We start from the raw sequence: 57,671 nt of genomic DNA on the forward strand, positions 1-57,671 counted from the left end.
ATAATTTATACCTTGGAGTTTTTTATAAGTAGAATTGCTTTTATCATAAAGTTCATTATCATTAAAATAATGCTCTGGAATATTGAAATTTCGATTGTCTGTAGTATTTGCTTGAGTGGCTGCAAAAGCGTTGATGCTTAAGAAGGTAACAATAGAAAGTTTAAAACAAAATTTCTCTATACCCCCCCCCCGTGAAGTTAAAAAGCTTAATAGCTGGCATAGATGTCCTTGAATATTGATTATTATATTTTAACTATTTAACAATATCTGTAAATATCATTAAAAGTAAGCGTAATTATAATTATAATATTCTTAAATATATATTAATTATAAATAAAATATTTAAATAATATTAATAATAAAAAAGTTATTTTTTAATTTTATTTTTATAATATATATTTAATATTATTAAAAAACTTTATTAAATTAAGATTGGACGGAATTTTTTAATATAAACTAAAAAGCGATATCAAAGAATTTCCGTTGTATAATCCAATGTTTTTTAAATGTAAAATATTTTTTAAGGTAAAGCGATGAAAATGCGTGTGTATTATGAAGATACTGATGCGGGTGGAGTGGTGTATCATAGTAATTATTTAAAATTTTGCGAGAGAGCAAGAAGTGAAATTTTTTTCAATAAAAAAGTAGATATTTTTGATGCGTCTAAGGGACATTTTTTGCTTGCAAAAGCAAATTGCAATTTCTTAAAACCTGCAAAACTTGGAGATATGATAGAGATTAAAACAAAAATTTTAGAAGTCAAAAATGCTTCTGTGGAAATTTTACAAGAAATTTATAAAGATGAAATTTTGCTTTTTAAAATGGAATTAACTTTAGCTTTTATTAAAAACGAAAAACCAGCTAGAATGGATATGCAGTTAAAAAAGCTCTTTGAAGAATTATTTTAATTCTTCAAAGCTTGCTTGTTTGCCTTGCATAAGACGCACTTTGTAATCAACTTGAGAATTTTTGATTTTCTCATCAAATAAACTTTCGCTTTTTTTATTTAAGAATTCGGTATAAAAGTAATCAACTCCTATACTAGTAGCATAAGCAATCCAGTTATAATCTATACTTTGATTAAAAATTTCATTAAGATAGACTAAGTTATCATCGTGGTTATTGATGGAATTAGCAATGATGAAATTTTCTCTATCTCCTTGTTGTGTTAAACTTAAAAATGTTGGATTATAGTTGATTTGAGTGGATAAAAGCACATAAGGATGAATGTTGTAAATTCTTAGTTGAGAACTTGCTAGAGCTGTTTTGATCAATGGAGTGTTAAAAAATATTGAGGCATTATTAACTCCGCCTTGTGATCTTAAAAGTCTGCTAAAATCAAGCTTCTCACCTTCTATGGTATATATTCTAGCATTATTATTTTGAGCAAGAATTCTTGAATTTAGATTGCTTGATAAGGCAGAGCCATCGCTAAATATTGCGATATTAGCATTTGATTTGCTTAAAAGTGTGGCAATTTGAGCATCATAGTCAATACTTCCAAAAATAATATTTTGATTTGAAATTTGTATGTTGTTTTTATGGATAGTTGGTATGAAAATTTTCATATTTCCTGAGTAATTTTTCAACTCATTAGCACCTTTTAGAGTAAATCCAGCTATGGCATACTGATATCCTTGAGCTTGCGCTGCATCAAGCGCGGCTCGAATTTTATCACTATCTTCTGTGCCGGTTAAAAAAACTTTTACTTTGATTTCGGCTCTTTGTCTTAAAAGATAAGCTATGCTTGAATTTATTATAGTATTTGAGTAACTTTTTATAGTTTTTTCTGGGATAATTATCGCAAGTTTAACAGAAGTAATTTTTTGAACATTTTTTTCAAAATCAGTAATGGAATTTAATAATTTTGCATAAACATTGGATAAAAATTGATCGTTTTGATCTACAAATTCACTTAAAAAACTGAGATACAATCTTGATTCTAAAAGATCAAAAAGACAGTTTGTGTTGCATTCTTGAACGCTTAATTTAGGATAAAAATTTTCAACAGGTTTTACATCGACTAATTTTTGCTCTTTTGCATTAAGCAAAAAGCAAGATAAGAAAAATATTAGAAATATTTTTTTCATAAAAATCCTTTAATTTTTTTTAAATCTTGTATGAAATTTTTTTCATAACTTGGATTTTTTTCTATAAAATCTAAATCATAACTTGGCATTATGAAAAAATTTTTATAAGCAAAAACTTCACCTTTTAAAATGTGATAATCTTTAAATCCCAAGCTTTTAAATGTGTATTCTCCTAGACAAAGCAAAAAAGCAGGTTGAATCAGTTTTAGTTCGTTCCAGAAAAATGGTAAGCAAGATTGTAGCGAAAAATCATCAAATTTTCCATTACAAAAACATTTAAATAAATAAGAAAAATAAAAATCTTCATCGCAAAGCCCTAAAATTTGATAAATATAGTGTTTTAATTTTTCACCTTTTTTTGAATTAAGTAAAATTCCACTTTCATTTTCACTCTTTTGCCCAAAAACATCAAGAATTAGTAGTTTGGCATTTTTTATCTTAGGCTCCATAAGACTAAATTTTCTTGTTTTGGAAAATTGGCATAAGGTGCAAGATGAAACAAGTTGTTTTAATTCTTGAAAATTTTGTACTTGTTCAAAGTGGTTTATATGTGTGTCAACAAAGTTAAATCCCATAGCTTTTAAATAATAAAGACTTCTTATCATAAATCACACAATTTTTCTAAATTTTCTCCACTTAGACGATAATTTCTCCATTGTTTGAGATGTTTAGCGTTTAAACTTTCATAAAAATTAATACCTAAAATATTATCATTTAAGCAAACCCAGTCGAGTCTTTTTAAATTTTCTTTTTTGCAAATTTCTCCTAAAAATTTAAAAACAGCTTTCCCATAACCTTTTTTACGAAAATCTTCTCGTATATAAATATCTTCAAGATAAATTCCACCGCTGCCCCAAAAAGACGAAAAAGTATAAAAATAAATCATATAGCCTATAGTTTTTTCATTTTCTTTTAACAAAAAAGCACGAGCAAATTTATTTTTTAGTAAAGAATGTTCCAGTTTTTCTTTCGTGCATTGAAGAAAATCTAACATATCTTCGTATTTTGCAAATTCTATGATCATTTCTTGTAAAATATCTAAATCTTCTTGTCTTAAATCGATAATTTTAAATTCTGACATTTTTAACCTTTTAAAAATAATTTTTAGAATTTATCAAAAGAATTTAAAAATTACTCTTAATCAAAAGCAATTTATAAGTAAGATTAAGATAAAATACAAGTTTATTTTATAATTTTTTAAGGAAAAATCAAATGAAAAGAACTTATCAGCCACATGGCACTCCAAGAAAACGCACTCATGGTTTCCGTGTTCGTATGAAAACTAAAAATGGTCGCAAGGTGATCAATGCAAGACGCGCTAAAGGTAGAAAAAGACTTGCTGTGTGAAAAATTTTTATAAATTTAGCACAAACGAGGAATTTTCATCTGTATATAAAGTAGGTAAAAAATGGCATTGCGAAGGTGTGATCATTTTTTATCTGAATAGTTATGAAAAAAAAATAGCAGTTGTTGCTAGTAAAAAAGTTGGAAAAGCAGTGGTTAGAAATCGTTCAAAACGAATTTTAAGGGCTTTGTTTGCTAAGTTTGAAAGATATCTTCAAGATGGCAAATATATTTTTGTAGCTAAAAATGAAATCACTGAACTTTCTTTTTCTAGGTTAGAAAAAAATCTAAAATGGGGATTGAAAAAACTAGAATGTTTCAAATGATATGCCTAAAAATACTCCGTTTTTATCAGAAATTCTTAAGCCCTTTAAAACCCGCTGTTTGTAGGTATTATCCTAGTTGTTCTGAGTATGCGCTTTGGCAGTTTCAAAAAAAGAATTTTTTTCTAGCTTTTTTTTCTACTTTTTTTAGAATTTTAAGATGTAACCCTTTTTTTAAAGGGGGATTTGATTATCCTAGAGTTTCTAAAAATTTTTATCCTATGAATTTATGTTTTAAGCCTATATTTTTAGCAAAAAAACAACTTTGTTTTTTATATATACCTTATAAAAATAAAAGTTTTTATCTTATAAAAATCATCTTTAAAAGGACAAATCAGTGAATAATTCAAATAATATTTTTCAGCAAAAGCGTATACTTTTGGCTGTTGTGATTTCTTTTTTATTTTTTGTTGTTTATGATTATTTTTTCATTCCAAAGCAACCTTTAAAAATAGAACAAAACATTACACAACAAAATCAACAAAACACAAGCATAAATAACACTCCTAATATACAAAATACCACCACAAATACTCCAAGTGCAGCTTTAGTTTCGCAAGATAGTGTGATATCTAAGGTTCAAAGCAAGCATTTTGAAGCACAAATTGACTCTTTTGGTAGAATTTCTGCTTTTTATTTGAAAGATAAAAAATACCAAAATGAGAAAGGGGAATTTATAAATCTTGTGAGCAAGGAAAATAGTCCTTATCCTTTAGAAATGCGTTTTAGTGATCCAAGTATTAACTCAGAGGCTTTTAAAATTCCTTATATTGCTAACGCTAGCAATCTTTTTGTTGATGAAAATGGAAGTCAAGTTTTAAAACTCACTCAAAATCTTTCTGGATTGAAAATCGAAAAAGATATTACTTTTTATCCAAAAGGAAATTATGAGATAGAAGTTAAACTCAGCAAGAATGCAAATTATTTTATAAGTCCAGGATATCGTCCAAATATTGCCGTAGATAGTTATACAGTTCATGGTGCCTTGGTAATGGATAATAAAGAAACCATCGAAACTTATAAAGATGGAGATGTAGAAAAGGATGAAAGTGCTAATAATGTCGTAATGACTTCGGCTTTTGATAGATACTATGCAACTTTCTTTTATAATTTTGATAAACCTTTAAATGTAGCAATCAGCAAAGATGCTAATAAAAACCCTATAGTTTTTGCTTATAGTGATAATGAATTTAAAGCAGGGGGTTATATAGGTTCTAAAGAACATGTGATTTTAAGAAGTATAGATCCACGCCTTGAAGCAGTTGTTGAATATGGTTGGTTTACTTTTATTGCTAAGCCTATGTTTGAGTTTTTGAATTTCTTGCATCAGTATATAGGAAATTGGGGTTGGGCTATCGTTGTGATGACTTTAATTGTGCGTATTATTTTATTCCCACTAACTTATAAGTCTATGATTTCTATGAATAAACTTAAAGATCTTGCTCCTAAAATGAAAGATATTAGAGAGCGTTATAAAGGCGATCCACAAAAAATGAATATGCATATGATGGAGCTTTATAAAAAACATGGTGCAAATCCTATGAGTGGTTGTTTACCTATACTTTTACAAATTCCTATTTTCTTTGCTATTTATCGCGTTTTGCTTAATGCTATTGAGCTAAAAGCAGCTCCTTGGGCGTTTTGGATACATGATTTATCGGTAATGGATCCTTATTTTATTTTGCCTATTTTAATGGGTGCAACGATGTTTTTACAACAGCTTATTACACCTATGACTATACAAGATCCTATGCAAGCTAAGATTATGAAATTTTTACCAGTGATTTTTACTTTTTTCTTTATCACTTTCCCAGCAGGACTTACGCTTTATTGGTTTGTAAATAACCTTTGTTCTTTGGTTCAACAATGGGTTATCAATAAAATATTTGCTAAAGAACATCACAAAAAACAAGCGGAGCATGAAAAATGAAAATCGAAGCCATTGATCTTCAAAGTGCCTTAACAGAAGCTTCAAGAAGTTTAGAATGTTCTGTGATGGACTTAGAATATGAGATTATTCAGCATCCAAGAAAAGGTTTTTTTGGATTTGGAAGAAAAAAGGCAATTATAGAGGCTAAAGCAAAAAAAAGGATTTTGAAAAAAAATCCTAAAAAAGAATTTACAAGTTCAAAAAATCACAAACCAGAAACACATGAGCCAAAACAAGAAAACAAGATTGAAATAAAAAATGAAAAAAATAAAAGTCAAAAAGAAAAATACACAGTAAAAAGTGATGAAATTTTTGATAGTTTTCATCGAGAAAGCAAAGGAGTGCGTAATACTCAGGATATTTTAGATGAGATTCGTATTCAGCTTGTAAAACTTTTAGAAAGCTCCCAGTTTAAAATAGAGCTTAGTGAACTTAGAATGTATGATGAAGATTGTGTTTTGATTCGATTGGATGGGGAAGATGCTGCTTTGATGATAGGCAAAGAAGCGCATCGTTACAAGGCTATTTCTTATCTTTTGCATAATTGGATCAATTTAAAATATAATCTTTTAGTACGCCTTGAGATCGCTCAATTTTTAGAAAATCAAATTCAAGGTATGCAGCTTTATTTACAAAGCGTGATTGAAAAAATTAAAATTCATGGACGCGGACAAACCAAACCTTTAGATGGGGTTTTGATAAAAATCGCTTTAGAGCAGTTAAGAGCTGAATTTCCAGATAAGTATGTAGGAATTAAGCAAAATAATGATCAAAGATTTGTTGTAATAAACGACTTTTTCAAAAAAGATGAGTGATACTATAGCGGCTATTGCCACAGCTCATGGTGTGGGTTCGATTTCTATTGTAAGATTAAGCGGTGAAAGGGCTTTAGAATTTGCCTTAAAGCTTAGCCACAAAACCAAACTCACCCCCCGCCATGCTACTTTTACAAAACTTTTTAATCAAAATAATGAAATTATCGATGAAGCTATAATGATATATTTTAAAGCCCCTTATAGTTTTACAGGGGAAGATATAGTAGAGTTTCAAACTCATGGAGGATTTAGTGTGAGTGAAGCTTTACTCGAAGAACTTGTGAGTTTAGGAGCAAGATTTGCTTTAGCAGGGGAATTTAGCAAAAGAGCGTGTTTAAATGGTAAAATGACTCCTTTAAAAGCTTTAAATATACAAGATCTCATACTTTCAAAATCTGCACTTGCAGCTAAAATTATAGCACGCAACATGCAAGGAAACTTAGGAGAACTTTTAGAAAAAATTCGCACAGATTTGGTTAAAACCTTGGCTTTTGTAGAAACTAGCATTGATTATGCTGATGATGATTTACCTTCTGATTTATTAGAACAAATTTCTACTATGTGTGAAGAAAATTCTAAAATTTTAAAAGAAATTTATACACTTTCTCAAAGCAAAAAAGGACTCATAGAAGGTTTTAAAATCGCTATTGTAGGTAAGCCAAATGTAGGCAAATCTTCGCTTTTAAATGCCTTGCTTTCTTATGAAAGAGCTATTGTTTCAGATATAGCAGGCACCACTCGTGATACTATAGAAGAGAGCTTTAAATTAGGAACGCATTTATTACGCATTATAGATACAGCGGGTATTAGGGAAAGTAAAGATGTTATAGAACAAATCGGCGTAGCTTTAAGTAAAAAAAGTTTAGAAGATGCAGATATTATTTTGGCAGTCTTTGATGCTTCAAGAGTGCAAGATAAGGAAGATGAGAAAATTTTTGACTTATTAGCAAATACTGATAAAAAAATCTTTTGGATTTTAAATAAAAGTGATTTAGAAAATGTTTTCAAAAATACTCAAAATAAAAATTTTATCAAGCTTAGTGCTCAAAAAGACATTACTTTGTTAAAAGAAGAATTGCAAAATTATCTTAATTCTTTTGATAGCGAAGGTATTATGGTAAGTTCTTTAGATCTTATTAATGCTTGTAAAATTTCAAGTGAAGCGATTTTTAGAGCTAAGGGGCTTTTAGAGGAAAGTTCTTTAGAGCTTTTTGCTTTTGAGCTTAATTTAGCTATTAATGAACTTGCAAGATTTACCAAAGATTTTCAAAGAGATGAAATTTTAGACGAAATGTTTGGTAATTTTTGTTTAGGAAAATGAAAGGATAGAAATGGATAAAGAAACCATAAAAGCACATAAAATCAGCGATGAAGAATATGCACAAATTTTAGAAATTTTAGGACGTGAGCCAAATTTATTAGAACTTGGGGTTATTTCTGCGATGTGGAGTGAGCATTGCTCTTATAAATCCAGTAAAAAATATCTTAATGGTTTTCCAACTAAAGCACCTTGGGTGATTCAAGGTCCAGGTGAAAACGCAGGGGTTATTGATATCGGGCAAGGTATGGCAGCGGTTTTTAAAGTGGAAAGTCACAATCACCCTAGTTTTATCGAACCTTTTGCAGGTGCGGCTACAGGAGTAGGGGGAATTTTGCGTGATGTTTTTACTATGGGTGCAAGAGTGGTTGCGGGGCTAAATTCTTTAAAATTTGGCGATATTCATGATGAAAAATGTGGCAAACATCAAAAATACCTTGTTAAAGGCGTGGTAAATGGAATTTCTCATTATGGAAATTGCATGGGTGTGCCAACTATAGGTGGAGAATGTGCTTTTAATGAGTGTTTTAATGGAAATATCTTAGTTAATGCCTTTGCTTTAGGGGTTTGTAAAAGTGAAGATATCTTTTATGCTAAGGCTGAAGGTGTAGGAAATCCTGTGATTTATGTGGGTTCAAAAACAGGGCGTGATGGACTTGGTGGAGCGGTTATGGCAAGTGATAGCTTCAATGAAGAAAGCAAATCTTTGCGTCCTACAGTGCAAATTGGCGATCCTTTCAGTGAAAAACTTCTTATGGAGGCTTGTTTAGAGCTTTTTAAAACCGATTATATTGTGGGTATTCAAGATATGGGTGCTGCAGGGCTTACTTCAAGTTCTTTTGAAATGGCAGGAAGAAGTGGCAGTGGCATGAAACTTTACTTAGATAAAACTCCTATGCGTGAAAGCGGTATGACTCCTTATGAGTTAATGCTTAGCGAATCTCAAGAAAGAATGCTTATTTGTGCGAAAAAAGGCTATGAAGATAAGGTTATAGAAATTTTCAAAAAATGGGATTTAGATGCTGTGGTTATGGGTGAAGTTACCAATACAGGAAAAATGGAGCTTTTTTGGCATGATGAGCTTGTAGGGCTTATTCCTATCGAGCCTTTAAGTGAAAAGGCACCGATTTTAAGCCGTCCTACAAGCGAGCCAAAATATTTAAGTGAAATTAAAAATTATAAATTTGAGTTAAAATCAAGCATTCAAGAGCTTTTTATACAAATGCTTCAAAATGAAAATATTAATAATAAAGCTTTTATTTATGATCAATTTGATTCAAGCGTGCAAACCAATACCATAAAAGCTGATGGAAAATTAGGTGCTAGTGTTATTCGTATCAAAGAAAATGGTGCAAGTGTGGCTATGGCTATAGAATGTAATTCACGCTTAAATTATGTAAATCCTAAAATAGGAGCAGCTTTAGCAGTAGCTTCTGCAGGAAGAAAGGTTGCTTGCACAGGAGCTAAGCCTTTGGCAATAAGCGATTGTTTAAATTATGGAAATCCGCAAAATCCTGAAGTGATGTGGCAATTCGCACAAGGTTGCGAAGGTATTAAAGAAGCTTGTAAAGAGTTAAATACCCCAGTAGTCAGTGGCAATGTTTCACTTTATAATGAAACTGAAGGCGTAAGTATTTATCCAAGTCCTACTATAGTAAGCGTAGGGGTTTTAGAAGATGCAAATAAAACCTTAAAAGCTAGTTTTGAAAAAGAAAATTTAAGCGTTTATCTTTTGGGTGAAAGTTTAGGAGAATTTGGCGGATCTATGGTAATGAAAATCCAAGATAAAAAAGTATCAGGAAGTCTTAAAGAGCTTGATTATAAAGCTGAACTTGCACTTTGGGATTTGCTTTATAAAGCCAATCAAAATTCTTTACTTGAGTGTGCCAATAGCGTAGGAATAGGGGGTATTGCTATGACTTTGGCAAAAATGTTTGCTATTTCTAGTGTGGGTGCAAATTTAACAAGTGGTTTTGATGATGAAAAAATGATTTTTGATGAGAGTGCAAGTCGTGCTATAGTAGGGCTTAGTAAAGAAAATGAAGAAGCTTTTTTAAATTTAGCTAAAGAATTTGGAGTAAAAGCTTATAAATTAGGTGTGAGTACAAGCCAAAAACATTTTAAACTTGATAGCATTGAGTTAAGCAAGGCTGAACTTGATAAGCTTTATTTTGAAAGTTTTAAAGAGCAAATCCAATGACTTTAGTTTTAATTATACTCGTTGTTTTGGTGTTTTACTGGTATTATAAAACTTGGGGAAAACAGGATTTTTTAAACTCAGCTACAAGAGGAGCTAAAGGCTTTGCTAAGGGTTTTGCTCGTGGGGTTATGGAAGAAAGACTGGATGAGTTTAAAAGGCGTATGAATTACTATGTTATCGCACTTTTGGCAAAAATTGCAAAAAGCGATGGCAGAGTAAGTGAAAATGAAGCTGAAATGATCAAAGATCTTTTAGATGCAAATGCCAAAGATGAAAAAGAAAGAGCTTTTTTAAAAGCAAGTTTTAACGAACATAAAGAAAATTTAAGCGATGCTTTTTATGTGGCAAAAGATTTTTTAAAAGAAGTGCCTTTACCTAAAAATGAGCGTTTTAATGTCTTGCGTGTGCTTGTTTTTATGGCTTTAATCGATGCAGATTTTAATGCTAAAAAGCGTGAAATTTTAGAGCAAATCGCTAAAGCCTTTGATATAGCAAAAAGCGAATTAGATGCTTTTATTGCAAGTCTTTCAAATTTAAAAAGTTCTAAAAAAGAATTAAGTCTTGATGAAGCTTTTGCTATTTTAGAACTTCCAAATAATGCAGATTTAAATGCGGTAAAAAAACAATACCGCAATTTAGCAAAAAAATATCATCCTGATATTTTAAATGCAAACAATGTTAGCGAAGAAGAGCTTAAAATCGGCGTAGAGAAATTTCAAAAAATCAACGAAGCTTATGAAAAAGTTAAAAAACATTTAGAAAGGTAAAAATGAGAGCATTACTTAGTGTGAGTGATAAAGAAGGCATAGTAGAATTTGGCAAAGAGCTTGAAAATTTAGGTTTTGAGATTCTTTCAACTGGGGGGACTTTTAAGCTTTTAAAAGAAAATGGAATAAAAGTTATAGAAGTGAGTGATTTTACAAAGAGTCCTGAGCTTTTTGAAGGGCGTGTGAAGACTTTGCACCCTAAGATTCACGGTGGGATTTTGCATAAAAGAAGCGATGAAAATCATATCAAACAAGCAAAAGAAAATGAAATTTTAGGCATTGATCTAGTTTGTGTAAATTTATATCCTTTTAAAAAAACTACCATTATGAGCGATGATTTTGATGAAATTATAGAAAATATCGACATAGGCGGACCTGCGATGATAAGAAGTGCAGCAAAGAACTATAAAGATGTGATGGTGCTTTGCGATCCACTTGATTATGAAAAAGTGATTGAGACTTTAAAAAAAGGTCAAAATGATGAGAATTTTCGTTTAAATTTGATGATAAAAGCTTATGAGCATACAGCAAATTACGATGCTTATATTGCAAATTATATGAATGAACGCTTTAACGGAGGTTTTGGAGCGAGTAAATTTATAGTAGGACAAAAAGTATTTGATACAAAATATGGAGAAAATCCACATCAAAAAGGGGCTTTATACGAGTTTGATGCCTTTTTTAGAGCAAATTTCAAAGCCCTTAAAGGCGAAGCAAGTTTTAACAATCTAACCGATATTAACGCAGCTTTAAATTTAGCTAGTAGTTTCGATAAAGCTCCAGCTATTGCTATAGTAAAACATGGAAATCCTTGCGGTTTTGCTATAAAAGAAAATTTAGTACAAAGCTATATACATGCTTTAAAATGCGATAGTGTTAGTGCTTATGGAGGAGTGGTTGCAATCAATGGAACTCTTGATGAGGCTTTAGCAAATAAAATCAATGAAATTTATGTAGAAGTAATCATTGCAGCCAATGTAGATGAAAAAGCTTTAGCCGTGTTTGAAGGTAAAAAACGCATTAAAATTTTCACTCAAGAAAGTCCGTTTTTAATCCGCAGTTTTGATAAATATGATTTTAAACATATTGATGGGGGTTTTGTATATCAAAACAGCGATGAAGTAGGCGAAGATGAGCTTAAAAATGCAAAGCTTATGAGTCAAAGAGAGGCAAGTAAGGAAGAATTAAAAGATCTTGAAATCGCTATGAAAATAGCAGCATTTACCAAATCAAACAATGTTGTTTATGTAAAAAATGGCGCTATGGTGGCTATAGGTATGGGTATGACAAGTAGAATCGATGCAGCAAAGGCAGCAATCGCTAAAGCTAAAGAAATGGGACTTGATTTGCAAGGTTGCGTTTTAGCAAGTGAAGCCTTTTTTCCTTTTAGAGATAGCATAGATGAAGCAAGTAAAGTAGGGGTTAAAGCTATAGTAGAACCAGGCGGAAGTATAAGAGATGATGAAGTGGTAAAGGCGGCTGATGAGTATGGTATGGCGCTTTATTTTACAGGAGTAAGACATTTTTTACATTAAGTTTAATGGAATGTTATGTTTTTTACACATAATTCAATAAAAATTAAATAAATTATGTGTAAAATATTTCCGAAAAATTTTATTTTTAGGAAACTATGATGTTTAAAACTATAGGATTTAAGGTTTCTGCTGCAATTTTTGTGGTGTTGCTTATAAGTTTTATTGTAATGCAAGTGATTTTAAATTTGGACTTTAAAAATACTGCCAATAAAATGAGCAGGGCAAATTTAGATACCGTAAGTACTTCTGTTTTTCAAACAATGAGAATGGCTATGAATTTAGGAGATCCTGAAAAAATTAAAGAAGCCATTGAAGATGCAAAAAGTATAGAGGGTATTAGTGATATTAAAATTTATCCTTCAAAAGATACTATAGATCTTTTTGAGATGAAAGCCCCTCAAATTTCAAATGATAAGCGTATTATAGAACAATTTTCAAATCCTAAAATTCAAGCTTTAGAAGAAAATGTAAATGGTGTTGTGCATTTAAGATTGATACGCCCTTTGATTGCAGATGAAAGTTGTGTTGCTTGTCATGCAAATGCTAATGTAGGGAGTGTGATAGGGGTTATGGATATATCGCATTCTTTAGAAGGTGTTCAAAAAGATATAAGTAAAACCAGTCAATCTTATATTATAATATTTACTATTGCTTTGATTTTTACCCTTTGTGTGGTTCTTTTAATGCTTAAAGTTGTTGTTGGAAAGCCTGTTTTAGAGCTTTTAAATCATGCTAAAGAATTAGCTCAAGGAAGTGGCAATTTAAAAGCTCGTATTTCAGTTAAAGGTCAAGATGAAATTGCTTTAGCTTGTGGATATATCAATCAATTTATCGAAAAAACTCACAAGGCAGTTAGCGGTGCAAGTCATAATTCAAAAAATGTAGAAAAACAAAGCAATCTTTTAAATTCAAATGCTATTTCTTTAAGTGATATCAGTTCACAAAGTCATAAGCAAATAGATCAAAGTTTTAAACTTGGTGCAAATGTTGGCAATGAACTTGGAGAACTTGCTAGTTTGTCAAATAAAGCAAATAGTGCCAATGAAAAATCCTTTTTATTATTAGAACAAATGCTTAAATCTTTGTTTAATGTTGCTAATAAAGTATCAACAGTATCCCAAAATGAAAATGAATTGGCTAAAAAAGTTGAAAACATGGTCAATCAAGCAGGTAATATACAAAAAGCAACTCAAATGATGGATGAGATCGCAGATAAAACCAATTTACTATCCCTAAATGCTGGCATAGAAGCAGCTAGGGCTGGTGCATTTGGACGAGGTTTTTCTGTAATTGCTGAGGATGTTAGGCAGTTGGCTCAGAACAGTGAAGAATTTTTGGGAAATGTAGCTCAAATTACAAAAGAGCTTTTGCAAAGTATTAATGAGGTTAGCGCAGAATTAAAGAAAAATGCTCAAAGTGTACAAGCTTTAAATGATGACACCGCTTTATTGGTTGATGATGCTAATGAGGTTAAATTATGTAACGAAGATGCTAGGGCTTTGGTAACTCAATGTACTGAAAAAATAAAAATTTCCCAAGAGAATATACAAAATTTACTTTCTCGTATGCAAGAAAATGTTGAAGTAAGTGAAAAGAATGAAGAAATTTCTAAAATTCTGCTTCAAGTTGCAGATGAGTTAAAAATAGTGTGTCATAATCTCGAAAGCGAACTTAACCAATTTCAAATTTAAAGGAATAAAATGAAAAAAACGCTTCAAATTGCTTTAGCAGCAGCTTTTTTTGCAGGTTGTGCTAGTACTTCTGTTACTTCATCTACTTCTAAAGGTAATAATGAACTTGTGCAAAATCAGCTTTTCAAAATAGAAAAAATTATAGTTAATGGCAAAACTTTTGATCCAAAAAACGCAGAGGAAAGTCCAAATATCAGTTTTGAAAATAATAAATTTTATGGTTATTCAGGATGCAATCGTTTTTTTGGTTCTTATCAAACTAAGGCGGATACTTTACAAATCGAAGGTGATCGCGTAGCTTCAACTCAAATGCTTTGTCACCCAATGGATGTAATGGATTTTGAAAATTCTTTCCTTTCAAATTTCAAAGGAACTTTTAAAATTTCAAATGAAAATGGAAAACTTGTTTTAAGCAATGATGAAATGAAAATCTTTTTTAAATAATGCCCTAAAGCCTCGAAATATCGAGGCAATCTTCTTAAATTTGACAAAAGTCTAAAAAATGATACAATTATAATTTTATTATCAAAAAAGGTAGTTAAATGATAAAATCAATTCCTGAATGGAGTGAGCAAGAATACCTCATGCTTTCTTTACCCCATGAAAAAAGCGATTGGAATCCCTACTTAGAGGAAATTTTGCAAAGTTATAAAGAATTTGTAAAAGTGGTAAGTGAATTTCAAAAAGTTTTACTTATAGCTCCTAAACAGAGTGATTTTGAAAATTTTAAAGATATAAAAAATGTAGAGTTTTTTAAATGTGATACCAATGATACTTGGATACGCGATTTTGGAGCTATAGATATAGTAGAAAATGGTCGTTTAAAAGCTCTTGATTTTACTTTTAATGCTTGGGGAAATAAATTTCAAAGCGAGCTTGATAATGCTGTAAATTCTAAGCTTTTTAAAGAAAAATTTAAAGAGGAGCTTAAAAAGGTTGATTTTATTTTAGAAGGAGGAAGTATTGACTTTAATGGAGAGGGTGTGATGCTTACAAGCTCTCATTGTCTTTTAAATGAAAATAGAAATTCTCATCTAAACAAAACTCAAATTGATACAAAATTAAAAGAAATTTTTGGTTTAAAGCAAATTATTTGGCTAGAAAATGGTTTCATAAAAGGTGATGATACAGATCATCATATCGATACCTTAGCAAGATTTATAGATAAAAATACCATAGCGCATTGTATTTGTGAAGATGAAGAGGATGAGCATTATTTGCCTTTACAAAAAATGAAAGAAGAGCTTAAAAAAACAGGCTTTGATTTAATAGAACTTCCTATACCTAAGCCTTTATACTATGAAGGAAGAAGATTGGGGGCGACTTATGCGAATTTTGTTTTTATAAATAATGCTTTAATTGTGCCTTTTTACAAGGATAAAAATGATGAAATCATAGCTAAAAGACTTTCTAAAGCTTTACCTAGTCATAAAATTATAGGAGTAGATGCAAGAGTGTTTTTACGACAAAACGGTTCTTTGCATTGTTCTTGTCAAAATCGTTTCAAAGGTTTAAGATGAGTTTGCAAAAAAAAGCAACTCTTGTGGCAAGTTTATGTGCTATTGTTTTAGCCTTGGTTAAATTTATAGTAGGCTTAACAAGTGGTTCTGTTGCAGTACTTTCAAGTGCGATTGATTCTTTAATGGATTTTGCTATTTCTGCTTTTAATTTTTTGGCTCTTAAAAAAAGCTCACAAAAGGCGAATGAAAATTATAATTTTGGTTTTTCTAAAATTGAAGCTTTAATGGGTTTGTTAGAAGGTGTTTTTATAGTTGGCGTGGGGATTTTTATTTTTTATGAGAGTATTTTAAAGATTTATTATAAAGAAGAAATTAAAGATTTAAATTCAAGCATCTATGTGATGATTTTTGCTTTAATTATGACTTTTTTTCTTGTACTTTTTTTAAATTATGTAGCTAAAAAAACCAAAAGTTTGATTATAGAAAGTGATGCTTTGCATTACAAAACAGATTGTCTAACCAATGCTTGTACTTTAGGGGCTTTGGTTTTGATTTATTTTACAAATTTACATATTATTGATGCTATTTTTGGGATAGTGATCAGTCTTTATACGGCATTTTCTGCTTTTAAAATCATTAAAAAAGCTTTAGCTTTTTTAATGGATGAGGCTTTACCTAAGGAACAAGTGGATAAAATTTGTACTTTGATTTCTAATAATCCTGAAATAATTTCCTATCATGAATTAAAGACGCGTAAAACTCCAAGTTGTAATTATTTAAGCGTACATTTGGTTTTTTGCCCTATAATTTCGCTTTTAAATGCGCATAAAATTTCAGATGAAATAGAAGAAGGTGTGCGTAAGATGTTTGAAAATGAAAAATGGGATATACAAATTCATTTAGATCCTTATGATGATGCAGAACAAGAAAGGCAAAGACAATGAAAATCGCTTTAATACAACAAAAATTTCATTCAAATAAAGAACAAACTATAAAAAAAACTTGCGAATTTATAGAAGAAGCCTCTAAACAAGGAGCTGAGCTTGTTTGTTTGGGAGAACTTCATCAAAGTGAGTATTTTTGTCAAAGTGAAAATGTGGATTTTTTTGACTATGCTAATGATTATGAAAAAGATGTGAAATTTTGGGCAAATATAGCTAGAAAAAATCAAATAGTGCTTATTACTTCATTATTTGAAAAACGAAGTGCCGGACTTTATCATAATACTGCAGTGGTTTTTGAAAAAGATGGTTCTATAGCAGGTAAATATCGCAAAATGCACATACCTGATGATCCTTGTTTTTATGAAAAATTTTATTTTACTCCTGGAGATTTGGGTTTTGAACCTATAAATACAAGTTTAGGCAAGCTTGGAGTGCTTATTTGTTGGGATCAGTGGTATCCTGAAGCAGCAAGAATTATGGCTTTAAAAGGAGCTGAGATTCTTATTTATCCCACGGCAATTGGTTGGTTTGATAAGGATAAAGATGAAGAAAAACAAAGACAGCTCAATGCTTGGCTTGGCGTACAAAAAGGACATGCTATAGCTAATGGCTTATATGTAGTAGCTATCAATAGAGTAGGTTTTGAAAAAGATGTAAGTGGGGTAGAAGAGGGCATTAGATTTTGGGGAAATTCTTTTGTTTTTGGCCCTCAAGGTGAAGAACTTTGTCTTTTAGATTCTCAAAACGAATGTGTAAAAATCATAGAAATAGATAAAAAAAGAAGTGAAAATGTGCGTCGTTGGTGGCCTTTTTTGCGAGATAGACGTATAGAATATTTTGCAGATTTAACTAAAAGATTTATTGATTAAATCAATAAATCTTACTTGTTTTGTATATTTTCAAGATAGCTTTTTATTTGCTCTTTTTCTTGTTCGTTTAAATTTATAAAACTTATTTCTTTAAGTCTTGATAAAAGCAAATTATCTTCTAAAATTTCATTTTTTCCTATTTCTAAAGAAGTGATGACGCTAGAGCTTATGAGAAGTCTTTGGGTTGTATCTTTTCTTAAGCCCCATATATTATGTATGGCAATATTATTATCTGTAATTTGTCCTGCATAAAGCATAATATGTCCAGGTAAATAAAGTAAACTAAGATAAGCTTTCCCAAAGCGGTTTAAAAAATCTTTTTTTTGAGAATTACTAAGAGTGCTTATATCAAAATGATTAAAAGAATTTTTTTGTGCAGCTGAATTTCTTGGTAGATAAAGTCCAAAAGCTGAAAAGATATCACGAGTTAGTAAAGAACAATCTCTTTCAAAATTATAACCGCCCCAGCCATAAGGCAAATTTAAAACTTGTGAAAGTTGATTTTTTAAATTTTTATCATTGAATTGTAAAGGAAATTTGGATACATCTTTTTTAGAAATTTTATATTTTTTAGAACCTATTTTTCCATAAAAATAGTTTTTATCTTCTTTGTAGTAAGGATAAATAGCGCCAATTCTACTTTCAAAGAAAAATTTACCATCCTCGCTATAGATAGGAAATTTTTCTTTTAGTGGTGTGATAAAGTTAAGATTTTCATAGATTTTCGCTCTATCGCTTGAGAAAAATTCCAAATTTTTACTTTCAACAAATCCAAATCCAGCTTCACCTAAAACAAAAGCATAACGCTTATCTTTACTAAAATGTGAAATTAAGACAGGGGTTCCAGCATTTAAAATGCCATCGCTTGCATAGTCAAAAGGAATTCCTTCATTTTCAAAAAAAGGATTTTTTAAGATAGCTCTTTGGGTTGGAAGATTTTTAATGATTGTATTTTGGATAATTAAAGCTTTTTGATTAAGTTTACCGAATTCTTGGATATTTGCGTTATTTATAGCGTTTTTAAACCATGAAAGTGGAATAATTTGTTTATTGAAAAAATAATAAGTATTTTTTGAATTTAAATATAAAGGAAAGGACCAAAAAATATTTTGTCCTTTGTAATTTTTAAACGAATCATGCCAAGGGTTAAAGAAATATTTTTTATATCGTTTTGCATCAAAATTAATATCGTAAGCAAATTGTGGCAAAATGCTTACATTTTGTTCGTATTCAAGTTTTGCATAATGTTTATTTTCATTTTTTTGTTCTAAATTTTCATGATGAAGTGAAGTTAAATTTTTTGTTGAACAAGCTGTTAAAAATAGCACTATAAAAGTAAAATATAAACAAGATTTCATAATCAACCTTTTAGAAAAAATAGTTATAATTAAAGCCAAGGAAATATAATGCTTGATAAACTAGAAAAAATTTTAGCTTATGATAATGTTTTTTTAAGTGGTGGTGCTGGAGTTGGTAAAAGCTTTTTGACAAATGAGCTTATCAAATCTTATAGAAAACAAAAAAAATTAGCCATAGCTCTTGGTTCTAGTGCTCTATCGGCGTTTAATATAGGCGGTGTTACCTTACACAGCTTTTTTTGTTTAGGGTATTGTGATGATATGATGAAATTAAGCGCATTGGATCGCAATCAAAAACAAAAAGAAAAATTAACAAAACTTAAAGAGCTTTTAAAAACGATTGAGCTTATTATTATCGATGAAATTTCCATGGTTAGCGCAAGTGTTTTTGAAATGATAGGCTTTAGACTTAAAAATTCTCAATTTAATGGAAAAATTTTAGTTGTAGGAGATTTTTTTCAACTGCCTCCCGTAATTAAAGAAAAAAAAGAAACTTTATTTAACCATTCTTATTATGCTTTTTCTTCATTTTTTTGGCAAGATTTGAATTTTAAGAATATTAAACTTTCTCAACCTAAAAGAACACAAAATATGGAATTTTATAACTATTTATCTTTGATTAGACAAGGTTTTTTAGATGAAAAAATTTTAAGCTTTTTTGAATCTTTGCGAATTGATTATAAAGAATTAGAAAATTTAGAAGATGATTATACTTTACTTTGTGGTATCAATAAAAAAGTAAACAATATCAATCAAGAAAAATTAAGCAAACTTGAGACCCCACTTGTATGCTTTAAGGCTCAGGTTAAAAAAGAAGATAAGAGAATAAAAGATGAAGAACTTGATTCTTGGGTTGGAAGCTTAAATATATTGGAAGAATTAAATATTAAAATAGGCGCTCGTATTATTTTTTGTGTAAATAATTGGGATAAGAATTATTATAATGGAGAGCAAGGCATTATAGAAGATATTCTTTATGAAGAGGAGAAAATTTATATTAGCATTATTAAAAATAATGGGATGAAAATTTTACTTGAACCTTATACTTTTTTCATGGAAGAACTTGAGCAATCAGGTAAAGATTTTGTTGTTAATATTCTCGCAAGTGTTACACAGTTTCCTATTAAATTAGCTTATGCTATTACTATACACAAATCACAAGGTATAAGTATTGAAAAATTAGTGTGTGATATTGATCATATTTTTGAAAATGGACAGCTTTATGTCGCTCTTTCTCGCGCTACAAATCCAAATACTTTAAAAATTTATTCTACAAAAAAGATAAATTTTGGATTTTATTTTGCTAATATTTTAAAAATAGATTCTAATGTGATCGAATTTTATAAAAAACATAATTTTTTAGATCTTGAAATACAAGAACAAATCATTTAAAGGCATTAAATGAAAAAAATATTTTTAAGTGTTTTTTTGGTTTTGAGTTTAAATGCTCAAAATCTTGAAATAGATAAAATAAGAACTGATTTGTATTCTAAAAGTGGAGCAAATGTTCTTAAAAAAGTTGAAATTTCTTTGGAATTTGATGGGAATAATTTAAAAGAAAATGAAAATAAGTTAATTGATGCTGTAAATACAGTAATTTCAGGGTTTTTTTATGAAGATATTTTTACAGAAATTGGAAAAAATAATTTTAAAAAAACTTTAGAAAAATTTTTAGATAAGAAATATAAGATTAAACTAGATGATATATATATCATATCTTTAAGCGGAGTGGAAAAATTTGATTTAGAGGAGTTTAAACGCTTTTTAGAAAGCACTGAGGCTAAAGAGAAAGGTATGGGTAGTGAGGTAAAAAAAGCACTTGAAAACTTAGAAGTTCCTAAAACTCAAGTTCCTAGTGTTGAAAAGATCACAGCTCCTAGTGTTCCAAATTTAGAAGCCAAACAAGTTGAACAGCTTTTCAAAGATTCAGATGAAGAAAATAAAAATGACAATGGAGAAATCAATATAGATAATTTAAATACACCTAAAATGACTCCAGATATAGAAGAAAAAATTAAAAGAGATTTAATCACCAATCCTCCACAAATATTCAAAGAAAATAACGCAAGCAAGCCTTATCATTTGCCACAAACAGGCTATGATATAAAGCTTGATGAGAATTCAACGCAAAATTAGCGAACTATATCATAATTTTGCGGAATTTTTGCCTTAAAAACATCGTAATTAATTTTTGGATTTTTAATTTGATTGTTTAGATTGATTATAACATCATTTTCAAATTCATCTTTATAGGATATGCTTTGAATTTGCTCTTGATTAAGCTTAATTGTATAGTTTATATTATCATATTTTGCTACAAGTTTATCTTTGTCTATAAGACTTGCTTTTTTGAAAATTTCATTAAGATTTGGAATGTTATCAAGATGAGAGAAAATGACTTGTTCTAGATCGTGCTCTACTATGGTTACTTGATTTTTGTTAATATAAATCTCTTTTTTACTAGGAGTATCATAACTCCAATATGCTTGATCCTTACTCAGTATAAAATGTCCAGAATAAGAAAGTGTAGAGTTTTTGGATTTCACTATTTGGGTAAAATTGCTTGAGAAGGTATTAAAATTAAGATCAAGGGCAAAAAGTTGTCCTATAAAAATAAAAAATATCAAGAATGTTTTTTTCATTTATTTTCCTTAAAAAAATTATATTTTTTATATCATTCTAGCTAATTTTAATTAAATAATCGTTATAATAATAGTTTGAAAAATTTATAAAGGTTTAAAAATGTTTTTAAATACCTTAAAAGCCGTTTTTGGAACAAAAAATGATCGTGAAGTTAAAAAATACTTTAAGCGTGTAGCACAAATCAATGCTTTAGAAGGCAAATATCAAAATTTAAGCGATGATGAATTAAAAGCCGAATTTGCAAAATTTAAAGAGCAAATTTTAAGCGGAGAAAAAAACGAAAATGATATCTTAAATGATGTTTTTGCTATAGTCAGAGAGACAGGTAAGAGAACTTTAAATATGCGTCATTTTGATGTGCAGTTAATCGGTGGTATGGTTTTGCACGATGGAAAAATTGCAGAAATGAAAACAGGGGAGGGTAAAACCCTTGTAGCGACCTTGCCTGTTGTTTTAAATGCCATGAGTGGAAAAGGCGTACATGTCGTTACAGTAAATGATTACCTAGCCAAAAGAGACGCTGAGCAAATGAGTGCGATTTATAACTTTTTAGGTTTTAGTGTAGGCGTGATTCTTTCTTCTCAAAACAGTGACATAGAGCACAAGCAAGCTTATGATTGCGATATTACTTATGGAACCAATAATGAGTTTGGTTTTGATTATTTGCGTGATAATATGAAATTTTCAAAAGTTGAAAAAGTTCAAAGAGAGCATAATTTTGTTATTGTAGATGAAGTAGATAGTATTTTAATTGATGAGGCAAGAACTCCGCTTATCATCAGCGGTCCTACAAATCGCACTTTAGATGGTTATATTAAAGCCAATGAAGTAGCCAAGCAAATGCAAAAAGGCGAAGCAGTTTTACCCCCTGCAAAACCTGAGGGTGATTTTGTAGTAGATGAGAAAAATCGTAATATTTTAATCACGGAAGCAGGTATTGCTAAGGCTGAAAAACTTTTTGGTGTAGAAAATTTATACAGTCTTGATAATGCTATCTTAGCACATCAGCTTGATCAAGCTTTAAAGGCGCATAATCTTTTTGAAAAAGATGTGCATTATGTTTTAAGAAATAATGAAGTTATCATTGTTGATGAATTTACAGGGCGTTTAAGTGAAGGGCGTCGTTTTAGCGAAGGGTTGCATCAAGCTTTAGAAGCCAAAGAAAATGTAAAAATTCAAGAAGAAAGCCAAACTTTAGCAGATATTACTTTTCAAAATTATTTTAGAATGTATAACAAACTCGCAGGTATGACAGGAACTGCACAAACAGAAGCGACTGAATTTTCTCAAATTTATAGTTTAGATGTTATTTCTATACCGACAAATATTCCTATTAAAAGACAAGATAAAGATGATCTTATCTATAAAACTCAAAATGAAAAATTTAAAGCTGTAATTGAAGAGATTAAAAAAGCCAATGCTAAAGGTCAGCCTGTTCTTGTGGGAACTGCAAGTATAGAACGCAGTGAAGTTTTTCACAATATGCTTGTAAAAGAAAAAATCCCTCATCATGTTTTAAATGCTAAAAATCACGAGCAAGAAGCTTTGATTATCCAAGATGCAGGTAAAAAAGGTGCTGTAACTATCGCTACAAATATGGCAGGTCGTGGTGTGGATATAAAAATCGATGATGAGATTAGGGCTTTGGGTGGGCTTTATATCATCGGTACAGAAAGACATGAAAGCCGCCGTATTGATAATCAACTTCGTGGTCGTGCAGGAAGGCAGGGCGATCCTGGAATAAGTCGTTTTTATCTAAGTTTAGAAGATAATCTTTTAAGAATTTTTGGCGGGGATCGTATTAAAAGTATTATGGATCGCTTGGGCATAGAAGAGGGCGAAAGCATAGAGTCAAGAATCGTTACAAGAGCGGTTGAAAATGCGCAAAAAAAAGTAGAAAGCTTACATTTTGAAAGCAGAAAGCATTTGTTAGAATACGATGATGTAGCAAATGAACAAAGAAAAACTATTTATCGTTATCGCAATGAGCTTTTAGATGAAAACTATGATATTAGAGCTAAAATTTCTCAAAATATCGCTGAATATAGTGCAAATGTAATGAATGATTATATACTTGATGAAAGCGGTTCTAATGTAAATTTTGAAAATTTGAAAGCAAAAATTTTATATGAATGTTCAACTCAGATTAGTGAAAAAGATTTTGAGAATTTAAGCGTCATTGAAATGCAAGATAAGCTAAGTCAAATTCTTGAAAATTCTTATAACGAAAAGATGTCAAGACTTGAGATTAAAGAATTGCGTAATATAGAGCGTATTTTATATTTGCAAGTTTTGGATAATGCTTGGAGAGAGCATTTGTATCAAATGGATATTTTAAAAACAGGAATAGGGCTTCGTGGATACAATCAAAAAGATCCTCTTGTGGAATATAAGAAAGAAAGTTATAATCTTTTCTTGGAGTTGGTTAATCGTATTAAATTTGATAGTATTAAACTACTTTTTAGCGTGCAATTTAGTCAAGAAGAGGTACAAAATTTAGAAAATAAAGCCAATGAAGAAAATGAAAAGCTACTTCAAAGCTCAGTAGAAATGGGTGCAAGCGAAGATAATCTTGGCGAAGCTGAGTTTAAAAAAGTTCCACGCAATGCTCCTTGTCCTTGCGGAAGTGGAAAAAAATTTAAAGAATGCCATGGAAAAAGTGGTCCTAAGCAAGGAATTTTAGCTTGAATAAAAGCGTTTTAAAATATTTGCTTTTTAAATATTTAAGATTTGATAAAGAACAACCCTTTATCAATCTTTCTATGCTTTTGGCCTTTTTAGGAGTTTGTGTAGGACTTTGCGTTTTGCTTGTAGCTATGGCAATTATGAATGGTTTTGATAAAGAATTTGAAAAACGCTTTTTTGTGATGAATTATCCTATTACTATTTTGCCTAAATTTTACGCTCCTGTAAATGATGAATTTATAGATGAGTTAAGAAAAACATTTCCAAATTTGTTATTTAGCCCTTATATAAGCACTCAAGTTGTTGTAAAGGGAGATAATCGTTTTGAAGGTGGTGTGCTTTTTGGAGTTAATTTTAATGATGAAAAAAAAATAAACGAAGTGGTTGCTAAAGCTTTAAGGGATGAGAATTTAAGTGGTTTTGATATACTTGTAGGATCAGCACTTACTGATGAATTTGGTTTGCATAAAAATGACAAACTTTCACTTATTTTTTCAAATCTTAATCCTAGTGGATTTTCTTTAGTACCACAAACTAAACGTTTTGATGTTAAAGCGCGTTTTACTTCAGGGCTTGCATTTTATGATAAGGCTTATATGTATACAGATGTTGATGCATTGAAAAAAGTACTTGGAATGCCCAAAAATCCAAATTATGATGGAGTTCATGTATATAGTGATAATGCTTTTAAGGATGTTGAAAAAATTAAATCTTATTTAAAAGACGATTATGCTGTAGTAGGTTGGTGGGAACAAAATAAAAATTTCTTTTCAGCCTTAGAGCTTGAGAAAAGAGCGCTTTTTATAGTGTTGATGCTTATTATTTTGGTTGCAAGTTTAAATATAGTAAGTTCTTTACTGATGATAGTGATGAATCGTCGCAGTGAAATAGCACTTTTACTTGCCCTAGGTGCAAGCAAAAATGAGGTAAAAAAGAGTTTTTTTGCCTTAGGTATGCTTATTGGTGGTGGCGGTATGATAGTGGGTGTGGTGCTTGCATTTTTTGCTTTATGGCTTTTAGGAAATTTTGATATTGTAACTTTACCTGCTGATGTTTATGGAACCAGTAAATTACCACTTGATTTGTCTTTAATGGATTTTTCTTTAACCATTGTGGGTGCTTTAATAATCATAGCTTTATCATCTTTTTATCCTGCAAAAAAAGCAACTCAAATTAATATTTTAGATACTTTAAGAAATGAATAAATTGTAATTTTGGAGATTTTTATTGTCTTTGTTTATTCAAAAAAATAAGAATTTTAAACCTTTAAAACCTCTATCAAAGTCAAAAATAATCACCAATTTAATCCTTTTGATTTTATTTTTAATATTGTTTTGTTATTGTAGTTTTAGTATAAGTGCTTATCATTTTGATTTTAGCGTAATTGCGACCTATAAAGAAAAATTTCTTCAAGGTTTTTTAAATACTTTAATAATCAGTTTTTTTTCTTTACTATTGAGTATAATTTTGGGTGGAGTTTTTTGTGCTTTTTCTTTAAGTTCAATTGTTTTTTTAAGATTTTTATCTACATTTTACATAGAGCTTATCAGAGGAACCCCTTTACTAGTGCAGGTATTATTGATATATTATATCATTGCAAATAATTTAGGACTTGATAATCGATATGTGGCTGGAGTTATTATTTTATCATGTTTTTCTGCTGCTTACTTAGCTGAAATATTTAGAGCTGGAATTTTAAGTATTTCTATATCTCAGCTTGAGAGCGCTAGGGCTTTAGGGTTAAAAGAGATACAGGTTTTTGCGTATGTAATTTTTCCCCAAGCTTTAAAAAATATTTTAGCACCGCTGAGTGGACAATTTGCAAATTTAATTAAAGATAGTTCCTTATTAAGCGTTATTGCTGTAAATGAATTAGCCCAAAGTGCGCAAGAGATAAATTCTTATACTTTTGCTACTCTTGAAGCTTATGTAATTTTGGCTATTACATATCTTGTTTTGACTTTACCTATAAGTATATTTTCTCGTTATTTGGAGAGAAAATGCCAAAAATGATTTAAAAAAGCTTGACAAATAGAGCTAATTTTGGCATAATCACATTTTTATTTCAGAAAATGTCTCGTTAGCTCAGCCGGTAGAGCATCTCCCTTTTAAGGAGGGGGCCGTTGGTTCGAATCCAACACGGGACACCATTATAAAGGTCGCTTAGCTCAGTTGGTAGAGCGCCACCCTTACAAGGTGGATGTCATAAGTTCGAGTCTTATAGTGACCACCATTTTATAAAATCATAAATAGGTTTTATAATCTCTACTTCTTTACTTTGGATGCAGCGGTAGTTCAGCTGGTTAGAATGCCGCCCTGTCACGGCGGAGGTCGCGGGTTCGAGCCCCGTCCGCTGCGCCATCTTGTCTCGTTAGCTCAGCCGGTAGAGCATCTCCCTTTTAAGGAGGGGGCCGTTGGTTCGAATCCAACACGGGACACCATTTTTATTGTTAGGGTTATGACCCTTTCGTCTAGTGGCCCAGGACAACACTCTCTCTGTGTGGAAACAGAGGTTCAAATCCTCTAGGGGTCGCCAATCATAGGTCGCTTAGCTCAGTTGGTAGAGCGCCACCCTTACAAGGTGGATGTCATAAGTTCGAGTCTTATAGTGACCACCATTTTATAAAATCATAAATAGGTTTTATAATCTCTACTTCTTTACTTTGGATGCAGCGGTAGTTCAGCTGGTTAGAATGCCGCCCTGTCACGGCGGAGGTCGCGGGTTCGAGCCCCGTCCGCTGCGCCATCTTGCTTGGTAACAATTTTATAAGTATAATTTGCAAAATAATAAAAAATAGAGCTAAGGAAAAAAATGCTTATTATTGGACATAAATTATTAAAAAATTTAGATTTTTCTTTTATTGAAAGTATTGAAGAAGTTAAAGATAGTAAAGTTTATTGTATTGTTTATGATGAAAAATTGATTTCTTATTTAAGTCAAAATGATTTTGAATTTGCTATTTTAGTTCAAAATAAAGACGAGATATTTTTAGCCAATGCTTTAGGAGCTAAGTTTTTGCTTTGTAATGATAAAAAACTTGCAAAATTTGCTAGCAAGGTTGCAGAATTTTATGTTTTTGATAGTAGGGTTTTAATGATTGTTGATAAATTAGAGAATTTTAAAAAATTTTATAAATTAAAAATCGATGGAATTATTTTAAAAGATAATATAGATAATTTTCCTAAAAACTGATAAATTCTTTTGTAAAATAAGTGCTAATTGACGAGGATTAAATAATGCAAAAAAAATCTTTTTTGAAAATTTACGGATTAATTCCTTTTTTACTTGTAGCATTCATCAATGCTTTTGTGGATTTGGGACATAAAATTATTATTCAAAATACTATTTATAAAGCCTATGAAGGAAGTGAGCAGTTATTTTTAAATACTATAGTTAATGCTTTGATTTTACTTCCTTTTATTCTCATTCTTTCTCCCTCAGGTTTTTTAGCGGATAAATATCCAAAAAATATTATAATGAAAATTTCAGCAATTTTCAATGTTATACTCACTTTAATAATTTGCATTTGTTACTATAGCGGTGCTTTTTGGATGGCTTTTATTTTTACTTTTATAATGGGAGTACAAGCAGCGATTTATTCGCCGAGTAAATATGGTTTTATCAAAGAACTTGTAGGAAAAGACTTTCTTGCTATGGGCAATGGTGTAATTAATGCAGTAAGTATTGTGGCAATCTTAGCAGGAATGGCTTTATTTTCTTTAAGTTTTGAAAGTCTTTATAGTTCTACGTATAATCAAACAGATGAAATTTTAAAAGAAGTAGCGCCTTTAGGAATTGTGCTAATTTTATTTTCTTGTATCGAAGTATTTTTTGTGTGGCGTTTACCTAAGCTCAAACAAACAAATAAAGATTTAGTTTTTAATAAAAAAGACTATATTCGTGGAAAACTTCTAATAAATAATCTTAAGCTTGTTTTTAAAAATAAAACTATTTGGCTTTGCATAATCGGAATTTCATTTTTTTGGGCTATATCTCAACTTTATCTTGTCAGCTTTCCTGTCTTTGTCAAAAATGAACTTTTCATAGAAAATACTTTTTATGTGCAAATTTCACTCGCTTTTTCTGGTATAGGAGTGATTTTAGGCTCTTTAGTAGCTGGTAAATTTTCAAAAAATTATATAGAACTTGGACTTATTCCACTTGGTGCATTGGGTATGTTTTTAATGGCTTTTTTAATGCCTTATTTTGTAAGTTTATTAAGTTATAGTTTTTTATTTTTCTTTTTTGGATTTTGCGGAGCTCTTTTTATCATTCCTTTAAATACTTTAATCCAATTTCATGCCAAAGAAAATGAATTGGGGCAAATTCTTGCAGGAAACAATTTTTTTCAAAATATTGCCATGTTAGGATTTTTATTCTTGGCAACTTTATTTGCAAAATTTGAAATCAATGTGGTTTATTTATTTTATTTTATTACTTTAGTAACCTTTATAGGAAGTTTTTATATACTTTTAAAACTTCCCTTTTCTTTAGTGCGTATACTTTTAAGCATAGCTTTTTTGCAACGATACCGCTTACTTGTAGAAGGTTTTGAAAATATACCAGAAAAAGGTGGAGCTTTGCTTTTGGGTAATCATATTTCTTTTATTGATTGGGCTGTTGTACAAATGGCAATTCCAAGAAAAATTTATTTTGTTATGGAAAGAAGTATTTATTCTAAATGGTATATTAAAATTTTTCTTGATAAATTTGGTATTATTCCTGTATCAAGTACAGGAAGTAAGACGAGTTTAGAACTGATAGCAAAGCATATCAAAGAAGGTAATTTAGTTTGCTTATTTCCTGAAGGTACACTTTCACGACATGGACAATTAAATGAATTTAAAGCAGGATTTGAATTAGCTTGTGAATGCTTAAGCGAAGATGATGGAAAAATTATTCCTTTTTATATAAGAGGACTTTGGGGTAGCGCTTTTTCAAGAAGCGATGAAGAATTTTCAGCAAGAAACCGTACTTTAAATAAAAGAAAAATTGCTATAGCTTTTGGTAAAGCTATGTCTTTGCATTCTAAAAAAGATGAAGTTAAAGCTAAAGTTTTTGAACTTTCTTTTATGGCTTGGAAATCACAATGCGAAGCTATGCATACCATAGCAAGATCTTGGATAGATACAGCTAAAAAAAATCTAAATCAAATAGCTATTATTGATACGCTAGCTGGAGATATTTCTTATAGAAAAATGTTGACTCTTAGCTTATTTCTTAATTTTTTTATTAAAAGAAAATCTAAAGAATTAAACATTAACCCTCAGCGTGGAAGTTACGCTCCTAAAGAGGAGGCTATAGGAATTTTACTACCTGCTTCTTTTGCAAGTTCTTTAACCAATCTATCTGTTTTAATCGCAGAAAAAATTGCAGTAAATCTTAATTTTACTGCTGGAGAAAAAGCTCTAAAAGCAGCTATAAAAAATGCGCAAATTTCACAAATTTATACTTCTAAAACTTTTTTAGAAAAATTAGCAAATAAAGGTATAAACCTAAATTTCGATACAAATATACATTTAATTTATTTTGAAGATATTGTAGAAGATTTTAAAATGCAAAAAACTAAAATTTTTAGCATGATGTTAGCAGTTAGTATTATACCTAGTTTTATACTCAAAAGCATCTTCACTCCTTCAAAAAACAATCTTGCCATCGCAGCTATTTTATTTAGTAGCGGAAGTGAGAGTTCTCCAAAAGGTGTTATGCTCAATAACCGTAATATTTTAAGCAATATAGCACAAATTTCTGATGTGCTTTGCACAAGAAACAATGATGTCATTCTCTCATCTTTACCACCTTTTCATGCTTTTGGACTTACCGTAACTACATTTTTGCCTTTGCTTGAAGGTATTAAAAGTATCACTTTTTCAGATCCAACCGATGCCTTAGGGGTTGCCAAAGCTGTTGCTAAAAATAATATCACTATTATGTGTGGAACTTCAACCTTTTTAGGAATTTATGCAAGAAATAAAAAACTTGATGCTTTAATGTTTGAAAGCTTAAGAATAGTTGTATCAGGTGCTGAAAAACTAAAAAATGAAGTAAGAACTGCTTTTGAAATGAAGTTTAAAAAAAGCATTTTTGAAGGTTATGGAGCTACGGAAACTACACCTGTAGCGAGTGTAAATTTACCAAATCGTTTTGATGCGGATTATTGGCTTATACATCGTGCCAATAAAGAAGGAAGTGTAGGAATGCCTCTGCCTGGAACTGCGGTACGTATTGTTGATCCAAATAATTATGAAAATTTAAAAACAAATGAAGATGGACTCATACTTATAGGCGGTCATCAAGTTATGGTAGGCTATCTTAATAACAAAGAAAAAACCGATGAAGTGATTAAAGAAATTGATGGCATAAGATGGTACAACACGGGAGATAAGGGACATTTGGATGAAGATGGTTTTTTATATATTGTCGATCGTTATTCTCGCTTTGCAAAAATTGGCGGAGAGATGATTTCTTTGGGTGCAATAGAAGAAGAAATTACCAAATTCATAGACACTGAAGTGGTTAAATTTTGTGCCACATCTTTAGAAGATGAGAAAAAAGGGGAACAAATTGTTTTGCTCATAGAATGTAATAATGAAATTTTTGAAAGAGTATGTGAGGCTATAAAAAATTCTAATATACCTACACTTTTTAAACCTAGATATTATTTTCAAATAGAAAAAATTCCCCTCCTAGGTTCAGGAAAAGTTGATCTTAAAAAAGTTAAAGAATTAGCTAAAAATTTAGCCATATAATTTGAGCTTATAACAAAGCCCAAATTAAAATTGGCATAGAAATAAAAGCAAAAAGAACTCCAAAGGCTACAGCACTTACGGCTAAATTACTATCTAGTTTAGCTTTCATTACCATAGCTCCTGCTAAAGTCATAGTAGGAGCTGCACTTTCTATAATAGCAACGATAGTAGAATCTTTTAATTCTAAATTAAATATTTTTAAACAAAATACAAAAAATAAAGGAGCTAAAATCATTTTAGCAAAGATGACAATTACTGTAGGTTTGTAAGAGGTTTTAATCGCCATAAAACCAAGTCCTAAACCTATGGCAAAAAGTGCAACAGGGGTTGCAGAAGCACCAAATAAACGAATAGGAGAGAAAATAAATTCAGGTAAAGTAATCAATTTGCACAAAAAACCAAAAAGCAAAGCTAAAAAAGGTGGAAAGCTAAGAATTTTTTTAACATTAGCAAGCAAACTGACTTTTTCTCCATTTCCCAAAGAAAGTATAAAAGGTCCAAAAAGCGATATAGGTAAAGTTGTAGCTAAAGCATCGTAAAATATAACTTCAGCACTAAATTGTGGGTCATTAAATACACCAGCAACAATAGGCATACCCACAAATATAGTATTCCCAAAACAAGAAAGCAAAAACATACTGACTAAAGTTACTTTAGAAAAATGAAAAACTTTTCCAATAAGAATAGCAAAAAAAGCTGCTAATATACAGCTAAACAATCCAATAAAAATAAAAATAATCAATGAAAAATCAAAATTTAAATGATATGCTTTATCGAAAATCAAACAAGGTAAAGCAAAAATAATAGCAAAATCTAAAAAAGTCCTAGCTTGTTTTTGCTTTAAAACACCAATTCTTTTGGCAAAATATCCGCCTGCAAGTAAAATAAAAATTGTAAATAATGGTATAAAAACAAACATTGAATAATCCTTTTTAAGGGATGGTTTTTGAAAACGGATAGAATTATATTCTTTATAGTTAAAAAAAATCTTAATATTTTTTAAGTTTTTTAAAAAAACCAATATTTTTTATTTTTTGTAACTTTAAGAAATTGTAAGTTGAAATTTGATTTTGAATAGTTGGTATTTTAAGTTGAATGATTATAATTTTAAATAATGGTGCGGTTTAATCTTAATTAAAATACTATATATTGTATTTAGAATGATATAAAAACAATAAATTAATATAGCTTTTGTTTTTAATTTTTGAATATTTTTAAACTTATTTAGGCGGAGATCATCTACTTTAGTTATTTTTATTTTTAATATTCACGCAATAAGACAGATTTATTTTGAAAGTTTATCTTATTGCTTTTCTTATTTTCATTGTGCATCATTTGAATTTGAAATTATTTTTTTCAATTTCTTTAAGGTTGTATAGCGGTTTTTTCACATTTGCACTGATTTTGTATTTTTTAATAATAAGGTTTCAAATAGTTCAGTATCTATAAATATTCAATGGACAAGATAATCGTTGTAAAAATTGGGATATGTTTGGCGGTTTACTTGGTGGTGGATGTTGTGATAAGGATAATGTATTTTTAGGACTTGTAGCTTGTAAAGAAGATGAGAAAAAGCTTGCTAAATTAAACGATGCAGGAAAATGTCATGAAGTAGGAACTTATTGTTCTAAAAAGGTTAGTTTAGGTTTTACTAAAATTTGCGTTGAAAAAAAGAAAAGTTTTTGTTGCTTCAATTCTAAATTAGGAAGAATTTTCAATGAACAAGGACGCCCTCAGCTTGGAAAAGGGTGAGGTAGTGCAGAAGGTCCGCAATGTAAAGGCTTCACTCCTGAGGAATTTCAAAAATTAGATTTTAGCGAAATTGATTTAAGTGAATTCATTGCTGATATTGTAGGAAGTTTTGACACAGGAAAAATACAAGCTGATTCTGTGAAAATACAAGAAAAGATTCAAAACAATATTGAGAATGCAACAAAAAAACCTACAAATTAAAAAATAAAATAAATTATTTAGAAAGGAGATAATTTTAGTTAAAAGTTTGTTTGGTAAGCCACAAGGGAGTTTTGCCCCTTAAGAAAAAGGGGCAAGGCTAATAAGCCTTGACAGTAATTATACAAATTAGTATAATTATAAGTACGAAACGAAACATAGTTTCACCCCCTTTCTAGGGCGTGATTATGCCACAGGGTTGCAGCCTTGTGGCAAAACCCTTAATGCAATTATACCAAATAAACTCTTTAACTTCTTAAAACAGTCCATGAAAAGATTTTACTTTTTATTCCTTAGCACTTTGTTTTTTGCACCTTCATTTTTATTTGGTGCAACTGAAATAGCTAATAGCAATTTAATTTATACTTGGGGTTATGGCGATGTAATGAATGAAATCATGCAAGCGGTTAAAGGAATAACCACTGAAACAGGTTATATCGTTAATGCAGCCTTAGCTATTTCATTATTACTTTTTAGTATTAAAAAAGCAATGGATGGACAAACAAGTCCTGTGTTTGAACTTGGAAAAATGTTTGTACTTTTTGCTGTAGTGTGGTACATGTTTTTAAAAACACCAAATGACAATAATCACCGCTTCATGATTCACGATGAAGTAACAAGTAAAGATTATGTCATTTCTCAAATTCCTATAGGTATAGGAAAAAGCTTTGCATTAATGACACAATTTGAAAGACTTATTCTAGAAGCTATGGAAAAAATTTTTCAACTCCACAATCTACAAATTTCTCTAATGCAGGTTTAGGTTTTTCACTTCAAGTAATGAGTACTTTACCAAGTGTAAAGCTTTCGGCTATTGATGCAACTTTGCAAAAAAATATTGATTTTTACTTTAGAAACTGCGTTTCAGTAGGTATCTTGCTTAATCAACAAGGTAGAAATCTTTTTCAAAACTCTGATAATTTGATGCAAGATCTTTTTACTAATATAGGCAATGGCTCTCAGCTCACTCCTTTGTTCACAAATAACAATAATATTGAAGAACAAAGTGTTGTGCCTTGTTCTGATGCAGGTCCTCAAATCGTTGATATGAAAGATACAGATGAAGCTATGAAAATCCATGCTGCTTTGCTTGGTATGGTAGATGATATGACAAATTATGAGCAAAAGTTCTTAGGCGCTGCACAAATCTATAACGAACAAGCTGTAAGTGCTAGATCTTATTTGCAACAATCCATGATAATGCTTGCTTCTCAAGATGCAATCATTAATACCGCTAAATCAGTAGGATTAAATCCTGCTTCTGTGGCTGCAAATACTGCTTATGCGGATCAGCAATTTTACGCAAGTATGCAAGCACAAGGACACTTGGCGCAAACTTATTTGCCTTTAGCTAAAGCTTATTTAACAGCCATTATCATAGGTTTGTCTTGGCTTGTTGCTTTGCTTTCTATTGTGTTTGGCTCTTATGCTCATATTAAGATGTTTTTTACTCTATGTATTTGGATAGTGCTTTGGACTCCTATTCTTTGTATCATTAATTATCTAAATGATTACAATCTTATGAAAGTTGCACAAGTAATAACAGGCGGAAAAGCAGCTTTAAGCTTAGGAGATAATATGCTTATCTTTAAAGAAGTAGCAAGTAGATCAAATTTTATGAATTATCTTGTGATGAGTACTCCTGTTTTAGCTTATGCTATAGCTAAAGCAAGTGAGCAAGGATTTGTGAGTTTTGCTTCTGGATTATCTCAAGCCCTAACAGGTGCTTCAAGAGCTGCTGGAAGCTTTGCAAATCAGCAAGCCTTATCTACACAAACAAGTATAGCTGCTCCTAGAGGAGATGAAGTTTGGGCAATGAATGCAGGGGTAGCATCGCTTCAATATGCAAGAAATATAGATGGTGTGGTTACTAAATTTAATACTCAATCAGTTATGGGTGATAATACAAAGAATTCTGAAATCTCTAATGCAAATATGACAGGAACAAATGTTGATGGTATGATGTCAGGCGCCAAACTTAGCGCAGGAACTATGACAACTGTTAATAGCGTATCTCAAGCAAATTCTGATGCTTGGAATAAAAACTTTAATGATCAGTATTCACATATGAGTCAAAGCGGTAGAGCTAGTGCATTAAATGAAGCTAAAGGATTTATGGAGAAAGGAGATGAAGCATTTAAGAAGGCTTTTGCAAATAATATTGGACAAGAGATTCAAAATAGAACTGATTTAACTAGCGAAGAAAAGGCGGAAATTGCATTAGCAGCTTCTGCTCATGCAGGTTTTAGCGTTCTTGGAAATGGTGCTGAAATTCAATCAAGTGCAAGTTCAAAAAGAGGTATAGGAAATGTTGAAACTTTTTCAGAAGCTCAAAAAGCTGCATATAATGAAATAATGGAAAGAGCTTCTCTTAAAACTCTATCTACTACAAAAGGTATGGATTCTTCTTGGAGTAATACGCTTTCAGGTGGCGATTCTACAGCTTATTCAAAAATGGTTGGATATGCTCAAAGCTATACACAAACAGAACAAGGTATTCAATCTGTCAGTACTAATAATATTGACAATACACTTAATGTGGTTGCAAGAGATCTTGCTGCAGGAGATAATAAAGACTTTAGCAGCCTTAATACAGCTCAACAAAATGAATACTTTGCAAAAGCAGGTAATTATGTATCCGATATGATTAAGAATGATCCTGCACAACTTGCACAATATAATAGTCAATATGGCGCTCAAAGCATTGTTAGTCCAAATAATACTACTATGCCACACGCTGCAGGTATGAATTTTAAAACCATTGATGGATCAGAAAGAAGTGTTTTAACTCAATCTAATTTAAATCAAGATCAAGTAAATCAAAGTAGTAAAAGAACAAGCAACACTACAACAATGCCAGATAGTCAAGAAGTTAAAAGCGGAGCAACTCACTCGCAAATAGCTCAAGATAATAAAAAAGGAAGTAATGCTATTAGGGAAACTTCTAAAAATTGGAATCCTATTGGAAAAGATACTCCTTCTATTTAAACAAAAGGCTTTATAGCCTTTTGTTTAAAGATAAAATAGAATCTAAAATAGCACAATTTACAGAAAAAGCTATAAAAAACAACGATAATATAAAAACTAATGCAATAAAAGCAATTACGACAGATTTAACAGTTGTTAATACTCCTAAATAAACTCCAATTAAAATCGAAATTGAAATTAGCAAGAGAAAACATAAGAGAAATAAAATTTTATTAATTATTTTAGTTTCCCTTTTTTCTGTATTTCTGTTTTTTAGAAAAACCATATAAAAACTTAAAATTGAAAAAAACAACACAATAAATATTAAAAAGCTAACAACTAAGTATGTGGAAAGCATAATATTACTCCTTGACTAATAACTTATTCAATATTTTTAATAAAATTATACCATATTTTAATAAATTTTGAAAGTATTTTTGCTATAAAATGCCTATTTTTTAGTGGTTTGAAACGGATTTCTTTTTTTTATTTAACTATGTCAATTTTTAAGTGCTTATTTTATAAGACTTTATAGCGCTATTTGCAAGATCAGCTAAGAATTTACTTCTATTATCGCTTATTGTATCTATTGCCTCTACTAAGCTTTTAGGCAAGGTAATATTAATTCTAATTTTTGCTTCATTATCAATAGGTTCTTTAATATAATCACCTTTTTCAAGCATAACTTCTAATGCTCCTTTAAATGCTTCTTTGAGATCTTTTAAGGCTTCTATTTCATTTTCACCATCTCCCATAATATAAGGGAAATCTTTATATCTTGCAAAATATCCTCCGCCATCTTTTTCATCAAGTTTTTTTATAATAATTTCATAAGGTAGATTAAGATAGTAATCTAAGTCTTTCATCATTCATTCTCCTGTTATAGCTTTTAAAACCATTTTGACATATATAGCCTTTATAGGGCGTTTAAATGGAATAGTAATAAGATCACATTCTTCTTTTCTGAATTGATAATGTGATCCGCCTTTATTAAAACATTCATAACCTTCGCTTTCTAATAAAATCTTAAGCGTTTCAAAGCACACATTGTTAGGATTATTTTTTAAATCTTTAATAATTTTATCTTTTTTACTCACTATAATATCCTTATGAGTATGTATTATACATACTTTTTATTAAGTATCACTTATAAACCGATCGCAATTCTTTTAATCTTGTTGTCTTTGTATGTTTAATTGAAAGTATTAAGACTGAGATTATTGAGCTGCGTTTTGAAACGGATTTCTTTTTTATTTGACTTGGAAAAATGAATGAGAATTTGTAGTTTCATGTACTAACAAAGGCAAGGGGCTTTTCTGTCCTGCGGTTTTGTTAAAAATACTTCCATTTTAAACTTAAAAAACCTAAAGTTTAGATATAATCTCACAAAACGCTTGCTATGTCGTTTCATAGTTAGCCTTGATTGATAAATTTCCGCCAAGAGTGAAAACTCAAGGCGGATTTTTTATTATAGCGAATCTTGTTTTTTGCTTTTCTAATTTTTTGCCAATCTTTTCTATTTTTTTGTAAAAGTATTTTTGCTATGAATTTCTCATAACCGAAAGAGTAGCCATGTCTAATATGCTTTAATTATAGTATTTTTGAATAAATGTTTTATCATCTTATTGATTATTTGTGTGATAGAATTTCCTTTCCGCTTTAATACTTTTAGTCTCTTGTTAATTTTCTTATTTTTGGATATCTTTATAATCAAATACAAAAAACTTCTTATAAAAATAGTTTTTATCTTTTTTATTATGTCTTTTTGTGTAAGCATTTAAAATAAACTCCTTAAGCTAATTTCTCCTAACTTTTTAAAACAAAAAATAAAAAGTTAGGAGAAAAGTTAGGGAAAAATTTTTAAAATGGATTTTAACGGAAAAATTTAATTTAGATTTTAGATAGTTTTAAAGTCCTATTTTATAGATATTTTTTAAGTTTTATATTTATGTTAATTTATGTAGTTAGCAGTATAAATGGTGCGGTTAGCGAGATTTGAACTCGCACACGCGGAGCGCACCACCCCCTCAAGATGGCGTGTCTACCAATTCCACCATAACCGCATAGAAAAAAGCCCAAAAAAGGGCTTTAATAAGTTTTATTGTAAAACTATAAAAGGATTTGCATAAAGTGCTATTAGCGCGATAACAAGAGCATAGATAACTTGTGCTTCAATCATCGCTAAAGCGATAAACATAGTTGTCATTAATTTTGGCCCAAGACCAGGGTTTCTAGCTGTTCCTGCAATTGTTGCCGCTGCAGTATTACCCATACCGATAGCACCACCAAGTGCTGCAACACCAAGACCTAAGCCTGCTGCAAGAACTGAAAATGCTTTAATCCATACATTAATAGCTTCTTGCTCTACTGGAGCATTAGTTTCAGCTGCAAAAGCTACTGCTGCACATGCTAATAACAAAAAAAGAACTTTTTTCATTATCTTAACCTTTCTATAAAAAAATTTTTTCAATTTTTAAATCAGTTCGGCTTGCGTATCCCTACTTAAGACTTAAAAATAAAGCCGAATTATAACCAAAAGTATCTTTATTTTTATTGAAATTTACAAAAATTCACATTTTTGATTTAAATTTGATTGTTTTCAATAAAGCTTAAAAGTTTTTTTGCTTTAATAATATTTTAAAATAATTTTTAAGTTAAGGTTGCAACATTGAGTTCTAAATTTTCAAAAATAGGTTTCATTTTAGCGGTAGCAGGTTCAGCGGTGGGCTTGGGTAATGCTTGGAAATTTCCAACACTAGTAGGTCAAAGTGGAGGATCTGCTTTTATTTTGCTTTATATAATTCTTACTTTGGGTGTAGGTTTTGTGATATTTTTAGCTGAGCTTAGCATAGGAAAAATTAGTGAAAAAGATCCGGTTAATGCCTATGAAAAGTTAGCACCTTCAAATAAAAAAGCTTGGTCTTATGTTGGTTTTACTATGGTGGGGGCGATTTTAATAGTTTCTTTTTATACCTTGGTGATTGGTTGGATAGTTAAATATGTGTTTTTAAGTATCACTGGAAATTTGCCTATGGATCTAGAAGTAAGTAAAGCGCAGTTTGGATTTTTTACAAGTGAGGATTTTTGGGGTCAGTTTATTTGTTTTACTTTAGTTTTTTTGTGTGTTTTTTATACTGTTTCTAAAGGTGTTAAGAATGGGATTGAAAAGTTAAATGTTTGGATGATGCCTTCATTATTTATTTTACTAATCTTGATGCTTGTTTATGCTATTAGTAAAGATGGTTTTATGATGGCGGTTAAATTTCTTTTTGTGCCTGATTTTTCCAAAATCAACACTTCAAATGTTCTTGAAGCTTTAGGACTTGCTTTTTTTAGTCTTTCTTTGGGCGTTGGAACGATTATTACTTATTCTGCTAGTCTGCCTGATAAAACCAATTTTATTACCAGTACTTTAAATATTATTTTTATCAATCTTTTAGTTGGTTTATTAATGGGTTTGGTTGTTTTTACTTTTATCTTTGAATTTGGTTACAATCCTAATCAGCAAGGACCAGGACTTGTTTTTATTTCCTTGGCTACTTTATTTGAAAAAATTGGAGTGATTGGTTGTATTTTTGGAGCAGCATTTTTTATTTCTTTAATCTTTGCTGGTATTACTTCAGCTGTTTCAATGATAGAGCCTTTTGCTTTTTATCTTATTAATACTTTTGGCATGAGCCGTAAAAAAGCTTTGGTTTTAATAGGAATTATTGTTTATATTTTAGGAATGTTGTGTATTTTATCTTCTTTAAAAAGTACTCAATTTGGATTTTTTGGAATGAGTTTTTTTGATTTGCTTGATAGTATTTCAAGTAAGGTTATTATGCCTTTAGGTGGAATTTTGGCAGCTATTTTTGTGGGATTTGTGATAAAAAAAGAAGCTTTAAAAATTTTATTTGAACCTTATATGAGGGGTATATTTTTTGAACTTTGGTATGTGTTTTTGAGATTTATTTCCCCTTTGGCTGTTGTTATAGTTATGATAGCCGCTTTTTTAAAGTGAGTTTGAAAAATAATGAGAACATATTTTTCAAAAATCGGTTTTGTATTGGCTGTTGCTGGTGGAGCTGTTGGTTTGGGTAATGCTTGGAAATTCCCAACTTTAAGCGCAGAAAATGGCGGTTTTGTTTTTGTGCTTTTATATTTGTTTTTTACTTTAACTATAGGATTTAGTATCTTTTTGGCTGAAGTGGCTATGGGACGTTTAGGTAAAAGTGATCTTGCAAATGCTTATTCAAATCTTGCCATAAAATATAGCAATAGATGGCGATATGGTGGCGTTTTTATGTTAGGTGGTATTTTTGTCCTCTCTTTTTATCTAGTTATCATGGGATGGGTTTTAAAATATACTGTAGTTAGTCTTTATTATCTTCCTAAAACTTTAGATGAAGCAGCAAGTAATTTTCAGAATTTAATTACTACAAATTTGACAAGTTCTGTTTTTTTCTTCACTTTATCTTTTTTTCTTACTTTATTAATAGTATCTAAAGGTTTAATCAAAGGGATTGAAAAATTAAATGTTGTTATAATGCCTAGCTTATTCTTAATGCTTGTTTTTATGTTGTTTTATTGCATGGGATTTAAGCAAGGTTTTGCAAATGCTTTTTCTTATTTATTTTATCCTGATTTTTCACATTTTAAATTTAGCTCTATTGCCGAAGCTTTAGGGCTTGCATTTTTTACCTTATGCTTGGGAATAGGTTGTATAGTTACATATTCATCAGCCTTGGATAAAAAAACAAATTTTATAAAAAGTTCAGTGTATATTGTTTTGATTAATTTATTGATTTCTTTTATTATGGGGCTTATTGTTTTTACTTTTATCTTTGAATTTGGAGCCGATCCGCATACTCAAGGAGCGGGGATTGTTTTTGTATCCTTGATGAGTTTGTTTAATCAACTTGGAGCTTTAGGCTATATTTTTGCATTTTGTTTTTTCTTGGCGCTTTTTTTTGCTGGTATTACTTCAGCTGTTTCAATGATAGAGCCTTTAACTTTTTATATGATCAACAACTATCAAATTTCTCGTGTTAAAGCTCTATTTTTAATAGGTTTATTTGTTTTTGTTTTTGGAATTTGTTGTATCTTGTCATTAAATTTAAATTTTTTTTCTATGTTTAGTTTTTTTGGAAAAGATTTTTTTACTTTATTGGATAAATTAACTTCAAATTTTTTACTTCCACTTGGTGCTATAGTATGCTCTATATTTGTAGGTTTTTTTATGAATAAAAAACAAATTTATAAAATTTTTTCTAAATTTATAAGTAGAAAAATTTTCTTAATTTGGTTGTTTTTTATTCGTTTTATATCGCCTATAGCAATAATTTTGGTAATGTGTTATCAAATTTTTGTATAATAATGAAAAAATATTTTTTTTAAGGAAAAATAATGGCTAAAAAATTCATCGATGTAATGGATACAAGCTTTAGAGATGGTTTTCAGTCCGTTTATGGGGCTAGGGTTTTAATGGATGATTTTTTTCCTGCAGTAGAAGCAGCAAAAGAAGCAGGCATTACACATTTTGAATTTGGTGGTGGTGCTAGATTTCAAAGCTTGTATTTTTATCTTAATGAAGATGCTTTTACCATGATGGATAGATTTAGAGCTATTGTAGGAAAAGATGCCAATCTTCAAACTTTAGCAAGAGGGGTTAATACTGTTACTTTAGATACTGGAAGTAGTGAGCTTATTGATTTGCATGCAAAACTTTTTGCAAAACACGGTACTACAACGATAAGAAATTTTGATGCCCTTAATGATGTAAATAATTTAAAATTTAGTGGTGAATGTATAGTAAAACATGGGTTAAAGCATGAAATTACTATCACTTTAATGGATTTACCGCCAAATTGTAAAGGTGCTCATGATGTGCCTTTTTATGAAAAAATTTTAAAAGAAATTTTAACAGCAGAAATTCCTTTTCATAGCATTTGTTTCAAAGATGCAAGTGGAACTTCTAATCCAAATAAAATTTATGAAACCATTAAAATGGCTAGAAAAATTTTACCTCAAGATACACATATTAGACTTCATACGCATGAAACCGCAGGGGTGAGTATAGCCTGCTATCTTGCAGCACTTGAAGCAGGTGTTGATGGTATCGATTTGGCTGCAGCTCCTGTAAGTGGTGGAACTTCTCAGCCTGATATTTTAACCATGATGCATGCCTTAAAAGGTAAAGATTATGATTTAGGTGGACTTGAAGAAGAAAAAATTCTAAAATACGAAGAAGTTTTAAAAGATTGTTTAAAAGAGTATTTTTTACCCCCTGAAGCTACTATGGTAAATCCACTTATTCCTTTTTCTCCTATGCCAGGAGGAGCTTTAACGGCAAATACACAAATGATGAGGGATAATAATATTTTAGATAAATTTCCACAGGTCATTCATGCTATGAGAGAAGTTGTAGAAAAAGGTGGATTTGGTACTTCGGTTACTCCAGTTTCTCAATTTTATTTTCAACAAGCATTTAATAATGTTATGTTTGGGCCTTGGAAAAAAATCGCAGAAGGTTATGGAAAAATGGTGCTTGGTTATTTTGGAAAAACTCCTGTTACACCCGATGCAAATATTGTTGAACTTGCTTCAAAACAACTTAATTTAGAACCTACTACAGAGCTTGCTATAAATATAGCCGATAAAGATGAGAGTAAAACTATAGCTTATACCAAAACCTTACTTGAAAAAGAGGGTATAGAAACGAGTGAAGAAAATATATTTATTGCAGCAGCTTGTAAAGAAAAAGGTATAGCATTTTTAAAAGGAGAGGCAAAGGTAAATATACGCAAATTAGCCAGTATGCCAAAACCTATGAGTGTAGATGAAAACAAATTTACCGTAGCTGTAAATGGTAATAAATATCATGTAGAAGTAAGCTATGGCTTTGATAAAGATGTTAATGTTAAGAGTGTAAAAAAAGTAGAAGAAAATAAAAATATTATTTCTTCAAATTCGACAAGTTCTGTAGATGCTGAAAATGAAGTTTTAGCAGGTATTTCGGGTAATGTTTTTAAAATTTATGTTAACGAAGGCGAAGAAGTAAAATCAGGTCAAGCTATCATGGTTTTAGAAGCAATGAAAATGGAGATTGAGGTTAATGCTCCAAAAGATGGAATTATTTCAGAGCTTTGTATTAAAATAGGCGATACTGTTAATGAAGGCGAAGTATTAGCTATTTACAAGAATTAAAGTGAGGGAAAAATGAAAAAATTTGATAATTTAGGTTTAGATAACATAAAGGAAATTTTTCATAATTTAAGTTATGATGAATTAAATGCTCATGAAAAAGCAAATAATGAAGGTTTAAGCACGGATAATGATACTTTTTGTGTGGATACGGGAATTTTTACAGGTAGAAGTCCTAAAGATAAATATTTTGTAAAACAAGATCCATCTAGTAAATATATAGCTTGGGGGAAGATAAACCAGCCTATTACAAAAGAATTATTTGATAAACTTTTAACTAAAGCAAAGCAAGAGTTAAGTGGAAAGAAAATTTATGTTCAAGATGCTTTTTGCGGTGCTTCTTTGCAAAGTCGCAAAGCAGTAAGATTTGTTACCGAAATTGCATGGCAAGCGCATTTTGTTAAAAATATGTTTATTCGCCCAAGTCAAGAGGAACTTGAGAATTTTAAAGCAGATTTTATTGTTTATAATGCTTGCAAATGTATTAATGAAGATTACAAACAAGATGGTTTAAATTCAGAGGTTTTTGTGATCTTTAATGTTGAAGAAAATATAGCGGTTATTGGTGGAACTTGGTATGGTGGAGAAATGAAAAAAGGTATTTTTTCTATGATGAATTATTGGCTGCCACTAGAAAATAAACTTTCTATGCATTGTAGCGCAAATGTCGGAGAAAAAGACGATGTGGCACTTTTCTTTGGACTTAGCGGTACAGGAAAAACTACGCTTTCAACCGATCCAAAAAGAAGACTCATAGGTGATGATGAGCATGGCTGGGATGATGAAGGTGTATTTAATTTTGAGGGCGGTTGTTATGCAAAAACAATCAATCTTGATCCTGAGCATGAGCCTGAAATTTATGGAGCTATTAAAAGAAATGCACTTTTGGAAAATGTAGTTTTAAGAGCTGATAAGAGTGTTGATTATACTGATGCTTCAAAAACAGAAAATACGAGAGTTTCTTATCCTATAGAGCATATTGAAAATCATGAGCCTAGCTTAAAAGCAGGGCATCCAAAAAATATTATATTTTTAAGTGCAGATGCTTTTGGAATTTTGCCTCCGGTGAGTAAACTAAGCAAAGAGCAGGCTATGTATTATTTTTTAAGCGGTTATACAGCAAAAGTAGCTGGAACTGAGCGTGGTATAACAGAGCCTCAAGCAACTTTTTCAGCTTGCTTTGGAGAACCTTTTATGCCTTTGCATCCAACGGTTTATGCGAGATTGCTTGGTGAAAAGATTGAAAAACATGAAGTTAATGTTTATCTTGTTAATACGGGTTGGAGCGGTGGAAGTTACGGTGTAGGTAAAAGAATGAGTATTAAGGCTACTAGGGCTTGCATTAATGCTATTTTAGATGGGAGTATTGCAAAATGTGAATTTGAAAATTTTGAAGTGTTTAATTTAGTTATTCCAAAAGCTTTAGAAGGTGTAGAAAGCACGCTTTTAAATCCTATAAATACTTGGTTAGATAAAAATGCCTATGCTGAAACAAGAGATAAGCTAGCACATATGTTTGTGCAAAATTTCAAACGCTATGAAGATGTCAAAGAAGGTATTGAATTTAGCAAATTTGGACCAAAAATTTAAGGTATTTAAATGAAAAATGAAATGTGGTCAGGACGCTTTAGCGGTGCAAGCGATGAGCTTTTAAAAGAATTTAATGCGAGTTTAAATGTAGATAAAACTTTGTTTAATGAAGATATACAAGGTTCTATAGCACATGCTACAATGCTTGAAAGTTGTGGTATTTTAAAAAAAGAAGAATTAGATGCTATTATAAAAGGCTTAGAACAAGTTAAAAGTGAAATAGAGCAAGGTAAATTTGTTTTTGATATCAAAGATGAAGATATACATATGGCTATAGAAAAGCGTTTAAGCGAGATTATAGGCAGTGAAATTGGTGGAAGACTACATACTGCAAGAAGTAGAAATGACCAAGTGGCTACTGATTTTAAACTTTTTGTAAAAAAATCTCACATAGAACTTTTAAAACTTTTAAAAGAATTGATTCAAACCATGCTCGAACATGCTAAAGTGCATAAAAAAACTATTATGCCAAGTTTTACACATTTACAACATGCTCAGCCTGTGAGTTTTTCTTTTTATATCTTAGCTTATGCTTTTATGTTAATGCGAGATATTAAGCGTTTACAAAATAGCCTAGAACTTGCAGACTTTTCGCCACTTGGTTCTTGTGCATGTGCAGGAACAAGCTATGCTACCAATCGTGAGTTGAGTGCTGAAATTTTAGGATTTAAAGATATTATGCCAAATGCTATGGATGGAGTGAGTGATAGGGATTTTGCTCTTGATTTGCTTTATGATATAGCAGTTATTTTTACACACACTTCAAGACTTTGCGAGGAAATGATTTTATTTTCAAGCTCAGAATTTTCTTTTATAACCATAAGTGATAGTTTTTCAACGGGAAGTTCTATTATGCCTCAGAAAAAAAATCCCGATGTTTGTGAGCTTATACGTGGAAAAACAGGGCGTGTTTATGGAAATCTGATTTCTCTTTTAACTATAATGAAAGCTTTACCTTTAGCTTATAATAAAGATATGCAAGAAGATAAAGAGGGGCTTTTTGATAGTGTAAAAACCGCTAAAGATAGCTTAATTATCTTAAATGCAATGTTAAAAGAAATACAAATCAACAAAGAAAATATGCTTAATGCTTGTAAAAAAGGTCATTTGTTGGCTACCGATTTGGCAGATTATTTGGTGCGTGAAAAAAATATTCCTTTTAGAAAAGCACATTTTATAGTGGGAAATGTTGTTGCACAAGCTGAAGCACAAGGTATTGATATAAGTGAAATTAAAGATCTTTCAAAAATAGATCCTGTATTTGATGAAAAAGCTATGGAACTTTTAAATTTTGAATTTTCTTTAAATTCTAAGCAAAGTGAAGGCTCAAGTTCTATTGCAAGTGTAGAAAAGCAAATTCAAATTTTGGAAGGTTTTATTCAAAATTTATAAATATTGTTTAGGCTATTTTGCCTAAACATTGAATCTAAAATGCATTACATCGCCATCTAAAACGATATAGTCTTTTCCTTCAAGGCGTAGCTTTCCTGCTTCTTTGGCGCCATTTTCGCCTTTGTATTGGATATAGTCTTCATAGGAAATAACTTCAGCTTTTATGAAACCTTTTTCAAAGTCATTGTGAATTACACTTGCTGCTTTTGGTGCTTTCCAGCCTTTTTTGATTGTCCAAGAACGCACTTCAACTACACCAGCGGTAAAATAACTGATCAGTCCAAGCTTAGCAAAAGCAGTGCGTATGATTTGATCAAGACCGCTTTCGTTAACTCCTAGGGAACTTAAAAATTCATGACTTTCTTCATCACTTAATCCTACTAATTCTTCTTCGATTTTTGCACAAAGCTTGATAACTTCATGATCATTTTTTTTAGCATATTCTTTTAAAGCTTTTACATAATCATTATCTTCACTAATACCATTTTCATCAACATTTGCACCATAAATCACTTCTTTAGCAGAAAGCAGTCTTAATTCTTTAATTAAGGCTTGATAAATTTCACTTTCTTTTTCAGGGTAAGAACTTGCAGCTAAGCCTTTGTTTAAATGATCAAGTAAGGAATTTGCAAGTTCGAGACTTTCTTTAGCGCCCTTTTGATTGGCTTTGGCTTCTTTGGTGAGTTTTTCTATTTTTTTACTAAGTTGTTCAATATCTGCTAAAATAAGCTCTGTATTGATAATTTCTACATCACGTAAAGGATCAACTCCACCTTCAACATGGGTGATATTTTCTTCATCAAAACAACGCACTATGTGTAAAATAACCTCAGTTTCGCGTATATTTGAAAGAAATTTATTTCCCAAGCCTTCGCCTTTACTTGCACCTTTAACAAGTCCAGCGATATCTACAAATTCTATTAAAGAATGCATAATTCTTTCAGGTTTTACGATTTTGGCAAGTTCATTAAGTCTTAAATCAGGAACTTCAACCATGGCTTTGTTAGGCTCTATAGTGCAAAAAGGATAGTTTGCGCTTTGGGCATTTTGTGCTTTAGTTAAAGCATTAAAAGTTGTTGATTTGCCAACATTTGGAAGTCCTACTATACCTACACTTAAACTCATTTAGCTTTCCTTAAAATTTGAATTAAATAATTAACACACATTCTAACTCCAGCTCCACCTGCGCCAAAACTAGAATATCCCCAAGATTTTTCTGTATAAGCAGGTCCTGCTATGTCAAGATGTAGCCATTTATCTTTATATTCTTTACGAATAAATTTATCTAAAAATAACCCTGCGGTAATTGCACCTCCGTAGCGACTAGAGGCAGTATTGCTAACATCGGCAATATTTGATTTTATAAGTTCTCTTAAGTGAGGGTTGAAATGTAAGATTGTAGTATATTCTCCGCTTTTTTTAGAGCTTAGATAAAAATCATTTTGCAATTCCTCATTATTTCCCATAATAGCGCTTGTAAATTCTCCAAGTCCTACAACACAAGCTCCAGTAAGAGTTGCCATATCGATAAGTAAATCAGGTTTTAAATCCTGTGCAAAAGAAAGACAATCAGCTAAAACCAAGCGTCCTTCTGCATCTGTATTTCTTACCTCTATGCTTACACCTTCACGACTGATTAAAACATCATCAGGTTTGTAAGCATTGCCGCCTATCATATTTTCAGTTGCACCTAAAATGCAATGCACTTCTAAATCTAAAGCAAGTTCAGCTACGGCTTTTATGATTCCCATTGCTGCTGCTGCACCGCTTTTATCAGCTTTCATTGTAAGCATAAAATCGGCTGGTTTTAAACTTAATCCACCACTATCGTAAGTTAAGCCTTTTCCAACAAATACAACACGTTTTTTTGCATTTTTGGCTTTATAACTTAGATGAATGAGGCGTGGAGGATGTACTGAAGCGCGATTTACTGCTAAAAAGGCATTCATTTTTTCTTTAGCTAAAAATTTTTCATCATAAATTTTACAAGTGATGTTTTTATTTTCTTTAGCTAAATTTTGTGCATCTTCTGCCATTTTTAAAGGGGTGTAAATTTCAGGAATTTCATTGACTATATTTTTAGTAAAATTTGTGGCATTAGCTAAAATTTCTCCACGCTCTAAACCTATCTTAGCTTCATCTTTATTAAATTTCTTACCATTTAATTCTTCGCTTGAAATAATAAATTTTTCCAAAGTACTTGTTTTTTTCTCGCTTTTATATTTGTCAAATTTATAAGCTCCAAAAAGTACGCCTTCAACCAAAGATGCAAAACTTCTAACTACACAATCTCCTATTATGCTAGGAAGTTTTACGCTTTTAATATTAAGCTTTTCAAGAGTTTTATATGCTGTGCAAAGACTTAATCTTATATCCTCATAAGCAAGGCTTTTAAGCTCTAAATAAAGCTTTTTATTGTTTAAGTCTAATAATGCACCTTCGCCTTTGTAATTATTAAGTTTAAAAAAATCTTTTTCTTTGTTGAAATTTTTTAAATTTTTATCCTGTATAAAAACAAGTTCAAAGTCTGCTTTTATAGCATCTAGTTTTTTATCGTTTAATTCAAATTTCATGATTTTTTCCTTTTATCTTTAAGTATAGCTTTTTCCATTTGTTTAAAACCAAATAATAAAAGGGATAAAAAAGCTATAATAATAATGGCTGCATAATACCAATGTTCTTCAGCCCAAGTTACCATCTTCCAAATTTGTTCTCCAAAATACCAAGCTAAAAGTATAGTGATTGATGCCCAAACCCAAGCACTAAAAAGATTGATAATAGCAAATTTTTTTGCACTATAACGCGTGATTCCTATACTCATAGGTATAATGGTTCTAAAGCCATACATATAGCGTTGTATAAAAATAATAGGCCAACCAAAACGTTGTAAAAGTAGGTGTGCTACTGCAAATTTACGCCTTTGAGTTTTTAATTTTTTTTGTATGTAGCGTTTATTATATCTTCCTATATAGAAATAAATTTGATCGCCTACAAAACCGCCAAGACCTGCTATAAATATAACAAAGCCTAAATTTACATGTCCTTGATGGGCAAAAATACCTGCTAAAATTAAAGCTAACTCTCCTTCTAAAATACACCATAAAAAAATAATAATATAAGCTAGATCTTTGTATTGATAAAGTAAATTTTTTAAAAATTCTTCCATTTGTACCTTTCTATAGTTTTAAATTTCTAAAACACTATAAACTGAAGTAAGTTTTTCAAGTTTATTTGCTCCATTTAAATCTTTAAGATTCATTAAAAAACAAGCTTCAACACATTTTGCTCCAGCTTTTTGAATGAGTTCATATGAAGCTATAGCTGTTCCGCCAGTTGCTATTAAATCATCTACAAGTAAAACTCTTGCATTTTGAATATTTTTAAATGCATCTTTATGAAGTTCTACTTTATCGCTGCCATATTCAAGATCGTATTCGCAGCTAAAGGTTTCAAAAGGGAGTTTTCCAGGTTTTCTAATAGGCACAAAAGGAAGATTAAGTTTTGCACAAATCATAGATGCAAAGATAAATCCTCTGCTTTCTGTTCCTGCTATGAAGTCTAGATTGTAATCTTTGTAGCGTTCTTTTAAATGTTTAAGTAGAAAATTTAAAGCCTCTTTGTTATTTAGTAGAGTGGTAATATCTCTAAAAATAATTCCTTTTTTTGGAAAATCAGGAATAATCCTAATGCTATCAAGCAGGTATTTTTGTTCTTCTTGTGTTAGTTTTATCATAATAATGCCTCGATTTTTGCTTCTAATTCTTTAATTCTTTGTCTTAGTTTGTCATTTTCCAAACGATATTGAGAATTTCTAGTTCTTAAAGATGTAAGGTCTGCTTTGATTTTATTAAGTTCTTCTGTGAGTATATCTATATTTCCAAGACTTCTTTGAAGTTGAATTTGTAGTTTTCTAATGACAATCTCAGTATCATCAAGATTGTTTTTGATAAAATCTTTTGATGTTTTTTCTTTATTAAGTAGAGTTTTATAGTAAAACAACATTACAATAAGATAGATAGTTGCACAAATCAATATAGTTAAAACAAGCCAGTTTGTAAACATTATATTTTTACCTCAATTTTTTGAATTCTTTGCATATGTCTCCCTTCTTCAAAAGGAGTTTGAATGAATTTTTCTATAATATCTATAGCTAATTCAACCCCGATTAATCTTCCGCCTAATGCCAAAACATTGGCATCATTATGCCTTCTTGCAAGTTCTGCACTTAAGCTTTCATGGCATAATGCACAACGAATGTTTTTATGACGATTTGCTGCAATAGAAATTCCAATTCCACTTCCACAAATAAGAATGCCAAAGCTTCGTTCGTCTATTTTTTCGGCAAGTAAATGTGCATAATCAGGATAATCGCAGCTTGCGCAAGTGTTTGTTCCTAAATCGTTAAAAATTATATTTTTTTCTTTTAAAAATACGCAAATTTTTTCTTTTAATTCAAAACCAGCATGATCACTAGCAATATAAATTTTTTCCCTAAGCATTGGTTTCCTACATTACTATATAAAATAAGATAAAAACCTAATCTTATCATATTAAATCATAAAAACAGCTTTTCTTTTTTAAAAATAAGCTTTATTTTTCTTTATATATGTTAGAATTACGTGACAAGAAAAATAAAATTTCAATAAATTAAGGGGAGAAGAAAATGAAGCTCATACTCATAGGATCTTCAACAGGTGGTCCTAATCAGCTTAAATTTCTTTTAAAGGATATTGATATAAAAAATACTTGTGTAGTTATAGCTCAACACATGAGTGCCAGTTTTATTCCATCTTTTGTGGGGCAATTTAATAAAGAAGCTTTTAGTGAAGTGTGCTTATTGAATGATAAAGAGATATTAAGCAATAAAATTTATATTTGCCCTAAAAATACTATTTTATCTGGAAATTTAAATATTGTAGCCGCTTGGCAAGATGTGGCTTCAAGCTTTAAACCGAGTGTGGATTTACTTTTTCATTCCGCTGTTTCTTTGGCAAAAACAAATAAAATACTTGCTATTATTTTAACGGGCATGGGAGATGATGGCGCAAAAGGTTTATTTGAGCTTTATAAAACAGGAGTTAGATGTTTATGCGAGAATGAAGCAGATAGCGTCGTTTATGGTATGCCAAAAAGAGCAAAAGATATGAATCCGCATTTAAAACCTATGAGCTTAAAAGAAATTAAAAAAGAAATTGTAAATTTTATTGATCAGGATTAATAAAAGGAAAATTGCATGGAAAAAAAAATAACTCCTAGCGAATTAGAACTTAATGAATTTATAAAAATTATCAACGAAATGAGCGGTATTGATTTAACCGATAAAAAAAATATACTAGCTTTAAAGTTGAATAAATTTCTTGAAGGAACTAATACTAAAAATTTTTCCGAATTTTTGGGAAAATTAAAAAGCAATAGACAACTTAAACAAGAAACTTTAGATTTTGTAACCATAGGTGAAACTTATTTTTTAAGAGAATTGGCTCAATTGAAAGAAATAATTTATTATGCCAAAAGCTTAGAAAAGAGAGTAAATATCCTAAGCGCCCCTTGTTCAAGTGGAGAAGAGGTATATTCTTTGGCATTATTGGCTGCACAGAATTTTATTAAAGATATGTATATTTTAGGCATTGATATTAATTCAAGCGTGATTGAAAAAGCAAAACTTGGAAAATATCAAGGAAGAACTTTACAGCGATTGAGCGAGAGTGAAAAAAGAAGGTTTTTTTTAGAAAGCGAAGATAAATTTTATACTATTAATAAAAATGAGCTTTGTACTTGTAAATTTGAACTTTGCAATGTTTTTGAAGAAAAATTTTCAAGATTGGGAAAATTTGATATTATAGCTTCTAGAAATATGATTATTTATTTTGATCATGAATCAAAACTAAAACTTATGGAGAGATTTCATAGAATTTTAAATGATAAAGGAAGGCTTTATGTTGGCAATGCTGATTTAATTCCGGAGACTATTTATTTTAAAAAGATTTTCTCTCCAAGAGGTGTTTACTATGAAAAAGTATAAATTCTAAAAATTACTAAAAGTTACACTTTAGAAATTTATTAGTAAAAATAAGTTACATTTTGAAGTAGTTTTCTTTATTTAATGATAAAATAATTTTAATTAATTTTATATTTAGTTAAAAATAAAGGAAAAAACTTGATTGAATTAAAAAATGTAAACAAATACTACGGAACTCATCATGTTCTAAAGAATATTAATCTTTCTGTTAAAGAAGGTGAGAAGCTTGTTATTATAGGTCCAAGTGGAAGTGGAAAAAGTACAACTATCCGTTGCATGAATGGGCTTGAAGAAGTTAGTTCAGGCGAGGTCGTAGTTAACAATCTTGTTTTAAATCATAAAAATAAAATTGAAATTTGTCGAAAATATTGTGCAATGGTTTTTCAGCATTTTAATTTATATCCACATATGACGGTTTTGCAAAATTTGACCTTAGCTCCAATGAAACTTCAAAAAAAATCTAAAAAAGAAGCTGAAGAAACAGCTTTTAAGTATTTAAAAGTCGTAGGTTTAGTGGATAAAGCAAATGTTTATCCAGCAACCCTTTCAGGCGGACAACAACAGCGCGTTGCTATAGCAAGATCACTTTGTACTAAAAAACCCTATATTTTATTTGATGAACCTACTTCAGCCCTTGATCCAGAAACCATACAAGAGGTTTTAGATGTAATGAAAGAAATTTCACACCAAAGCAATACTACCATGGTGGTTGTTACACACGAAATGGGTTTTGCAAAAGAAGTAGCAGATAGGATTATTTTTATGGAAGATGGTGCTATTGTGGAAGAAAATATTCCTAGTGAATTTTTTTCAAATCCAAAAACTGAAAGAGCGCGACTCTTTTTAGGGAAAATTCTTAAAAATTAACCAAAATTGAAAGGAGAAAAAATGGTTTTTAGAAAATCTTTGTTAAAGTTGGCAGTTTTTGCTCTAGGTGCTTGTGTTGCATTTAGTAATGCTAATGCAGCAGAAGGTAAACTTGAGTCTATTAAATCTAAAGGACAATTAATAGTTGGCGTTAAAAATGATGTTCCACATTATGCTTTGCTTGATCAAGCAACAGGTGAAATTAAAGGTTTCGAAGTAGATGTTGCCAAATTGCTAGCTAAAAGTATACTAGGTGATGATAAAAAAATAAAACTAGTTGCAGTTAATGCTAAAACAAGAGGCCCTTTGCTTGATAATGGTAGTGTAGATGCAGTGATAGCAACTTTTACTATTACTCCAGAGAGAAAAAGAATTTATAATTTCTCAGAGCCTTATTATCAAGATGCTATAGGGCTTTTAGTTTTAAAAGAAAAAAATTATAAATCTTTAGCTGATATGAAAGGTGCAAATATTGGAGTAGCTCAAGCTGCAACTACAAAAAAAGCTATAGGTGAAGCTGCTAAAAAAATTGGTGTCGATGTTAAATTTAGTGAATTTCCTGATTATCCAAGTATAAAAGCTGCTTTAGATGCTAAAAGAGTTGATGCGTTTTCTGTAGACAAATCGATATTGTTGGGCTATGTGGATGATAAAAGTGAAATTTTGCCAGATAGTTTTGAACCACAAAGTTATGGTATTGTAACCAAAAAAGATGATCCAGCTTTTGCAAAATATGTTGATGATTTTGTAAAAGAACATAAAAATGAAATTGATGCTTTAGCGAAAAAATGGGGTTTATAATATGAATGAAAGTGTAGGTTTTGTTGAACATTTAAGACAAATTCTTACTTCTTGGGGTTTATATGATGAAAATAGTATAAGCCCTTTTGCGGTATGGAAATTTTTAGATGCTTTGGATAATAAAGATGCTTTTATTAATGGTTTTATTTATACTTTAGAAGTAAGCATCCTTGCTTTGCTTATAGCTACAATTTTTGGAACTATAGGTGGAGTTATGGCTACAAGTAGATTTAAAATTATCAGAGCCTACACTAGAATTTACGTAGAGCTTTTTCAAAATGTTCCTTTGGTAATACAAATTTTCTTTTTGTTTTATGCCTTGCCTGTTTTAGGTATAAGGCTTGATATATTTACTATTGGTGTATTGGGTGTTGGAGCTTATCACGGAGCTTATGTAAGCGAGGTGGTTAGAAGTGGAATTTTGGCTGTGCCAAGAGGTCAGTTTGAAGCTTCTGCTTCTCAAGGGTTTACTTATATTCAACAAATGCGTTATATTATAGTACCTCAAACCATTAGAATTATTTTACCACCGATGACAAATCAAATGGTAAATTTAATCAAAAATACCTCTGTATTGCTTATTGTAGGTGGAGCTGAGTTAATGCATTCTGCTGATAGCTATGCAGCTGATTATGGAAATTATGCGCCAGCTTATATATTTGCAGCGGTTTTATATTTTATAATTTGTTATCCTTTGGCTTATTTTGCAAAGGCTTATGAAAATAAATTAAAAAAAGCACATTTAACGAGATAAAGGGTTGTTAATGGAAAATGTTTTTAATGCACAAAATATTGAATTTTTAATGCAAGGTTTATTTCTGACATTAAAAATAGCCTTAGCAACTTGTATTATTTCGATTGTTTTTGGAACTTTTTTAGCTATAACTAAAAATTATGGGGATAGATTAAGTAAATTTTTAGCAGCTTGCTATATAGATATTTTTAGAAATACTCCTTTATTATTATGGATGCTTGCAGCTTGTTTTGTTCTACCTGTATTTTTTGGACAATTTCCTCAAGCTTTTTGGGGTACTATAGGATTTTCACTTTATACGAGTTCGGTTATGGCTGAAATTATTAGAGGTGGATTAAATTCTATACCAAAAGGTCAGTTTGAAGCAGCTTATTCTCAAGGTTTTGGTAAATTTTTTACTCTTTTTTATATTATTTTACCACAAACTTTTAGAAAAATAATACCTGCTTTATTATCTCAAATTGTAACCACTGTAAAGGATACAGCTTATTTAGCGGGTTTAGGTATAGCTGAACTTACTTATAATTCAAAAACTATATTGGCAAAACTAACAAGTTTTGAAGAAATTTTAGCGATGATAGGTGTTGTTGCGGGAATTTATTTTATAATATGTTTTTCACTTTCTATGTTGGTAAGATATTATGCCAAAAAGACAGCTTACATTTCTTAAAAAAGCTTATATTTTTATATAAGCTTTTTAAATTTACAGCAGTTTTTAACATTTTTTTTATTAAAATCCTTTGTATTAATTCATAATTTTATTGATTAAGGTTTTTTATGCGAGGTTATAAAATTTTTTCAGGCTCAGCTAATGTGGAATTTGCAAGACAAGTTTCTAAATATCTTTCCCTGCCTTTAAGCGATGCTGGAGTAAAACGGTTTAGTGATGGGGAGATTAGTGTTCAAATTGATGAGAGCGTACGCGGAAAGGATGTTTTTATTATTCAAAGTACTTGTGCTCCTACAAACGATAATTTAATGGAACTTTTAATTCTTACAGATGCTTTGCGTCGCTCAAGTGCAAATTCGATTACGGCTATTATCCCATATTTTGGCTATGCGAGACAAGATAGAAAAGCAAATCCTAGAGTGCCAATTACTGCTAAACTTGTGGCTAATCTGATTCAAGCAGCTGGGATTGATCGCGTAGCTACGATAGATTTGCATGCAGGACAAATTCAGGGTTTTTTTGATATTCCAGTAGATAATCTTTATGGAAGTATAGTTTTTAATGATTATATTAAAGCCAAACATTTTAAAAATGCTATTATAGGAAGTCCAGATATAGGCGGTGTTGCAAGAGCTAGGAGTGTTGCAAAGCATTTAGGACTTGATATAGTTATAGTTGATAAGCGTCGCGAAAAAGCCAATGAAAGTGAAGTAATGAACATCATTGGAGATGTAAAAGATAAAGAAGTTATCCTAGTAGATGATATTATTGATACTGCTGGCACTATAGTTAAAGCTGCAGAAGCTTTAAAAGAAAAAGGTGCAAAATCTGTTATGGCTTGCTGTACTCATGCAGTTTTAAGTGGAAAAGCCTATGAGAGAATAGCAAGTGGAGCTTTAGATGAGCTTGTAGTAACAGATACCATACCTTTAAAAGAGCAATTACCAAATATTAAAGTATTAAGTGTTACATCTGTTTTTGCTGAAGTAATACGTCGTGTTTATCATAACGAAAGTGTAAATTCTCTCTTTATTTAGATTAAAAAAGCTTAAAGATTGTTTTTAAGCTTTTCATTTTTATGCTACTTAAAGAAACAAAAAATATATATTTTTTAAAAATGTGAAAAAACTAAACATCTTTCTATACAATTTAATCTATAAATCTGTTATTCTTTGAAAATATTTTATTTTCTTAGGAGAAATATGACTCAGTTAAGTACTAAAATTTTATGGTTGCTTGTTGCAACTTTAGGCGCTATTTGTTTTGGTTATTTAGCTTTAAAAAATGGCGAAAGTGTATCAGCGATTTATTTGGTGGTTGCTGCTGTATGTATTTATATGATAGGATATAGATTTTATGGGCATTTTGTAGCTTATAAGGTTTTAGAACTTGATAAAAATCGCGCAACACCGGCGCTTGTAGAAAATGATGGGCGTGATTTTGTGCCTACAAATAAGGCTGTATTATTTGGACATCATTTTGCTGCTATTGCAGGAGCAGGTCCATTAGTAGGACCTATCTTGGCTGCTCAAATGGGATATTTGCCTTCTATGCTTTGGATTTTAGTAGGAGGAGTTTTAGCGGGTGCTGTGCATGATTTTGTTGTTCTTTTTATATCTACTCGTAGAAAAGGTAGAAGTCTTGGCGAGATGATTAAGGATGAGATGGGTAAATTTACAGGTGGAGTTGCTATGGTGGCGATTTTTGGCATTATGCTTATTATTATTGCCATTTTAGCTATGGTGGTTGTAAAAGCTTTAGCAGAATCTCCATGGGGTTTATTTACTATCGCAATGACTATTCCTATAGCAATATTTATGGGAATTTATATGCGTTTTATCCGCCCAGGTAGAGTAGGGGAGGCTTCTATAATAGGTTTTGTGCTTTTAATTTTGGCTATTCATTATGGTAGCGTTGTAGCTGCTGATCCTTATTGGGCTAAAATATTTACTTTAGAAGCTCCAACTTTAGCAGTTGTTATGATGGCTTATGGCTTTATTGCTTCTGTTTTACCTGTGTGGTTTTTACTTGCTCCAAGAGATTATCTTTCAACTTTTTTGAAAATCGGTGTTATTGTGGTAATGGCTGTAGCTATTGTTTTGGTTGCTCCTGATTTGCAAATGCCAAAAGCAAATACTCAGTATTTTGATGGAACAGGTCCAGTATTTGCAGGTGGAGTATTTCCATTTTTATTTATTACCATTGCTTGTGGTGCGATCAGTGGTTTTCATGCTTTGATTTCTAGTGGAACTACTCCTAAAATGCTTGAAAACGAAACTCATGCCTTAGCTGTTGGATATGGCTCTATGCTTGCTGAAAGTGCTGTGGCGATTATGGCTTTAATTTGTGCTTGTATTTTACATCCAGGTCTTTATTTTGCTATAAATTCAAGCTCTGCTTTGATAGGAACAGATGTTGTAAGTGTAGCACAAACTATTTCAAGTTGGGGATTTAGCATTACTCCTGAAGAAATTACTGCTTTGACTACAAATATAGGAGAGCATACTATACTTTCAAGAACAGGTGGAGCTCCAACTTTTGCTATAGGTGTAGCTTTGATCTTGCATGAACTTTTTGGCGGCGTGGATTTGATGGCTTTTTGGTATCATTTTGCTATATTGTTTGAAGCTTTATTTATTTTAACAGCGGTGGATGCTGGGACAAGGGCTTGTCGTTTTATGGTGCAAGATATATTGGGTAATGTTTATAAACCTTTAGGAGATATTCATAATTATCTAGCTGGACTTTTGGCTA

Annotated in this window: 51 protein-coding genes, 8 tRNA genes and 3 pseudogenes (1 of these 62 running past the window's edge); 45 read left to right on the top strand and 17 right to left on the bottom strand. The window is 30.6% G+C overall.

Annotated elements, in window-relative coordinates; translation table 11 throughout:
- Positions 1-180, bottom strand: a pseudogene (locus tag ELQ10_RS05570) (hypothetical protein); the annotation flags it as partial.
- 353 nt (positions 181-533) lie between these two features.
- Between ELQ10_RS05570 and ELQ10_RS05575 the strand changes: the two are divergent.
- The gene (locus ELQ10_RS05575; RefSeq protein ID WP_002853400.1) at positions 534-908 is read left to right on the top strand and encodes a thioesterase family protein; all 375 of its coding nucleotides are present in this window, start codon (positions 534-536) and stop codon (positions 906-908) included.
- Here the strand turns inward: ELQ10_RS05575 and ELQ10_RS05580 are convergent.
- The 3 genes from ELQ10_RS05580 to ELQ10_RS05585 are packed head-to-tail and all read right to left on the bottom strand — an operon-like array spanning position 900 to position 3,171.
- Positions 900-2,090 carry a hypothetical protein gene (locus ELQ10_RS05580; RefSeq protein WP_205212580.1) on the bottom strand — a complete coding sequence of 397 codons (1,191 nt, stop codon included), beginning with the start codon at positions 2,088-2,090 and terminating at the stop codon, positions 900-902. The genes ELQ10_RS05575 and ELQ10_RS05580 overlap by 9 nt on opposite strands.
- Positions 2,087-2,695 carry a uracil-DNA glycosylase family protein gene (locus ELQ10_RS08580; protein WP_002922565.1) on the bottom strand — a complete coding sequence of 203 codons (609 nt, stop codon included), beginning with the start codon at positions 2,693-2,695 and terminating at the stop codon, positions 2,087-2,089. The genes ELQ10_RS05580 and ELQ10_RS08580 overlap by 4 nt, the downstream gene beginning before the upstream one ends.
- Positions 2,692-3,171, bottom strand: a complete 480-nt coding sequence (locus tag ELQ10_RS05585) for a GNAT family N-acetyltransferase (RefSeq protein WP_002853404.1) — start codon at positions 3,169-3,171, stop codon at positions 2,692-2,694. The genes ELQ10_RS08580 and ELQ10_RS05585 overlap by 4 nt, the downstream gene beginning before the upstream one ends.
- 131 nt (positions 3,172-3,302) lie before the next feature.
- Here ELQ10_RS05585 and rpmH point away from each other — a divergent pair, with 131 nt between their 5' ends.
- The 14 genes from rpmH (at position 3,303) to ELQ10_RS05655 (ending at position 17,286) form a co-directional block, all read left to right on the top strand.
- A complete protein-coding gene (gene rpmH, locus ELQ10_RS05590; protein ID WP_002776864.1) occupies positions 3,303-3,437 on the top strand; it encodes a 50S ribosomal protein L34 in 135 nt (44 codons plus the stop codon).
- Positions 3,434-3,760: a ribonuclease P protein component gene (gene rnpA, locus ELQ10_RS05595; RefSeq protein ID WP_057096199.1), complete on the top strand. Its 327-nt coding sequence runs from the start codon at positions 3,434-3,436 to the stop codon at positions 3,758-3,760. The genes rpmH and rnpA overlap by 4 nt, the downstream gene beginning before the upstream one ends.
- Positions 3,757-4,098, top strand: coding sequence for a membrane protein insertion efficiency factor YidD (gene yidD / locus ELQ10_RS05600; RefSeq protein ID WP_079861371.1), 342 nt, complete (start codon positions 3,757-3,759; stop codon positions 4,096-4,098). Before rnpA ends, yidD begins: the two co-directional genes overlap by 4 nt.
- Entirely contained in the window at positions 4,095-5,687 is a 1,593-nt protein-coding gene (gene yidC / locus ELQ10_RS05605) for a membrane protein insertase YidC (protein ID WP_115794517.1), read from the top strand. The genes yidD and yidC overlap by 4 nt, the downstream gene beginning before the upstream one ends.
- Positions 5,684-6,502, top strand: coding sequence for a Jag N-terminal domain-containing protein (locus tag ELQ10_RS05610; RefSeq protein WP_002853389.1), 819 nt, complete (start codon positions 5,684-5,686; stop codon positions 6,500-6,502). The genes yidC and ELQ10_RS05610 overlap by 4 nt, the downstream gene beginning before the upstream one ends.
- Positions 6,495-7,823, top strand: coding sequence for a tRNA uridine-5-carboxymethylaminomethyl(34) synthesis GTPase MnmE (gene mnmE, locus ELQ10_RS05615; RefSeq protein ID WP_134250303.1), 1,329 nt, complete (start codon positions 6,495-6,497; stop codon positions 7,821-7,823). The genes ELQ10_RS05610 and mnmE overlap by 8 nt, the downstream gene beginning before the upstream one ends.
- A 10-nt stretch (positions 7,824-7,833) precedes the next feature.
- A complete protein-coding gene (gene purL / locus ELQ10_RS05620) occupies positions 7,834-10,020 on the top strand; it encodes a phosphoribosylformylglycinamidine synthase subunit PurL (RefSeq protein ID WP_134250304.1) in 2,187 nt (728 codons plus the stop codon).
- Entirely contained in the window at positions 10,017-10,787 is a 771-nt protein-coding gene (locus tag ELQ10_RS05625; protein WP_134250305.1) for a DnaJ family molecular chaperone, read from the top strand. The genes purL and ELQ10_RS05625 overlap by 4 nt, the downstream gene beginning before the upstream one ends.
- Before the next feature lie 2 nt (positions 10,788-10,789).
- Positions 10,790-12,322, top strand: coding sequence for a bifunctional phosphoribosylaminoimidazolecarboxamide formyltransferase/IMP cyclohydrolase (purH, locus tag ELQ10_RS05630; protein ID WP_134250306.1), 1,533 nt, complete (start codon positions 10,790-10,792; stop codon positions 12,320-12,322).
- Between the two features lie 98 nt (positions 12,323-12,420).
- The gene (locus ELQ10_RS05635; protein WP_002877959.1) at positions 12,421-14,013 is read left to right on the top strand and encodes a methyl-accepting chemotaxis protein; all 1,593 of its coding nucleotides are present in this window, start codon (positions 12,421-12,423) and stop codon (positions 14,011-14,013) included.
- 9 nt (positions 14,014-14,022) lie between these two features.
- Complete coding sequence (locus ELQ10_RS05640) at positions 14,023-14,457, top strand: META domain-containing protein (RefSeq protein ID WP_002866888.1); 435 nt, start codon at positions 14,023-14,025, stop codon at positions 14,455-14,457.
- Between the two features lie 98 nt (positions 14,458-14,555).
- A complete protein-coding gene (locus tag ELQ10_RS05645) occupies positions 14,556-15,533 on the top strand; it encodes an agmatine/peptidylarginine deiminase (RefSeq protein ID WP_133401888.1) in 978 nt (325 codons plus the stop codon).
- Positions 15,530-16,417, top strand: coding sequence for a cation diffusion facilitator family transporter (locus ELQ10_RS05650; protein WP_002853697.1), 888 nt, complete (start codon positions 15,530-15,532; stop codon positions 16,415-16,417). Before ELQ10_RS05645 ends, ELQ10_RS05650 begins: the two co-directional genes overlap by 4 nt.
- Positions 16,414-17,286 carry an N-carbamoylputrescine amidohydrolase gene (locus ELQ10_RS05655; protein ID WP_070316490.1) on the top strand — a complete coding sequence of 291 codons (873 nt, stop codon included), beginning with the start codon at positions 16,414-16,416 and terminating at the stop codon, positions 17,284-17,286. The genes ELQ10_RS05650 and ELQ10_RS05655 overlap by 4 nt, the downstream gene beginning before the upstream one ends.
- Positions 17,287-17,297: 11 nt before the next feature.
- Here ELQ10_RS05655 and ELQ10_RS05660 read toward each other — a convergent pair whose 3' ends face one another.
- Complete coding sequence (locus ELQ10_RS05660; RefSeq protein ID WP_134250307.1) at positions 17,298-18,644, bottom strand: SH3 domain-containing C40 family peptidase; 1,347 nt, start codon at positions 18,642-18,644, stop codon at positions 17,298-17,300.
- Between the two features lie 48 nt (positions 18,645-18,692).
- Here ELQ10_RS05660 and pif1 point away from each other — a divergent pair, with 48 nt between their 5' ends.
- Together pif1 and ELQ10_RS05670 are read left to right on the top strand one after the other, a co-directional pair.
- Positions 18,693-20,036 carry an ATP-dependent DNA helicase Pif1 gene (pif1, locus tag ELQ10_RS05665; protein ID WP_134250308.1) on the top strand — a complete coding sequence of 448 codons (1,344 nt, stop codon included), beginning with the start codon at positions 18,693-18,695 and terminating at the stop codon, positions 20,034-20,036.
- Positions 20,037-20,045: 9 nt separating this feature from the next.
- Positions 20,046-20,780 (top strand): hypothetical protein, encoded by a 735-nt coding sequence (locus tag ELQ10_RS05670; protein ID WP_134250309.1) that lies wholly within the window; start codon positions 20,046-20,048, stop codon positions 20,778-20,780.
- Here the strand turns inward: ELQ10_RS05670 and lolA are convergent.
- Complete coding sequence (gene lolA, locus ELQ10_RS05675; RefSeq protein ID WP_002922587.1) at positions 20,777-21,286, bottom strand: LolA-like outer membrane lipoprotein chaperone; 510 nt, start codon at positions 21,284-21,286, stop codon at positions 20,777-20,779. The genes ELQ10_RS05670 and lolA overlap by 4 nt on opposite strands.
- Before the next feature lie 100 nt (positions 21,287-21,386).
- Here lolA and secA point away from each other — a divergent pair, with 100 nt between their 5' ends.
- The 12 genes from secA (at position 21,387) to ELQ10_RS05735 (ending at position 30,722) form a co-directional block, all read left to right on the top strand.
- On the top strand, positions 21,387-23,975 hold the full coding sequence (secA, locus tag ELQ10_RS05680; protein ID WP_134250310.1) for a preprotein translocase subunit SecA: 2,589 nt from the start codon (positions 21,387-21,389) through the stop codon (positions 23,973-23,975).
- Complete coding sequence (locus tag ELQ10_RS05685; protein ID WP_134250311.1) at positions 23,972-25,177, top strand: ABC transporter permease; 1,206 nt, start codon at positions 23,972-23,974, stop codon at positions 25,175-25,177. Before secA ends, ELQ10_RS05685 begins: the two co-directional genes overlap by 4 nt.
- 22 nt (positions 25,178-25,199) lie before the next feature.
- On the top strand, positions 25,200-25,985 hold the full coding sequence (locus ELQ10_RS05690) for an amino acid ABC transporter permease (protein ID WP_134250312.1): 786 nt from the start codon (positions 25,200-25,202) through the stop codon (positions 25,983-25,985).
- A gap of 61 nt (positions 25,986-26,046) precedes the next feature.
- A tRNA-Lys gene (locus ELQ10_RS05695) sits at positions 26,047-26,122 on the top strand.
- 7 nt (positions 26,123-26,129) lie between these two features.
- Positions 26,130-26,205: transfer RNA gene (locus ELQ10_RS05700), tRNA-Val, on the top strand.
- 51 nt (positions 26,206-26,256) lie between these two features.
- Positions 26,257-26,333, top strand: a tRNA-Asp gene (locus tag ELQ10_RS05705).
- A gap of 4 nt (positions 26,334-26,337) precedes the next feature.
- Positions 26,338-26,413, top strand: a tRNA-Lys gene (locus tag ELQ10_RS05710).
- Between the two features lie 19 nt (positions 26,414-26,432).
- A tRNA-Arg gene (locus ELQ10_RS05715) sits at positions 26,433-26,508 on the top strand.
- Between the two features lie 6 nt (positions 26,509-26,514).
- Positions 26,515-26,590 (top strand) — tRNA-Val (locus ELQ10_RS05720).
- A gap of 51 nt (positions 26,591-26,641) precedes the next feature.
- Positions 26,642-26,718 (top strand) — tRNA-Asp (locus ELQ10_RS05725).
- Positions 26,719-26,784: 66 nt separating this feature from the next.
- Entirely contained in the window at positions 26,785-27,165 is a 381-nt protein-coding gene (locus tag ELQ10_RS05730; protein WP_002893406.1) for a hypothetical protein, read from the top strand.
- A 44-nt stretch (positions 27,166-27,209) separates the two neighbouring features.
- Positions 27,210-30,722 carry an acyl-[ACP]--phospholipid O-acyltransferase gene (locus ELQ10_RS05735; RefSeq protein WP_134250313.1) on the top strand — a complete coding sequence of 1,171 codons (3,513 nt, stop codon included), beginning with the start codon at positions 27,210-27,212 and terminating at the stop codon, positions 30,720-30,722.
- Between the two features lie 7 nt (positions 30,723-30,729).
- Here ELQ10_RS05735 and ELQ10_RS05740 read toward each other — a convergent pair whose 3' ends face one another.
- Positions 30,730-31,641: an AEC family transporter gene (locus ELQ10_RS05740; RefSeq protein ID WP_126623888.1), complete on the bottom strand. Its 912-nt coding sequence runs from the start codon at positions 31,639-31,641 to the stop codon at positions 30,730-30,732.
- 530 nt (positions 31,642-32,171) lie between these two features.
- Between ELQ10_RS05740 and traN the strand changes: the two are divergent.
- The 3 genes and pseudogenes from traN to ELQ10_RS08715 form a co-directional block, all read left to right on the top strand.
- Positions 32,172-32,675 (top strand): annotated as a pseudogene (gene traN, locus ELQ10_RS08730) (conjugal transfer protein TraN); the annotation flags it as partial.
- 265 nt (positions 32,676-32,940) lie between these two features.
- A pseudogene (locus ELQ10_RS08645) lies at positions 32,941-35,660 on the top strand (conjugal transfer protein TraG N-terminal domain-containing protein).
- Between the two features lie 20 nt (positions 35,661-35,680).
- Positions 35,681-35,812: a hypothetical protein gene (locus ELQ10_RS08715; RefSeq protein WP_002853808.1), complete on the top strand. Its 132-nt coding sequence runs from the start codon at positions 35,681-35,683 to the stop codon at positions 35,810-35,812.
- 333 nt (positions 35,813-36,145) lie between these two features.
- On the opposite strand, the gene ELQ10_RS05765 is transcribed toward ELQ10_RS08715, so the two are convergent.
- The 4 genes from ELQ10_RS05765 to ELQ10_RS05785 form a co-directional block, all read right to left on the bottom strand.
- Entirely contained in the window at positions 36,146-36,505 is a 360-nt protein-coding gene (locus ELQ10_RS05765; RefSeq protein WP_002779573.1) for a type II toxin-antitoxin system HicB family antitoxin, read from the bottom strand.
- 3 nt (positions 36,506-36,508) lie between these two features.
- Complete coding sequence (locus ELQ10_RS05770) at positions 36,509-36,736, bottom strand: type II toxin-antitoxin system HicA family toxin (RefSeq protein ID WP_133401880.1); 228 nt, start codon at positions 36,734-36,736, stop codon at positions 36,509-36,511.
- An 880-nt stretch (positions 36,737-37,616) separates the two neighbouring features.
- Positions 37,617-37,702: transfer RNA gene (locus tag ELQ10_RS05780), tRNA-Leu, on the bottom strand.
- A gap of 35 nt (positions 37,703-37,737) precedes the next feature.
- Entirely contained in the window at positions 37,738-38,076 is a 339-nt protein-coding gene (locus ELQ10_RS05785; RefSeq protein ID WP_002853683.1) for a F0F1 ATP synthase subunit C, read from the bottom strand.
- A 231-nt stretch (positions 38,077-38,307) separates the two neighbouring features.
- On the opposite strand from ELQ10_RS05785, the gene ELQ10_RS05790 reads away from it, so the two are divergent.
- Genes ELQ10_RS05790 through argH form a run of 5 tightly spaced genes read left to right on the top strand, consistent with a single transcriptional unit; the run spans position 38,308 to position 45,806 of the window.
- Positions 38,308-39,642: a sodium-dependent transporter gene (locus tag ELQ10_RS05790; RefSeq protein ID WP_133401878.1), complete on the top strand. Its 1,335-nt coding sequence runs from the start codon at positions 38,308-38,310 to the stop codon at positions 39,640-39,642.
- 12 nt (positions 39,643-39,654) lie between these two features.
- Entirely contained in the window at positions 39,655-40,995 is a 1,341-nt protein-coding gene (locus tag ELQ10_RS05795; protein WP_133401877.1) for a sodium-dependent transporter, read from the top strand.
- A gap of 32 nt (positions 40,996-41,027) precedes the next feature.
- Positions 41,028-42,827 carry a biotin/lipoyl-containing protein gene (locus ELQ10_RS05800; protein ID WP_134250315.1) on the top strand — a complete coding sequence of 600 codons (1,800 nt, stop codon included), beginning with the start codon at positions 41,028-41,030 and terminating at the stop codon, positions 42,825-42,827.
- A 12-nt stretch (positions 42,828-42,839) separates the two neighbouring features.
- Positions 42,840-44,414, top strand: a complete 1,575-nt coding sequence (pckA, locus tag ELQ10_RS05805) for a phosphoenolpyruvate carboxykinase (ATP) (protein WP_134250316.1) — start codon at positions 42,840-42,842, stop codon at positions 44,412-44,414.
- 9 nt (positions 44,415-44,423) lie between these two features.
- Positions 44,424-45,806, top strand: coding sequence for an argininosuccinate lyase (gene argH, locus ELQ10_RS05810; protein ID WP_002866013.1), 1,383 nt, complete (start codon positions 44,424-44,426; stop codon positions 45,804-45,806).
- A 21-nt stretch (positions 45,807-45,827) separates the two neighbouring features.
- Here the strand turns inward: argH and ychF are convergent, their stop codons facing one another.
- The 6 genes from ychF to rpiB are packed head-to-tail and all read right to left on the bottom strand — an operon-like array spanning position 45,828 to position 50,305.
- Complete coding sequence (gene ychF, locus ELQ10_RS05815) at positions 45,828-46,931, bottom strand: redox-regulated ATPase YchF (RefSeq protein ID WP_002853275.1); 1,104 nt, start codon at positions 46,929-46,931, stop codon at positions 45,828-45,830.
- On the bottom strand, positions 46,928-48,379 hold the full coding sequence (locus tag ELQ10_RS05820) for a leucyl aminopeptidase (protein WP_134250317.1): 1,452 nt from the start codon (positions 48,377-48,379) through the stop codon (positions 46,928-46,930). Before ELQ10_RS05820 ends, ychF begins: the two co-directional genes overlap by 4 nt.
- Positions 48,376-48,972, bottom strand: a complete 597-nt coding sequence (locus ELQ10_RS05825) for a DedA family protein (protein WP_002854047.1) — start codon at positions 48,970-48,972, stop codon at positions 48,376-48,378. Before ELQ10_RS05825 ends, ELQ10_RS05820 begins: the two co-directional genes overlap by 4 nt.
- A gap of 18 nt (positions 48,973-48,990) precedes the next feature.
- On the bottom strand, positions 48,991-49,539 hold the full coding sequence (gene apt / locus ELQ10_RS05830) for an adenine phosphoribosyltransferase (RefSeq protein ID WP_002865899.1): 549 nt from the start codon (positions 49,537-49,539) through the stop codon (positions 48,991-48,993).
- Complete coding sequence (locus ELQ10_RS05835; protein ID WP_002853247.1) at positions 49,536-49,868, bottom strand: membrane protein; 333 nt, start codon at positions 49,866-49,868, stop codon at positions 49,536-49,538. The genes apt and ELQ10_RS05835 overlap by 4 nt, the downstream gene beginning before the upstream one ends.
- The gene (gene rpiB / locus ELQ10_RS05840) at positions 49,868-50,305 is read right to left on the bottom strand and encodes a ribose 5-phosphate isomerase B (protein ID WP_002856024.1); all 438 of its coding nucleotides are present in this window, start codon (positions 50,303-50,305) and stop codon (positions 49,868-49,870) included. The genes ELQ10_RS05835 and rpiB overlap by 1 nt, the downstream gene beginning before the upstream one ends.
- A 164-nt stretch (positions 50,306-50,469) precedes the next feature.
- Here rpiB and ELQ10_RS05845 point away from each other — a divergent pair, with 164 nt between their 5' ends.
- The 8 genes from ELQ10_RS05845 to ELQ10_RS05880 form a co-directional block, all read left to right on the top strand.
- Positions 50,470-51,024 carry a chemotaxis protein CheB gene (locus ELQ10_RS05845; protein ID WP_002855874.1) on the top strand — a complete coding sequence of 185 codons (555 nt, stop codon included), beginning with the start codon at positions 50,470-50,472 and terminating at the stop codon, positions 51,022-51,024.
- Positions 51,025-51,039: 15 nt separating this feature from the next.
- A complete protein-coding gene (locus ELQ10_RS05850) occupies positions 51,040-51,828 on the top strand; it encodes a CheR family methyltransferase (RefSeq protein WP_002865901.1) in 789 nt (262 codons plus the stop codon).
- Positions 51,829-51,963: 135 nt separating this feature from the next.
- Positions 51,964-52,692, top strand: coding sequence for an amino acid ABC transporter ATP-binding protein (locus ELQ10_RS05855; protein WP_002865902.1), 729 nt, complete (start codon positions 51,964-51,966; stop codon positions 52,690-52,692).
- 21 nt (positions 52,693-52,713) lie between these two features.
- Positions 52,714-53,493: a bifunctional adhesin/ABC transporter aspartate/glutamate-binding protein PEB1a gene (gene peb1A, locus ELQ10_RS05860; protein WP_134250318.1), complete on the top strand. Its 780-nt coding sequence runs from the start codon at positions 52,714-52,716 to the stop codon at positions 53,491-53,493.
- Position 53,494: 1 nt separating this feature from the next.
- Positions 53,495-54,247, top strand: coding sequence for an amino acid ABC transporter permease (locus ELQ10_RS05865; RefSeq protein ID WP_002853332.1), 753 nt, complete (start codon positions 53,495-53,497; stop codon positions 54,245-54,247).
- Positions 54,248-54,257: 10 nt separating this feature from the next.
- A complete protein-coding gene (locus tag ELQ10_RS05870; protein ID WP_002853290.1) occupies positions 54,258-54,917 on the top strand; it encodes an amino acid ABC transporter permease in 660 nt (219 codons plus the stop codon).
- Between the two features lie 107 nt (positions 54,918-55,024).
- On the top strand, positions 55,025-55,954 hold the full coding sequence (locus tag ELQ10_RS05875; RefSeq protein ID WP_002861611.1) for a ribose-phosphate pyrophosphokinase: 930 nt from the start codon (positions 55,025-55,027) through the stop codon (positions 55,952-55,954).
- Between the two features lie 165 nt (positions 55,955-56,119).
- Positions 56,120-57,671: the 5' portion of a carbon starvation CstA family protein gene (locus ELQ10_RS05880; RefSeq protein WP_004305967.1), read on the top strand. Its footprint extends 560 nt past the window's final position; only the first 1,552 of its 2,112 coding nucleotides appear in the window; the start codon lies at positions 56,120-56,122; its stop codon lies beyond the right edge, outside the window.

The organism is Campylobacter sp. US42a, assembly GCF_004379055.1.
Taxonomy (GTDB): Bacteria; Campylobacterota; Campylobacteria; order Campylobacterales; family Campylobacteraceae; genus Campylobacter_D; species Campylobacter_D jejuni.

What these genes read in the sequence shown, in the direction of transcription:
- ELQ10_RS05580 (WP_205212580.1), bottom strand. Translation starts at nt 2,090, where the DNA reads ATGAAAAAAATATTTCTAATATTTTTCTTATCTTGCTTTTTGCTTAAT.
- purL (WP_134250304.1), top strand. Translation starts at nt 7,834, where the DNA reads ATGGATAAAGAAACCATAAAAGCACATAAAATCAGCGATGAAGAATAT.
- ELQ10_RS05650 (WP_002853697.1), top strand. Translation starts at nt 15,530, where the DNA reads ATGAGTTTGCAAAAAAAAGCAACTCTTGTGGCAAGTTTATGTGCTATT.
- ELQ10_RS05875 (WP_002861611.1), top strand. Translation starts at nt 55,025, where the DNA reads ATGCGAGGTTATAAAATTTTTTCAGGCTCAGCTAATGTGGAATTTGCA.
- ELQ10_RS05835 (WP_002853247.1), bottom strand. Translation starts at nt 49,868, where the DNA reads ATGTTTACAAACTGGCTTGTTTTAACTATATTGATTTGTGCAACTATC.
- ELQ10_RS05610 (WP_002853389.1), top strand. Translation starts at nt 5,684, where the DNA reads ATGAAAATCGAAGCCATTGATCTTCAAAGTGCCTTAACAGAAGCTTCA.
- ELQ10_RS05800 (WP_134250315.1), top strand. Translation starts at nt 41,028, where the DNA reads ATGGCTAAAAAATTCATCGATGTAATGGATACAAGCTTTAGAGATGGT.
- pif1 (WP_134250308.1), top strand. Translation starts at nt 18,693, where the DNA reads ATGCTTGATAAACTAGAAAAAATTTTAGCTTATGATAATGTTTTTTTA.
- ELQ10_RS05870 (WP_002853290.1), top strand. Translation starts at nt 54,258, where the DNA reads ATGGAAAATGTTTTTAATGCACAAAATATTGAATTTTTAATGCAAGGT.
- ELQ10_RS05585 (WP_002853404.1), bottom strand. Translation starts at nt 3,171, where the DNA reads ATGTCAGAATTTAAAATTATCGATTTAAGACAAGAAGATTTAGATATT.
- ELQ10_RS05655 (WP_070316490.1), top strand. Translation starts at nt 16,414, where the DNA reads ATGAAAATCGCTTTAATACAACAAAAATTTCATTCAAATAAAGAACAA.
- secA (WP_134250310.1), top strand. Translation starts at nt 21,387, where the DNA reads ATGTTTTTAAATACCTTAAAAGCCGTTTTTGGAACAAAAAATGATCGT.
- yidD (WP_079861371.1), top strand. Translation starts at nt 3,757, where the DNA reads ATGATATGCCTAAAAATACTCCGTTTTTATCAGAAATTCTTAAGCCCT.
- ELQ10_RS05635 (WP_002877959.1), top strand. Translation starts at nt 12,421, where the DNA reads ATGTTTAAAACTATAGGATTTAAGGTTTCTGCTGCAATTTTTGTGGTG.
- ychF (WP_002853275.1), bottom strand. Translation starts at nt 46,931, where the DNA reads ATGAGTTTAAGTGTAGGTATAGTAGGACTTCCAAATGTTGGCAAATCA.
- apt (WP_002865899.1), bottom strand. Translation starts at nt 49,539, where the DNA reads ATGATAAAACTAACACAAGAAGAACAAAAATACCTGCTTGATAGCATT.
- rpiB (WP_002856024.1), bottom strand. Translation starts at nt 50,305, where the DNA reads ATGCTTAGGGAAAAAATTTATATTGCTAGTGATCATGCTGGTTTTGAA.
- ELQ10_RS05845 (WP_002855874.1), top strand. Translation starts at nt 50,470, where the DNA reads ATGAAGCTCATACTCATAGGATCTTCAACAGGTGGTCCTAATCAGCTT.
- peb1A (WP_134250318.1), top strand. Translation starts at nt 52,714, where the DNA reads ATGGTTTTTAGAAAATCTTTGTTAAAGTTGGCAGTTTTTGCTCTAGGT.
- rpmH (WP_002776864.1), top strand. Translation starts at nt 3,303, where the DNA reads ATGAAAAGAACTTATCAGCCACATGGCACTCCAAGAAAACGCACTCAT.
- ELQ10_RS05660 (WP_134250307.1), bottom strand. Translation starts at nt 18,644, where the DNA reads ATGAAATCTTGTTTATATTTTACTTTTATAGTGCTATTTTTAACAGCT.
- ELQ10_RS05645 (WP_133401888.1), top strand. Translation starts at nt 14,556, where the DNA reads ATGATAAAATCAATTCCTGAATGGAGTGAGCAAGAATACCTCATGCTT.
- ELQ10_RS05625 (WP_134250305.1), top strand. Translation starts at nt 10,017, where the DNA reads ATGACTTTAGTTTTAATTATACTCGTTGTTTTGGTGTTTTACTGGTAT.
- ELQ10_RS05825 (WP_002854047.1), bottom strand. Translation starts at nt 48,972, where the DNA reads ATGGAAGAATTTTTAAAAAATTTACTTTATCAATACAAAGATCTAGCT.
- ELQ10_RS05865 (WP_002853332.1), top strand. Translation starts at nt 53,495, where the DNA reads ATGAATGAAAGTGTAGGTTTTGTTGAACATTTAAGACAAATTCTTACT.
- mnmE (WP_134250303.1), top strand. Translation starts at nt 6,495, where the DNA reads ATGAGTGATACTATAGCGGCTATTGCCACAGCTCATGGTGTGGGTTCG.
- ELQ10_RS05820 (WP_134250317.1), bottom strand. Translation starts at nt 48,379, where the DNA reads ATGAAATTTGAATTAAACGATAAAAAACTAGATGCTATAAAAGCAGAC.
- argH (WP_002866013.1), top strand. Translation starts at nt 44,424, where the DNA reads ATGAAAAATGAAATGTGGTCAGGACGCTTTAGCGGTGCAAGCGATGAG.
- ELQ10_RS05850 (WP_002865901.1), top strand. Translation starts at nt 51,040, where the DNA reads ATGGAAAAAAAAATAACTCCTAGCGAATTAGAACTTAATGAATTTATA.
- ELQ10_RS05670 (WP_134250309.1), top strand. Translation starts at nt 20,046, where the DNA reads ATGAAAAAAATATTTTTAAGTGTTTTTTTGGTTTTGAGTTTAAATGCT.
- ELQ10_RS05735 (WP_134250313.1), top strand. Translation starts at nt 27,210, where the DNA reads ATGCAAAAAAAATCTTTTTTGAAAATTTACGGATTAATTCCTTTTTTA.
- ELQ10_RS08580 (WP_002922565.1), bottom strand. Translation starts at nt 2,695, where the DNA reads ATGATAAGAAGTCTTTATTATTTAAAAGCTATGGGATTTAACTTTGTT.
- ELQ10_RS05795 (WP_133401877.1), top strand. Translation starts at nt 39,655, where the DNA reads ATGAGAACATATTTTTCAAAAATCGGTTTTGTATTGGCTGTTGCTGGT.
- ELQ10_RS05740 (WP_126623888.1), bottom strand. Translation starts at nt 31,641, where the DNA reads ATGTTTGTTTTTATACCATTATTTACAATTTTTATTTTACTTGCAGGC.
- ELQ10_RS05640 (WP_002866888.1), top strand. Translation starts at nt 14,023, where the DNA reads ATGAAAAAAACGCTTCAAATTGCTTTAGCAGCAGCTTTTTTTGCAGGT.
- ELQ10_RS05575 (WP_002853400.1), top strand. Translation starts at nt 534, where the DNA reads ATGAAAATGCGTGTGTATTATGAAGATACTGATGCGGGTGGAGTGGTG.
- lolA (WP_002922587.1), bottom strand. Translation starts at nt 21,286, where the DNA reads ATGAAAAAAACATTCTTGATATTTTTTATTTTTATAGGACAACTTTTT.
- ELQ10_RS05730 (WP_002893406.1), top strand. Translation starts at nt 26,785, where the DNA reads ATGCTTATTATTGGACATAAATTATTAAAAAATTTAGATTTTTCTTTT.
- pckA (WP_134250316.1), top strand. Translation starts at nt 42,840, where the DNA reads ATGAAAAAATTTGATAATTTAGGTTTAGATAACATAAAGGAAATTTTT.
- ELQ10_RS05785 (WP_002853683.1), bottom strand. Translation starts at nt 38,076, where the DNA reads ATGAAAAAAGTTCTTTTTTTGTTATTAGCATGTGCAGCAGTAGCTTTT.
- ELQ10_RS05765 (WP_002779573.1), bottom strand. Translation starts at nt 36,505, where the DNA reads ATGAAAGACTTAGATTACTATCTTAATCTACCTTATGAAATTATTATA.
- purH (WP_134250306.1), top strand. Translation starts at nt 10,790, where the DNA reads ATGAGAGCATTACTTAGTGTGAGTGATAAAGAAGGCATAGTAGAATTT.